Source organism: Pseudoalteromonas sp. XI10 (assembly GCF_001469895.1).
In the GTDB taxonomy this organism is placed as follows: domain Bacteria; phylum Pseudomonadota; class Gammaproteobacteria; order Enterobacterales; family Alteromonadaceae; genus Pseudoalteromonas.
Map to the genome: position 1 here is coordinate 1 of NZ_LOPY01000037.1, position 57671 is coordinate 57671.

Genomic DNA, 57671 nt, shown 5'->3' on the forward strand with positions numbered 1-57671 from the left:
AAATAAGAGAAAGCCCGATTCGAAAGAGTCGGGCTTTTTTGCGTTTTAGCTGTCAGCTTTCAGCCGTCAGACGTCAGCTGAACTGTGGTGTTGTTTAGTACAGAGACTCCCTCAGCAACGACCCCCGTAGGAGGCACTCCAGTGCCGAATCTAGACCATAACAACCACATTCATGGCTAAAGCCATTCCTACGTGATGCGTATCTCAGATGTAAGTTGAACTGTGGGATTGTTTAGTACAGAGAGTCCCTCAGCAAGAATACCCGTAGGAGGCACTTCAGTGCCGAATTCAGACCTTAACAAACACATTCATGGCTAAAGCCATACCTACAAGTACACTTTGCCTAGAGCCTAGAGCCTAGAGCCTAGAGCCTAGAGCCTAGAGCCTAGAGCCTAGAGCCTAGAGCCTAGAGCCTAGAACCTCCTGCAGAGGTAGACGCAGCACCAAACACCCACACCGGGCGGCTGAACGCTGACGGCTGAAAGCTGATAGCTCTGTGATGTGTTGGGTTTCACTCCGCTCTACCCAACCTACGCCAGACCCTCAAACTTTACTCTTTCTAACTCGTATCTTTCCCCTTTCTAACTTTCCCCTCGCTAACTCCCAGCTCGTAACTCACGAACTTGCTCAGCTACCGTTCATTAAATTAACTTTGCTTTGTTTATGGCTTTGATTTAGGATCAAATCAGTTTAAAAGCAAGAACTAATGGCCTGTGTCTAGATTACTTATTTGTTTATTATTATTTTTTTCGAGTGCTTCAACTTTCGCTGTTGAGGTGACTAATTTATATCAAGATACTCTTAAAGTTGCAGACAAATCACGTGATGCTCGTTTGGCAGCAAGTCGTGAAGCACTGCTAAATGTGCTGGTGAAAGTCAGTGGTGATACAAGCGCAGATCAAAACCCTGTTGCTAAACAGCGCACTCGCGACATTTCAGATTACATGCTGAAATTCGAATATGACGAAAAAGCAGATGGTAGTTTAAATCTGGTTGTTAAGTTTGAAGCAAATAAGATTAATGCATTAATCAAAGATCTTGGCTTGCCATTGTGGGGCACGCGTCGACCTTTAGTGGCTATCTGGTTAGGCATTGAAGATAATTGGCGCCGTGAACTGGTTACCCAAGAGTCTTATCCGCAGCTTGAACAGCTTATATACGATAAAGCAGGTCGTCGTGGTTTACCTGTGGTTGTGCCATTACTTGATTTACAAGACCGCGCTATTGTTGGTATACCAGAAGTGTGGGGTAATTTCTCTGAACCCGTAGAGCGTGCATCGAGTCGTTATAGTGCAGAGCGCAGTATTACTGCAAGAATGTATCAACAAGCTGATTCAGAAACCTGGATCCTTGATTGGCGTTTTACTAATGCGGAATTATTCGATACCAATCGTTTGATGGGTGATAAGCAGCAAATTGTTGCAGATATGATTGACAGTTTAGCAGGTGGCTTAGCTGCAGAATATGCCATTGATCCAACAATGATTGGCCAACTTGCCACAGCAACTTTCTACCTTAAAGGTATCAATAACTTTGTTGATATTGAATTTGCTAAACGCCGTTTAGAGAGCTTAAGTGTTGTTACTCGCGCTGTGATATCTGTACGTACGCCTGATACCGTACAATTTATAGTTAATCACACTGGCAGCATGAATGATTTTAGAAAAGCGTTAGAACTTGATAGTGCCTTTAAAGCGTATCAGGACCCGCGCGATTTTTATCAAGTGGTCAATAAAGATGAGCTTGAATATCAGTGGCAGGGGCTTTAATCGCAGTGCTAGAACCAATGCAAATGGCATTGCCAGTTACTTTGCCTGATGATGAAACATTTACTTCTTATTTTGGTGGCGAAAACTCTCTTGAAGTGAGCCACCTTAAAGATGCGTTCACAAAGCTCAGTAATAAATTTCAATATACCTACTTATGCGGTTTAGGTGATTCAGGTAAATCGCACCTATTGTACGCGACCTGTATTCATGCCCAAGAGCGCGGTTTATCAACCATGTTACTTTCAATGCGTGAAGTGATTGATTATGGTCCTGTTGTGCTTGAAGGTCTGGAAAATCTTGATGTGTTGTGTATCGATGATGTGCACTTAGTGGCAGGCAACGATGCATGGGAGAAAGGATTATTTAACTTTTTTAATCGCTTTAATGAGCCAGGTAAATACCTGGTGGTCACAGCTGATTTATTACCTGACATGTTGCATATCAATCTTCCTGATTTAGTATCGCGTTTGAAGTGGGGCACAACATTACAAATTCGCTCAATGAGCGATGATGATAAAGCGGAAGCCCTCGTACGCCGTGCTCATATGCGCGGCCTTGAACTAACTGATGAATGTGCGCGCTTTTTATTAACGCGATTAAGCCGCGATATGCGTGCATTATTAGACGTTTTAGACAAACTTGACCATGCCTCAATGGCTGCACAAAGAAAATTAACAATTCCTTTTATAAAATCAACGTTAAAGCTTTAGTAGGGCTAGAATCTAGTCCTTGCTTTCAGTTATCATTAGCTATTACAAAAATCCTTCTGTGAAAGACCAGGTACTCAATGAACTTAGAAAATATTTTAGCGCAAGCACTTGAGGCAGTTGCCAGTGCGAATGAAATCGCGCAACTAGAAGATATCAGGGTTAATTACCTTGGTAAAAAAGGTGAAATCACCAGCTTACTTAAAACGCTAGGCAAAATTGCCCCTGAAGAGCGTAAAGAAGCGGGTCAAGTGATTAACCAAGCAAAACAAGAAGTACAAACAGCCATTAACGAAAAGCGTGAGTTACTAGCAAGTAAGGCTCTTGAAGAGAAACTAGCTGCAGAAACGATCGACGTAACTTTACCGGGTCGTGTTATGCCAACAGGTGGCTTACACCCAGTAACTCGTACTATTGAACGTATTGAAAGCTTTTTTGGTGAGTTAGGTTTTGCGGTTAAATCAGGTCCTGAAGTTGAAGATGATTTTCATAACTTCGATGCGCTAAATATTCCTGAGCACCACCCAGCGCGAGCTGATCACGATACTTTCTATTTCAACCCTAAGCTTGTGTTACGTACACAAACGAGTGGTGTACAAATCCGTACTATGGAAACTGAGCAGCCACCACTACGTATCATTTCACCAGGTCGTGTTTATCGTAACGATTATGACCAAACACACACGCCAATGTTCCACCAAGTGGAAGGCTTAATGGTTGATACAGATGTAAGCTTCACTGAGTTAAAAGGTATTCTGCACGACTTCTTACGTAACTTCTTTGAAGAAGATATGGAAATTCGTTTCCGTCCTTCTTACTTCCCATTTACTGAACCATCAGCTGAGGTTGATGTTATGGGTAAAAACGGCAAGTGGTTAGAGGTATTAGGCTGTGGCATGGTTCACCCTAACGTTCTTAAATCAGTGGGTATTGATCCAGAAAAATACACAGGCTTCGCATTCGGTATGGGTGTAGAGCGCTTGACTATGTTGCGTTACGGCGTAAACGACTTACGTGCATTTTTCGAAAACGATTTAAAATTCCTAAACCAGTTCCGTTAAGAGTGAAGATATAAAATGAAATTTAGTGAAAAGTGGTTAAGAGAGTGGGTTAACCCAGCAATCGACACACAGGCTCTTTCGGAACAGTTATCAATGGCTGGTCTTGAAGTTGACGGTGTTGAGCCTGCAGCAGCAGAATTCTCTGGCGTTGTTGTTGGTGAAGTGGTTGAGTGTGGTCAACACCCTGATGCTGATAAGTTACGTGTAACTAAAGTAAACGTAGGTGGTGATGAGCTACTTGATATCGTGTGTGGTGCACCTAACTGCCGTCAAGGCATAAAAGTGGCTGTTGCGACAGTTGGCGCTGTATTACCTGGCGACTTCAAAATTAAAAAAGCCAAACTTCGTGGCCAACCTTCACACGGTATGCTGTGCGCATTCGTTGAATTAGGTATCAGCGAAGAAGGTGATGGCATCATGGAATTACCAAGTGATGCACCAATTGGTACTGATTTACGTGAGTACTTAAGTCTAGACGACAACATTATTGATGTTGACTTAACACCTAACCGTGGTGATTGTTTAGGTATCAAAGGCCTAGCGCGTGAAGTAGGCGTACTTAACAGTGTTGATGTAAACACACTTGAAATCGCACCAGTTGCTGCAACGATTGATGACAAAGTATCGATTGAGCTTGTGAATGATGAAGCGTGTCCTCGTTATTTAGGTCGTGTAATTAAAGGTATTAACCTTGATGCAGAAACACCACTTTGGATGGTAGAAAAGCTTCGTCGCAGTGGTATTCGCTCAATTGACCCTGTTGTTGATGTAACAAACTACGTGTTATTAGAGCTAGGTCACCCAATGCACGCATTTGATCTAAACGCGATTGAAGGTGGTATTAAAGTACGTAGCGCAAACGCGGGTGAAGAGCTAGTCCTGTTAGATGGCAACACAGCTAAACTAAACGAATCTACGCTTGTAATTGCTGATCACAACAAAGCGCTTGCTATTGCAGGTATTTTTGGTGGTGAAAAGTCTGGTGTAACTGAAGCAACATCAGACATCTTATTAGAAAGTGCGTTCTTTAACCCTGTCGCTATTGCTGGTCAAGCACGTAGCTACGGTTTGCACACTGATGCGTCACACCGTTACGAGCGTGGTGTCGATTTTGCACTGCAAAAAGATGCAATGGAACGTGCGACAGCATTACTTCTTGAGATTGTTGGCGGTGAAGCTGGCCCAGTTGTTGAAGCAGTCGCAACTGACAAGTTACCAAAAGTAACAGAAGTGCGTTTACGTCGTGAGCGTTTAGACCGTGTAATTGGCCACCACATTGATGATGCAAAAGTAACTGACATCCTAACGCGTTTAGGTTTAGACGTGAAAATTGTTGATGGTGTATGGAGTGCTGACGTACCTAGCTATCGCTTTGATATTCGTATTGAAGAAGATTTAATTGAAGAAGTTGCGCGTGTTTACGGCTATAACAGTATTCCTAACGTTTCACCAACCGCTAAATTAAAAATGACTAACCATGACGAGTCTCATGTTGCGGTAACTAAATTCCGCAATACACTTGTAACTCGTGGTTACCAAGAAGCAATTACGTACAGCTTTGTTGATCCAAAAGCTCAAGCAATTTTACACCCGCAAAGTGATGCGCTTGTATTGCCACACCCAATTTCGGTTGAAATGTCAGCAATGCGCGTGAGCTTAATGCCGGGTCTTTTAGCGTCTCTAGTTTATAACCAAAACCGTCAGCAACCACGTGTACGTTTATTTGAGCACGGCTTAAAATTCTTACGTGACGAAAATGCTGAAAACGGTGTAAACCAAGTTGCTGTCATTGGTGGTGTAATCTCTGGTCTTGCACACGGTGAACATTGGGTTCAAGAAAAGCGTAGTGTTGATTTCTATGACTTAAAAGGTGATGTTGAAGCACTTTTAGCAATTAGTAACGATTCATCACGTTTTGAGATAAAAGCAGAGCAGTCTGATGGCTTACACCCAGGCCAATCAGCCGTTATTTATGTTGATGGTAAAAAAGTAGGTTTCTTTGGTGCAGTGCACCCACAAGTGCAAAAGTCACTAGATATCAACAACACAGCATTTGTGTTTGAAATCGAAATGTCTGCACTAGAAAAAAGAAAATTACCAGAAGCTGTGGCAGTGTCGAAATTCCCGTCAAACCGCCGTGATATCGCGATTTTAGTGGAAGATCACGTAAAATCTGGCGATATTTTAAATGTCATAGAAAAAGTTGGCGGAAATCAATTGGTTGACCTAAACTTATTCGATGTGTATAAGGGCAAAGGTATTGAGCCAAATTATAAGAGTTTGGCGATTGCTCTAACACTGCAAGCGGTTGATAGAACGCTCGAAGAGAAAGATATCAATCAAGTAGTTGATAATGTGGTGGCCGCACTGGCCGAACAATTTAACGCATCGTTGAGGGACTAGATATGGCGCTTACTAAAGCCGACATAGCTGAACACCTATTTGAAAAACTCGGGATCAATAAAAAAGATGCCAAAGATTTAGTTGAAGCGTTTTTTGAAGAAATCCGCTCAGCGCTAGAAAAAGGCGAGCAGGTTAAGCTCTCTGGATTTGGTAACTTTGATCTTCGAGATAAGAAAGAACGTCCAGGCCGCAATCCGAAAACAGGTGAAGATATTCCTATTTCGGCGCGCCGAGTTGTGACTTTTAGACCAGGTCAGAAGCTAAAAACTCGTGTAGAAGTTGGCACAAGCAAAGCAAAATAAGAAAAGGCAGCGTCAGCTGCCTTTTTTATTTGTCTGAGTACTGCACATTAGCGAGTTGGAATTATCAAAACCCGCGTGGTGATACGAAGCTTCCTTCTTGGATACTGTCGTAAGTTTTTTGTGCTAAATCATCTAAGCTGTCTAGGCTTTTGCCTGCGGCAGCGAGTTGATGCTCGATAGGTAAAATATCGACATCTTCATACCCTGACAATTGTGCTACACGTGCAAAGGTGTAGGCATGCTTATACTTTTCATGTTTGTAAAATAAGCTCACAAGAGTAGGGTAGATCTCAGGGTTGGGAGTTTCACCAGCTTTATTTAGCTCTAGCGTTTTGTAAAGCAGATCAATGGTTTTTTCATCATCAAACTTTACGTAATAGCTTGCTAAGAAAAACTGCATTTCGGCATCTTCAGTCACCCGTTTATCTTGTTTTTCTTCAAGGGCGAGTAACTTAGTTAACGCAGACTGGTCGTTATTACGTGACCAATGGTAATACAGCAAGCCTGGGTGGTCAGTGTTTTTGGTATCTTGAAAAATTCGTGTCATTTCTTTGATGCTTGTTAAATGACCCTCAACACGAGACGTGGTTTTTTCTTTTAGTTTTATATGCTCAATCTTGGCGGCAAGCGACACACATTGATCGTATTTCTCAAAATCCTTTAATAATTGGTATTTGTTTTCGTCTGTTGGTGACTTATATTCAACATAACGTTGAATGATGACCTCGGCACGTTGCTCTTTACAGTGACTATCTTTATTTAAATCACTGCAGAAGCCAGGTGTTTCGTCGCACACTTTCGCTAGTGTAAGCGGATCTTCACAGCCTGCTAATGCCAATAAACCAAGCAACACGCTTGCTCTTAATAACATTCCTTAACCTCTACTTAATTTGTACTACTTTATTCTAGCGCAATGATTTGTTCTGTAACAGTGGAGAATCGTTCGAGTTTAAATTAGAATACCCCTGCCTGAGATGTGTTGCTCTCAAATCACAACACATTTTTTAAGGCTATCCGTTCAAAATTGTTTAATTAGGTAAAAAAAATGACCTCATCTCACGAGTTAGAATACACAAGCAGCTGGCAAGAACGTCAAGATTACGCAGAAAGTATGCAACCTATCATTGGTAGACTTTACCGTAATCGTGGTATCGAAATCGCTGTATATGGCCGTCCTCTCGTTAATGCCAGTACAATCGATATCATCAAAGCGCACAAAACAGTTGCTCAGTTTGAAGGTACAAAATTACGTTTACGTGAAAGCTTCCCTTTCTTAGAAGCAATTAGCAAAATGGATTTAAACTCAGCACGTATCGATATTGGTAAACTAGCGTATGGTTATTTATTTAACGATGCTGCGAAAGGTCGCTCAGTTGAAGAATACTTAACTGACGAATTAGCAGAAATCGCAAACTCAGAGCGCAAAGAGCCACGTGATGTTGTGTTATACGGTTTCGGTCGTATCGGTCGTTTATTAGCACGTCTATTAATCGAAAAGTCAGGCCCTTATGCAGACCTACGTTTACGCGCAATCGTTGTACGTGGCGGTAAGGACGGCGACTTAGAAAAGCGTGCAAGCTTACTTCGCCGTGACTCTATCCACGGTCCATTCAATGGCTCAATCACAATTGATAAAGAGCGCAATGCGATTAAAGCTAACGGTAGCTACATTCAAGTTATCTATGCTAACTCTCCTAGCGAAGTTGATTACACAGCTTACGGCATCGAGAATGCACTTGTTGTTGATAACACTGGTATCTGGAAAGACGAAGCAGGTCTTGGTCAGCACTTAGAAGCAAAAGGCGCAGCAAAAGTATTATTAACTGCACCAGCTAAAGGCAACATCAAAAACATCGTATACGGTGTAAACAACCAAGATATCAAATCTGAAGATAAGATTGTCTGTGCAGCAAGCTGTACAACCAATGCTATTACCCCTACGTTAAAAGCACTTAACGATAAGTTTGGTATCAAGAATGGTCACGTTGAAACAGTTCACTCGTACACAAATGACCAAAACTTAATTGATAACTACCACAAAGCTGAGCGTCGTGGCCGTGCTGCTGCACTTAACATGGTTATCACTTCAACAGGTGCTGCAAAAGCGGTTTCTAAAGCTTTACCTGAGCTTGAAGGTAAACTAACTGGTAACGCTATCCGTGTTCCTACACCAAACGTATCAATGGCTATCTTGAACTTAAATCTTGAAAAAGGTACAACTGTTGAAGAACTAAATGCGTTCTTACGTGAAACAGCACTTCATTCAGACCTTCGTGATCAAATCGATTACACAGCGTCTACAGAAATCGTATCGACTGACTTAGTAGGTAGCCGTTACGCAGGTGTTGTTGATTCACAAGCGACAATCGTAGATGACAACCGCGTTGTACTTTACGTTTGGTACGATAATGAATTTGGTTATAGCTGTCAGGTAGTACGTTGTATGCGTGATATGGCTGAAGTAACTTTCCCAAGCTTACCTCGCTAATACCTAAGTTATAAAGAATCTAGAAGCCAGCATTATGCTGGCTTTTTTAGTCGTGAAAGTTTTTGCAAATTTTCAGCATGTGGTAGGCTGTTAAGGGTCTACACCATATTACTAACAAAACGTTCTAACTACAGAGCGTTGACTTAATTCTTAACTAACAAGCGAATAGCTAAGAATTATTTTTAACCAATAGGTTTATAGAATGAAAATCACCAGCAATTTTGACAGTGGTAATATCAAGGTTATTGAAGCCGTTGATCCACTGAATATTCAATTAGAAATCAATAAAGACAATCAGTCTGATTTTTTCCAGTGGTTTCACTTTCGTCTTGAAACAACTGCGTTTCAAAACCATAAATTACACATTAATAACCTAGAGAACTCAGCATACCCTGATGGCTGGGAAGGTTATCATGCGGTTGCATCATACGACCGTCAAACTTGGTTCCGTGTACCATCTGAGTACGCAAACGGCACACTATCATTTGAAGTAGAGCCTGAGTGTAGCAGCATGTACTTTGCTTACTTTGCGCCATACAGCTATGACCGCCATCTAGATTTACTAGCATGGGCACAAAGCCAGCATGCTTGTGAATTAGAAACATTAGGCGAAACCCTTGATGGCCGTGACATGAGTGTTTTACGTGTGGGTATTCCTAGCAGTGAGAAGAAAAAAATCTGGATCACGGCGCGCCAGCACCCAGGCGAAACTATGGCTGAGTGGTATGTTGAAGGTTTACTTCATAAGTTACTTGATGATGAAGACCCACATGCAGCTGCGTTACTATCTAAAGCAGTATTCTACATCGTGCCAAATATGAATCCAGATGGCAGTGTGCGTGGTCACCTACGTACTAACGCTAAAGGCGTTAACTTGAACCGTGAATGGCAAACACCGAGCATGGAAAATAGCCCTGAAGTTTTCTTAGTGCTTAACAAAATGCGTGAGACGGGCCTTGATATGCACTTAGATATTCATGGTGACGAAGCAATTCCTTATAACTTTGTTGCGGGTAGTGAAGGTATCCCAGGCTACGATGATCGCTTAAAAGAGTTAGAAGATAGTTTTAAAGCTGCGCTTTTAACTGTGACGCCTGAGTTCCAAGACGAACATGGTTATCCAAAAGATGAGCCGGGCCAGGCTAACCTAACTGTCGGTTCTTCTGCTGTCGCGCATGAATTTAATGCATTAGCTTACACGGTAGAGATGCCATTTAAAGATAACGATGATTTACCAGACCCAGATTACGGCTGGTCAGATCGTCGCTCGTATCAATTTGGTCAAGATACGTTAGCGGCTATCGTTAACGTGGTTGATAAATTAAGATAACGAACCTTACGGGCATCAGCAAAACTGATGCCCGTAATTGTATCTGTTGACTGAAAAATGACGGTGTAGAGCAGGATGCATCAAATGTTAACGAGGTAGGTACATTTAGCATATTGAAAATTAACTGTTAACAAACTTAGTGGGTTTAAGTTAATATTCAATATGTTCAGCTGTGAAGTAACAAAATCTCATTTTTATTTCTCACAGTCATCGTGTCGCGCATTCTCACAAGCTCACGCTGAGTATCGTAACTAACAATAAAAAATATAATCATAGAGGATATCCATGGAAGCTTTAGTAAGCGCCGTTAATGACATAATTTGGAGTAGTGCACTCATTTATTTATGTCTAGGTGCAGGTCTGTTTTATTCCGTTTTAACCCGATTCGCACAAGTTAGACATTTTAAAGAAATGTGTAAATTATTGCTTAGCTCTAATAATTCAGATACGGGTATTTCTTCATTCCAAGCACTTGCTGTATCGTTATCAGGCCGTGTAGGTGTCGGTAATATTGCCGGGGTTGCTGCAGCAATCGGCTTTGGTGGTCCAGGGGCGATTTTTTGGATGTGGATAGTTGCGTTCCTTGGCGCAAGTACTGCGTATGCCGAGTCAACTCTTGGTCAGATTTATAAATCAGAAGAAGATGGTCAATATCGCGGTGGTCCAGCATTTTACTTCGACCGCTGCTTACAGCAAAAGTGGTTAGCCGTATTATTTGCAGTATCGGCGATTATTGCTTGTGGTGTGTTCCTTCCGGGCGTTCAAGCGAATGCGGTAGGTAATGCATTCACACAAGTTTTTGGTGAAGGCACATTGGTTAGCACCAGCTTTGGTGAAGTAGGTAGCTTTAAGCTTGTTGCTCTTGCAATCATCTTAATTGTGCTTGCATTTATCATCTTTGGTGGCATTAAACGTATCGCAAACTTCACACAAATCGTGGTGCCATTTATGGCACTAGGTTACATCGTGTTAGCTTTAATCGTGGTGTTCTTAAACCTAGATAAAGTGCCAGGTATCTTCTCAATGATCTTATCTGATGCATTCACCGCGCAAGCAGGCTTTGGTGCTGCTATTGGTTGGGGTGTTAAACGTGGTATTTACTCAAACGAAGCAGGTCAAGGTACGGGTCCACATGCAGCATCAGCTGCTGAAGTTGATCACCCAGCTCAACAAGGTTTAGTGCAAGCATTTTCTGTTTATGTTGATACCATTTTTGTTTGTACAGCAACGGCGTTAATGATTCTAATCACTAAACAATACAACATTGTGGGTGAGTTACCTGCAGGTCAATTCATTGTGCAAAACGTTGATGCTGCAACAGAAGTAGGCTCTGCTGCTTTCACACAAATGGCATTATTTAGCGTATTTGGTGGCTTTGGTGAAGCATTCGTTGGTATTGCTTTATTCTTCTTTGCATTTACCACAATTCTTGCTTATTACTATATTGCTGAAACGAACGTTGCTTACTTAAACCGTTATTTTAAAGGCAATATTCCACTGGTTATTGTTAAGCTAGTTATCATGTTTATGGTGGCTTACGGCATGGTAAACAGCTCTGGTTATATCTGGAATATTGGTGATATTGGCGTAGGCTTAATGGCCTGGATCAACATTGTTGGTATTTTGGCTATTTTCTTTGTCGCAAAACCTGCTCTTAACTGCTTACGTGATTACGAAGATCAAAAGAAAGCCGGTGGCGAAATCACTTTTGATCCAGTTAAATTAGGCATTAAAAATGCGACTTTCTGGGAAAAGCGTCTAGCTGAAAAGGCGAAACAGAAACAATAAATCAGGTTTTTGAGTTTTTGTAGTGAATTTAGTTGTGCAGGTTTTCGAATCTTCACAAATGAATGAAATTCAAATAAGACATCGACTCATAAAACAAGTACAATAAAGGGCGCCTAAAGGCGCCTTTTTTATGCGTAGTATGGAGAAAGATATGGCGATTATTAGTTGCCCGCAGTGTGCAAAATCAATATCTGACAAACATAAGCAATGCCCGCATTGTGAATGCCAAGTCACCGATCTAAGCAATGAGCAATTGCAGCAAATGCAAAAAGAAACGCGCATTCGTAGACAACAAAAGTTTATGAATCAGTCTTTCCTCGCACTGATTTTATTTTTAGGGGGCTTTTTCTGTTATTACTTTATGCACCCCGAAGCAAAGTCTCTTGAGTGGTATGCCTATACATCGGCAATGGCAGTAGGTTTTGTGTGGTATCTTGTAAGCCGCATCTATTTAGTTGTTTTAAAAAAGAAAAAGTAACATGAATATTGATCACATCGTTAAAAATATCACCCCAGAAGTATTTGAACGTCTTCAGTATGGTGCCTCAACGGGTAAGTGGCCTGACGGCACACCTTTGTCTGAAGAACAAAAACAACAAACCGTTCAACTCGTGATGCTTTATCAAGCTAAAGTTTCGCAAAGCAATGAGCAGTTTACCATTGGCGCAAATGGTGAAATGGTGCAAAAGAGCAAAGCTCAATTGCAAAAAGAATTCGCATCAGAAAATGAAATAGCTAGGTTTAGTGAAAATGATCTTTAAACACCTGTTTACTCCAAAGTGGAAGCATCCTAAAAACCAAGTGCGTTTAGCTGCGGTTGAACGTCTTGATACAGAGCGTGACCTTAGCATCTTAAATAGCATTGCCCTTGAAGACAGCTCTGCTGAGATCCGCAAAAAAGCATTAAACAAAGTGAACGATATTGTTTTATGGTGGCAAGCATACAAGCAAGACCAAGCACTTAAAGACGTTGCAGAACAGCATATAAACCAAGCGGTTTTAAATACCGATAGCCAGCTAGATGCAAATATCAAAAATGAGTTTATTGAGCGTTATGCACCTGTCAAAACTCTTGAGAAACTCGCCTTTGCAGAAAAAGAACTTCAAGTTCGCGTTAAGTTATTAAAGCGTTTAGCAAACCCAAGCCTAATTGATAAAGCTTTTAAAGAAGGCCGTGAAGAGCTGCAATTGCAACTTGTTGACCTTGTGATTAATCATCAACTTGCTAAATCATTATTAAAGCATGCAAAAGGTGAGGCACACACACAACTGGTGACTCATCTTGACAATGAACGCTTAGCGATAGAAATGCCTGCCAAAGTAGAAGCTGATACACGTGTGGTTTTAGCAAAGCTTAATGCGCTTCGTGATAAAAATGACTTTCAGTTAGTGTCGATGCAACATGCTGAGTTATTACAGCAGTGGCAAGCTATCGAACTAAAATGGCTGAGCGATGAGCAAGTAAGCACGTTAGATAAGAAGTATTCAGCGATTACGCAAAAGCTTGAGTCTCATATTGCAGGTTTAAGTAAAGAGCATGAAGCCGCGCAGCAAGCGTTAGCTGAACAACAACGTCAGGTATTAGCACTGGCAAGCCTTGAAGCAATTGGCGAAGAAATTGAAAATGCATTGCAATTAGGCTTAGAAACGCCAGAGCAAATTCAGCAAGATTGGCTCGAGGCAAAAGTTGCAGAGGCAAAAGATGCGTTAGCAGAGTCGGACTTAGCTGATAACAAAACTGTGCGTGATGTAAAACAACATTTAACAAATTTATTTAACCAAGTTGAGCAGTTACCGCAACTGGTTAGTGCTATTGCTGAGTTTAAAGAGGCATTTGATCAATTAAACTCAGTTGCGACAACTGAAGACGAAAGCGAGTTTGACGGGCTAAAACAGCAGTTTGAGCAACAGCAAAAATTAGCGCGCAAAAAGCTGGCTAGTATTCCTAGTCGTTTACAAGGTCGCTTTAAAGCCAATTTAGCTGAAACAGTAAACCGCTGGCAGCAAGCGATGGCACCGCTGACCAATAAGTTTGAGAAAAATCAGCAAACAGCGAAGCGTAAAGCTCGTGATGTAAAACGCTTAATTGACCAAGGTCGCTTTAATGTTGCCTTTGGTGTGTTTAAAGGTTTTGAAGAGCTATACGCAACACTTACAGACTATTATAAGCAGCCATTAAATAGCTTGAAAGCTGATTTAGAAGCGCAATTAGAAGAAGCAAAAGATTGGCAAAAATACGCATCAGCGCCAAAGCGTGATGCATTACTTGTTGAAGTAAATGAACTTGTTGCAACCGAGTGCACTGACCCTAAACAACGCGCAGAGCAAGTTAAACAGTTACGTCGTCGTTGGAATGAGTTAGGGCGTTTAGATACTGATGCAGAAAAGCAACAAGGCGAGTTATTCGATCAACAAATTGAATTACTGTTTGCGCCGTGTCGTGAGTATTTTGCAGAGCAGGAGCAGCAACGTGAACAAGCTAAAGCACAGCGCGTTGAAATAATCTCGCAAATGCAGCAGTTAACAGAGCTTGATACCTCTTCTGATGAGTTTGATTGGAAGCAGTTTGAAAGCAAGTTCAACCGTACCGCAAAAGCGTGGCGTTCTGCAGGTAACGTCGATCCTAAAACATACCGTGAACTACAAACACAATTTAAAGCTGCGCAATCACAAGTTCAAGGTCAACTTGCTGCATTTCATAAAGCAAATGCTGAGCAAAAAGCTGCACTTGTTGAGCAAGCAACACAGTTATCGCAAAGCGATGATTTAGCTGCTGCGTGCCAGGAGCTAAAAGCACTTCAACAAACATGGCAGACTATTGGCTTTGCTGGAATGAAAGCTGAAAACACTTTATGGCAGCAATTCAGACGAGTTAATGACGACACCTTCGCTAAGCGCAGTGCCGAGTTTGAACAGCAAAAGCAAGTTCAGCAACAAAATGACGAAGTTGCCGCAGAGCAATTAAGTGAGCTTGAGTCTGCACTTGAGACTGTGGTGCACCTTGCACAGCTTAAAGATTTAACAGTGAAGCTTGCAGAGCTTGAGTACTCAAAAGCATTATCGGCACGCGTGACTCAGTTAGAGACCGCGATTAGCGCAAAAACAGCGCTGATCAGCAAGCAAGCAGAGCAGTCTAAGTTAACTGCTTTATTTGCAGCTCTTGAGAGCCACAGTGAACTGCCTTCGCAGTTCCAAGCTTCATTAACAACTAATCTAAACGCTGCGCAGCTGTTAACGCGTATCGAAATTCTAGCAGGCGTTGAATCGGCTGATAGTCAGTTACGTATGACAGAGCAAGTTGCGATGTTAGATGATAAACACCGTGGCGAGCACGCAGATGTTTATTATTACTTAAAGCAATTACTTGCAGTCAGTGAGGGTTCAGTTTCAGCTGACACACTAGCAAGGCTTAAAGCAATATTTGCAATTTAACGAATAAAACCGCTTTTTTAAGCGGTTTTTTTCCGTGTGTTTTTGAGGAATACAATGAGAATTTTATTACTACTTACCTGTTTATTTTTAGGGGCATGTAAAAGTACAGAACAAGGGATGTCTGTTTACTCGTTTACCAATTCTGAAATTGAAGCAGCCCTTGCTAATCAATTACCAAAACTAAGTGAACAGATTAAGCTGATGGGCTTACCAGTTGATTTTGCGGTAAACGACCTGAGTGTCAATGTTGGCCCAGATAAGCGTGATGTGGTGGTTTTAGGGGCCGATTCTAGTGCTGTTATCAAAGCGTTTGCGCTTAAGTATCCAGTACGCTTAAAACTACAAATTGAAGGCAGCCCATTTTATGACAGCGAGAAAAAAGCGGTCTTTTTACGTAATGTAAAACTGGTTGATACAACAATCGACACCGCGGGTTTCAAGGGCAGCTTAAACTTATTAGATGATCAAGCAATGCAAGTGATTAACGGCTTTTTAGCGGTTAACCCTGTCTACAAGCTAAATATGAATGACCCTAAAGTCGCACTATTGAGTAAATTGCCATTAGATATGAAAGTATCTCAGGGTGAAATTATTTTAGTGCCCACACTGTAAAGCTATTTGATATTTTAAAGCGGCTTCTAGCCGCTTTTTTTGTAATTGCTTGTTAAGTATGTTCAACCTTGCCATAATTGCTCGTGATATTTCGCGAATTGAGTGATGACTATGATCAAGGAATTTTTAAACGACCCCACATTACTGCTAAATGCCGTAGGTGAAGGTATTTATGGCTTCGATTTATCGGGTAATGCAGTTTTTGTAAACCCTGCTGCGGAGCGCATGACGGGCTGGAAAGCAGACGAACTCCTTGGTAAAAAAATACACCAATATCATCACCATACTCGTAAAGATGGCTCACCATACCCGGCGGATGAATGCCAAATATATTGCACTATGTTCGATGGCAAACACCGTCATGTAAACGATGAAGTATTCTGGCGTAAAGATGGAAGCTATTTTGCTGTTGAGTATACTTCAACGCCAGTTTATAAAAATGGTGCCTTGATTGGGGCAGTCGCGATTTTTCGCGATGTATCCAAACAACAGCAAACAGAAGTGGCGTTGCGTGATGCCTTAGCACAAGTTCAGCACTTATCTGAGCAGCTACAAGCTGAAAATGCTTACCTGATTTCAGAGTTAAATGAAGATTGGCAAGACTCTGGTTTAGTTGGGCAAAGTCATTCATTTCAAAGTATGCTCGAGCAAATTACCTTGGTAAGCCAAACCAATAGTACGGTTTTGATTTTAGGTGAAAACGGCACGGGTAAAGAGCTAGTGGCTCGAAACCTTCATCGTTTGAGCAACCGTGCTGAGCAACCTTTCATAAAAGTAAACTGCGCGGCGTTTTCCGCTAACTTAATTGAGTCTGAGTTATTTGGTCATGAGAAAGGGGCGTTTACCGGCGCTAATGAACGCAGAAAAGGGCGTTTTGAACTGGCTGATAAAGGCACTTTATTTTTAGATGAAGTGGCAGAGCTGCCATTAGAGGCGCAAAGTAAATTACTGCGGGTACTACAAGAGCAAGAGTTTGAGCGTGTCGGTGGTAGTCAAACTTTAAAAGTCGATATCCGAGTGTTGGCTGCAACAAATCGTAACTTGTGGCAAATGGTTGATCAGGGCAGTTTTCGAATGGACTTGTATTATCGCCTAAATGTCTTTCCTATTCGTGTGCCTGCGCTTCGTGAACGCAAGGAAGATATTCCACTACTCGCAGCAAATATTATTACGCAGCTGAACAAGCGCTTAGGTAAACAGTTAAAAGGGCTTAGCAAAGCAACACTCACGAAGTTAGCTAATTACGATTGGCCTGGTAATATTCGTGAGCTACAAAATATTCTAGAACGTGAAGCTATTCTGTCTAAGCAAGCTGTATTACAGCTGTCTGCACCTTTGAGTAACGAGCAATCAAATGAGCAGGTGGTTTCTCTTGATGCTGTACAAAAGCAGCATATTTGTGAGGTGTTAAAACGCTGTAACGGGCAAATATCAGGTGAAAATGGTGCTGCAACCTTGCTGGGCCTGCCAGAAAGTACCCTTAGATCAAAGATGAAAAAGCTAGCGATAAAGCGCTAATTCGTGATATATCGCGAGTGTTCGCGATATATCGTGCTTTTGAACGTTTAAATATAAATTTAATCATTTAATATCAATGACTTATTTAAAATTTATGTTGGCCTGATTGTTGCTCTATCAGGTTATTACCGACACATAAGTAAGTAGCAAAATGAAATTTGATATTAAAGAGCAAGACTTAATCATCAAGCCCTACAATCAAGAAGGGCCAATTTATATTCGTGAGCAAAAGGGGTATTTCCAACGTATCCGCCGTTATTTAGGCTGGGTGCTAATGCTGACGTTCATTGCCATTCCGTGGATCCCCTATGATGGCCGTCAAGCTGTATTACTCGACGTAGCAAGCCAAAAATTTACTTTATTTGGCTTAACGCTATTACCACAAGATTTTATGATCTTAGCCATGTTATTTATGACAGGGGCGTTTGCTTTGTTTTTCGTCACTAACTGGTTAGGTCGTGTCTGGTGTGGTTACACTTGCCCGCAAACAATTTGGATGCTGATGTTTACTTGGGTCGAACATAAAGTGGAAGGTAACCGTAATCAGCGTATTAAACTTGATAAAGCTGATTGGTCAGTGAGTAAATGGCAAAAGAAAATCACTAAGCATGCAGCTTGGCTGGTGATCTCTTTGCTTACATCTATGTCATTTATGGCTTATTTCATCCCTGCTAAGTCTCTATACATGAGCTTATTTACCTTAGAAATGTCTGGGATCGTCAGCTTTTGGGTATTCCTGTTCGCTTTTTGTACCTATGGCAATGCGGGATTCTTACGTGAAAAAATGTGTACTGTCGCATGCCCTTATTCACGTTTTCAATCAGTAATGTTTGATAAAGACACGTTAGTTGTTACCTACGATCAAGCGCGAGGGGAGTCTCGTGGTGCGCGTAAGCGTAAAGCCGATCCTAAAGAGTTAGGCTTAGGTGACTGCGTAGACTGTAACTTATGTGTTGAAGTATGCCCAGCCGGTATCGATATTCGTAATGGCTTGCAGTATGAATGCATAAACTGTGGCTTATGTATTGATGCGTGCGATAGCACTATGGAAAAATTCAACTATCAAAAAGGCCTTATCAAGTACGCCTCTGAAAAACAAATGGAAGGCAAAACGACCAATCCATTTAGACTAAAACTGCTTGGCTATGGTGGTTTAACAGCGCTGTTTGTCGTTGGCATGGTTGTGTGGATGGCAATGCGTACACCTATTGAGGCTTCTGTCATTCGTGACCGTAATGCCCTGTACCGTGTTAATTTTGAAGGCTTAGTAGAAAACCCATATACCTTATCAATTATCAACAAAACACAGCATAGCTTAAGCTATTCAATCGGTATCAGTGGTATCGAAGAAGCAAGCTTGCAGGTGCCTGAAACGATAACTGTTGAGGCAGGTCAGATGAAACGTGTGCCTGTCACTGTGGTTGCTGATGGCTACGAACTGAAATCGAAAGTAACGCCTATCAGTTTTCATATTCAAGCATTAGAAGATGCTGATATCTCAATAACTAAAGAAACTAAGTTTTATCGAGATTAACCTCAATCACGGCTCTAGAAACGACAATGGCTTGTTTTTAACAAGCCATTTCTGCAAATTCGAGCTGCTTCAGCACATAAGCCTTAGCGCTGTCTAAATCATCAAATAAACAGTCCATTATTTGAATCGGCGATTGCGCTTGTGCAATGATGCGTTTCATCTGATTAAGCACAATAGACGAGCTAAACATATAAGCAGTGGCTATACAGTTAGTGCCTTGCAGGGCACGAAATAAATGCGTGAAACCACGTTCTGCATCAGGGGTGGTAGCAAGTAATTGGGTAGAATGACTAATATATGCCCACGGCTTTCCAGCTAAAGCAGAAATATGCTTTTTTAAATCGACTGCAAAGTCATTGACTAAACGTGCGTTAATATTACCAGAAAATTGTCCAATAATAATTTGACCATCGGTGATGATACTGACACTGCCATAGTGATTCTTAAATTCCAATTTGCTTCCCTTTTGAATTAAAAAGAGCGCGAATTTTATACAATTCTATGTATGTGTCTAGTTATTTAGTATACAAATTTCAAAAAACATAACTTTTTCATTAAATTTGTATATATTTGTATTTTATCTAACTATTTAGGTTTGAGGTGAATAAATCATTCACCTCAGATTTAAAATATAACTAACTATTCGTTAACAATATAGTTCAAAGCACCGGTAATTGAGGCTACTTGTGCATCAATACAAATTTCGTCATCGGCCTGTGGGCTATCAGGGTAAACCTCTGTTGTTGTGACATATTCTGCATCGGTTAAGCCCATACATAACCCCAGTTTTTTCGCTTGGTAATTAATTACACCAAATTGAGTTTGTGGCACACCAATCAACTGGTTATTCTCATCACTTGGTGCGATGTGGGTTACTTTTTCAACTGATTTTATAATCGCTGTTTGAAATGCATCATGCGGGCGCTCGCTATCAGCAACAAGATAAAAGCCGTCTGGGATGTTCCAGTTATCGTGGGTCGTTGCATCACGTGCTGCTAGCGCAGGGCGAAACTCACTATTATCAGTGTCAGTCGTCTCATGTAAGTCAATATGCACATAAGGTGCAATAGCGTTGTCGGCTAAATATCGCATAATTGCTGCTGACTCTTCAGCTGGGCTATCTGCATAGAAAGAGCGATTTGGATCCGTGGCATTTGGATTCCAGCGGTTAATCGTTTCATAACCCCATGGGCTGATACACGGAGCCACTAAAATATTAAAATCAGCAAAATAGTCTTTGGCACTTCTCTTAGCAAATGCTAAAGCACCATGCACGCCACTTGTTTCATAACCATGAACACCACCGGTAACCAGCACTACAGGTTTATCAGCTTGCCATTGCTTGCTCTTTAAAATGTAAAGTGGGTATTTGTCGCTGTCGTAACTTAATGCGCCATATTGCTCAATATTGAAATCGCTTGATAAAGAGTCTAGTTGCGATACAACATCATCTAAATAGCTACGCTTTACTGACTGTAATTCAAACCATGCTTTCTTATCTTCTTCGTTCCACGGCTTACCTGGGGTTCCAATAGGGTAACTCATAAAATACCTTGTTGTGACTTGCTGCAAAACGCCAAGCTTATCTAAGCTGTTAAGCTGCTGCAACTAGATAAGCTCAGTAGTAAAGTTACCTTGCTCGTACAGCTTTGCATGATGGTGCTTATGGGTCTCAAATAAGTACTTACGCAGTGCATCTTCACCCTGACACACTTTCACTATCTTTCCGGCAATTCCTTTGCTGGTCGTTCGTATAGGCTTTACGCTAAGGATAACGTGTTCTTCACTAGGTAAATTAAATGCCAACAGTATCTCTTTATTAAGATCTGGTGATTGACGCTTTGGCTTGAGTAACACGCCTGTGCTTGATAAAGACAATATTTGAAATTGTTCTGTGTGTATTTCGAGATCAGGCGTACGCCAGCTGCGTTCAATACCTTTGGTATCTATTACTTCTGGTGCGCTAAGTACAGGGATCAGCTGGCCATTCTCGTCCTTGGTAAATTCAAGCGGAAACCACAACTGGTAAATTCCTACTTCAGCAAGTAGTGTCAGTTTGGCATTGGTAAGTAAGCCGTTTAATTTATCAGGCAAATTAAGCCTAACAGACATTTTTGTGTCGGTTGGATCGCTATCAGTCCGTTCAGCCTCGAATAAACGGTTGAAAAAAGAGAGTTCTTGTTCGGATAAATGTGCCATATAAAGCTCCTTTTAAAGCACGCTTACTTATATGTATCATAAATTGTTCAAATTATGCACGTATAATGAGCATTAATTGTGCCAGCTGCTTTGTGATTTCTTTTGCGGCGTATTTCACTTACACTGATAAAAAAACTAACAAGGATTTTATTTTGTCGAGCCTGACTGGTGTAAATAAAAGTTTAGTGATATTTGCTGCTTTAGTCGTTGTTTTAGCGGGTATTAAAGCTGCAAGTGTGATTGTTATCCCATTTGTGTTGGCAGCCTTTATTGCCATTATTTGTAATCCCTTAATTCGTTTCTTTGCCAAATACGGTATCCCTAAAGGGATTGCTGTTGTGTTTGTGATGTTGATGATTGTTGGTGTAGGGATAAGCCTTGCCGGGTTGGTTGGGCAATCGATGACCGATTTCTCTGAAAAGCTGCCTGAGTACAAAGCACAACTAAAAGAAGAGTTTGTCTGGGTGGTTAATGTTGCAGCGAGTTATAACATCCTGATTGATAAAGAACAGATTATTTCTTTATTTGATCCGGGTAAAATGATTGATGTTGCAACCAACATGCTCACAGGCCTAGGTGGCGTGATGGCGAACCTGTTTTTGATCATCCTAACCGTAGTGTTCATGTTGTTTGAAGGACCTATGCTGAGTAAAAAAGTGCATTTAGCACTGGACGATCCTGAAATGAAAATGCAGCAGGTTGACCGATTCTTAGATTCAATTAATTCTTATCTGGCTATTAAAACGCTGGTTAGCTTAGGCACAGGTATGCTTGCAGGCTTTATGCTTTGGGCTCTTGATGTTGATTATTTTATACTTTGGGCTGTAGTGGCCTTTATGCTTAACTACATTCCTAATATTGGCTCTATCATTGCCGCTGTGCCTCCTGTGTTACTTGCTTTGATAACCCAAGGCCCACTGGTTGCAGGGTTTATTGCTGGTGGCTATTTAGTTATAAATACAGTAATGGGTAATATCGTCGAGCCACGTTTTATGGGTAAAGGGCTGGGTTTATCGACGCTGGTGGTGTTTTTATCCTTGATTTTTTGGGGATGGCTGATGGGGACCGTGGGTATGCTGTTATCAGTTCCATTAACCATGATAGTTAAAATAGCCTTAGAGACTAGTCAAGAAGGGCGATGGCTTGCTACCTTGCTTGGCAATGGCGAAGAGCTAAAACTTGAAGATTAAAAAAGGCGCTTAAGCGCCTTTTTATCTTTCAAAATGATTCAGTGTTACTGCGGATTGGTATTATTACTTTAGAGGTTGCTGTAAAACCTGCACATGGTTTTTTAGGATCTCAATTTCACATTGCTTATAGGCAATAGCGGCTTTTGTACCATTTGGCATTTTTTGTAAATAACGCCAACGACAGCTGTCCTCTAAATAACGTTCTTGGTTCTTGATGCTGCGATTAAAAATCGGTAGCAATTGGCTGTTACCGGTATCTTCTTTGATTTTCTCAAGATCCATAGTGAGCTTATTAATCCACATCTTTTGGTCACGCTGAATATCGGCGATAACTTGATCAAGACATTGAATATAGCGTTTTGAGTCATCGGTATTGTTGCTTGCAAGCTCACACGTTTGCTCTGCTTGAGCCTGCGATGGGCTTGCAATTAAAGCTAAAAAGAAACCCTTAACGAGTATTGATGTTTTATTTTTTATCATGGTAATTAAACTCTAATATAAACTCAGCACCGGCTAGTTTCTCTGCATCTTTAATGGTTAATGTGCCATTATAAGAGTTGACTAAATCCGACACGATAGCCATGCCGACACCATGGCCGCTTTCGTAGGTATCGAGTCTGGTACCGCGAGTTAGTAATGATTCACGCTTGTGCTCAGGAACACCTGGGCCATCATCACTTATACTGAGCGTTAACTTTTTGTTCTGCTTAACCTTTATATCGACCTGTGAACGGCAAGCTTTACAGGCATTATCGATTAAATTACCAAGTAGTTCCATCAAATCTGTTTTATCACCTAAGAAATAGTCTTTTTCGCTGACCTCTGAGGTAAAAATAATATCTTTGTCACGATAAACCTTGCTCATCGCGCTTAGGATTGAATCAATAACAGGCTTGATATGAGTTTGTTTCTTCCAAGTGTCAGAAGCACCTGTTGCAGCGCGCTTTAACTGGTGTTCGATCATCACATTAATACGGTCTAGCTGCTCTTGTGCATCCGCATCATTGGCCAATGGGCTTGATTTAAGCACTGCCAAAGGTGTTTTTAATGCATGAGCAAGGTCGCTTAATGACGCGCGATAACGCTCTTTTTGGCGCTGCTGCGATTCAAGCAATAAGTTTAAATCGGCTTTAATGGTTTGTAGTTCAACTGGGTAAAGACCTTTAATTTGTTGGTTATCACCCGACTCAATGGCTTTAATTTCTTTATCGAGTCGTTGCAGTGGCCTTGCGCTCCAAACAAAACCAATTGCCATTAGCGCAGCAATGGCCACACCCATGACATACATCCAATTTACTAGTGTTTGCTTAAAGCCATCCATCAGCCTCAGTAGGGCATCATTGCGCTTTAATAGAATAAAACGTGCATGCTCTGATTGGTCAATGTTTTCTAAAATAACAGTAAGCGTTAATTGCCAGTAAACAGTATTGTTGTATTCAACACGGCGAAAGTCAGCAGAGCCTGCGGGGGCTTCAAAGTTATCAGGAATAAAGTTGATATTGGTCGCCGATTCAGAGTACCAAACCGGCAAGTCACCGCGATAAACCATTGCATAGGTATCTGAGTTTAGTCGGTTTAGCTCTGGTGTTAAGATAGTACTTGGCATAACGATGCCGCGTTCAGTGAAATCAACTTCAGAGATTAATGAATATAAGTGAGCTTCGAGGGTTTTTTCGGTCGCTTCGACCAACGAGGCGTAGTAAGCCTTACCAATTGAGAAAAACAGAATTGGTAGGGCGACTAATAAAACAAAGACAAGGATAAATCCTTGCCTTACTTTAAGCGGTATTTGCGATGCTACCACTGACTTTTAAGCCTATAACCACGGCCGCGTAATGTTTCAACTGGGTTAAGGGTACCATCAGGGTCAAGCTTCTTACGTAAACGCAATACGAAAACTTCAATAACGTTTGAGTCAAGGTCGAAGTCTTGGTCGTAAATGTGTTCTGTTAGTTCAGATTTAGAAATTACCTTTTGTGGATTAACCATTAGGTACTCTAAAACTTTGTATTCGTATGCTGTTAAGCTAAGTTCTTTATCGTTTACCCATACTTGCTGTGAGCGAGTATGAATTTTAATAGGGCCAGCTGTCATTTCTGGGTTTGCTTTACCTGCGCTGCGGCGGATAAGTGCATTACAGCGGGCAATTAGCTCTTCAACGTGGAAAGGTTTAGTTAGGTAGTCATCTGCACCAGCATCTAAGCCTTCTACTTTATCTTGCCAACGGTCACGTGCCGTTAAAATCAAAATAGGAATAGTAATACCTTGTGCACGTGCTTTGGTAATTAATTCAATACCATCTACTTTCGGTAAGCCTAAATCGACTACCGCCATATCTAGCGGGTATTCGGTAATATGGAATAAACCAGCTTCACCATCGTGACAAAGGTCAACGCTGTAACGCTCTTTTTCTAGGGCATTACGAAGGTTATCTGCTAAGTGTAAATCATCTTCAATAACTAAAATTCGCATTCTTAATCCTTTTTCACTTCGCCAGTCTTTTTGTTCACATGGACATCAACCACGTGGCCGTTCGTTTTTAAAATTCTTACGGTAAATACTTTATCTTGCTCTGTGATTTTTAGGGTTCGGCCGTCTTCAGATTTTTTGGCGATCGTCACAGCCTGCTTTTTAGTCACCTGTTGGGCTTGTTTCTTATTGGCATCAGCATGAAAGCTTGATAATGCAAATAAAAGACTAAAACTGAAGGCTAATAATATGCGCATGACGGGGAACTCCTAAACCAGACCCATTTAGTTTAATTAACCAATTAACTAAAATTCAAGTAATTACGTTAAATTCTGTAATTCAATAGCCAAATCTTAGTTAATAAGCCGTGAACAAACACTGAATTATTGATTCAGTTAAGTTCAGAGGTTAACCAAATACTTTTTTATATGGTTTTACTACTGAGTTGTCGTAAACACCCGCAGCAATATACGGATCGTTTGCAGCCCATTCGCGTGCTGCTTCTAATGACTCAAATTCAGCAACCACTAATGAACCAGTAAAACCAGCTTCAGCTGGGTCTTCACTATCAATGGCTGGTAATGGGCCTGCCGTAAATAAACGATTTTGATCGTCTAACTCTTGAAGGCGTGCTAAGTGAGCAGGGCGTGCAGATTTGCGAGCTTCTAAACTATTTTCAACATCAGTTGAATAAATCATATACAGCATGGTGTGTTCTCAATGTTATTTTTAAAAAATAGTAGCATATTCTAAGCAATAGACGAGAGATTATTCGCGTAATAATCTTTACACAACCCCATATAACTTTAACTTATAAAGCTTGAAATACGCGGTGTAACACTGGTAGAGTCGCTGGGTTGAGAAAATAATAATAAGGTTTTTAAATGAGCGAAAAACGCGAGCATTTTAGCTCCCGCCTCGGTTTTATTTTAGCGGCAGCCGGTTCTGCTGTAGGTATCGGAAACTTAGTAGGTTTTCCGGTTTCAGCTACAAAAAACGGCGGTGGTGCTTTCCTTTTAGTCTATGCATTGTTTGTCATTTTCATCTGTTTGCCAGTGATGATGGCTGAAATGGCCATGGGTCGTAAAGCGCAAAAAGATCCACTTGGTTCATACAAATTTTTAGCGGGCAATGATCCAAAATGGAACTTTGCTGGCTTTTTAGCCGTATTAACGCCATTTATGATTGCTGTTTTTTATATGGTGATCACAGTATGGATTTTCGGTTATTTATCGCAAACCGCTTTTGGTAATCTAGATGCCTTGGCCCAGCCAGATAACTTTGGCACTTTTATCAATAGCTACACCGTGTTTGGTTACATGGCCGTGGTTGCCATCATCGTTAACTTGATTTTAGTGGGTGGTGTTAAAGAAGGTATTGAAAAAGCGGCTAAGTTTATGATGCCAGCTTTATTTGTACTACTCACTGCATTGGTTGTATACGTACTAACTCTTGATAACGCAATGGCAGGTGTTAAGTACTATGTTGTGCCTGACTTTTCAAAAATGGATGCCAGCGTATTAAATGGTGCATTAGCTCAAGCGTTTTTCTCGTTGTCACTGGGTATGGGTATCTTAATGACCTATGCATCTTATATTTCTAAGAAAGATGACATTGTTGGTAGTGCAAAAATGGTTGCAGTTACTGACTCGATGGTGGCATTTATTGCTGGTCTAATGGTGCTTCCAGCTATTTTCAGTTTTAACCCAGATACTGACCCAAGTACTTTATCTGACTCGTCAGTATCGATGATTTTTGTATACCTACCAAAAATTTTATTAGCGTTACAAGCTGATATTGGTTACGTGGGTGCATCAATTGTTGCGTTTGTATTCTTCTTACTTGTCTTTTTTGCTGCAATTACGTCACTTGTATCAATTGTAGAAGTGCCAACAGCAACATTAAGTGACCGCAAAGGTATCAGCCGTAAAAAAGCACTGGCTATCTTAACTTTATCTACAGGTGTATTGACTGTGCTGTGTACCATGTCATTTGGTATGGTTGACTCGCTTACAAAGTTTGTTAGCTATGGCGGTGGCGATAAGAGCTTATTTGATATCGTTTATGATGTGTTTTACGACACGATTTTACCGCTTAATGGTTTAATGGTGTGTTTATTCGTTATGTATCGTTGGAAAAAAGCGAACTTATCGGCAGAGCTAAGCCAAGGCTGTGACGGCTATATTGGCAGCTTCACAGAGAAGTATGTGAACTTCTCGCTATCAACGTTTATCCCTGCCATTTTATTACTAATCTTTGTAAATACGGTGGCGACTAAGTTTTTTGCATTTAGTATTTTCGGATTTTAAAAACCAGTTCAATACTTAGCCGCGCACTTTGCGCGGCTTTTTTATGCCTACTTTTATTATTTTAAAAGGCCCCGGCATCAAGCACATCACCCAAGCCTAGGGTAAACATCCAAAGTCCCCATAAGCTGTGTTCAATTACACACACGAAGGTCGAGCGGCTTTGCGCATACGTATAAGAAAAAAGCAGCCCCCCTAAAAATGCCAACAGTACTGCCAATACATTTGCATAGATAATGTGAGCCAACGCAAACACTGATGCGCTGACAATAATACGCACTGTTTTACTTGGCATAATGCGTTTGTAGCGATGGAAAAAATAGGTTCTAAAAATAAGCTCTTGCGGCATCACCGATAAAATGGGGTAGAGCAATAACAACATTAGCCAATCGTTAAATGAGTTTCGTGGCAGTGAAAACCAGTTTTCTTGATTCATGATGCCGTAAAACATTCCAGAGAATAGCGCCCCTAAAAAGAAGAAACTAAATAAGCGACGTTTTACCGCACTAAATTGCCCAAGGCTTGTTAAACGAAAGCGTTTAAAATGGGGATCAGATAAAAGCAACATGCCGCACACGGCCATTAAAATAATAAGGGCAGGAATAAGCCAGTTAGCGAGGTAGGCACGAAGAAAGAAGCCTAATAGCGGCAAAGAAACAAATATGAGGGTAAATTCAAGCCAGCGGTATTGGTTAGCGTTCAATGTCGTCTCAGCGTGTTTTTTGTTTACGCTAACAAGCTAAGACGACAGATTTATGACATTAAGATTGCTTTGGATCTTTCTCTTCGTCATCTTCAGGTAAGTATTTGAATAGGGTGATGATCGTTGCTAACACGCAAACAAAAGTAATGCCCATTAAGCCAAACACTTTAAAGTTAACCCAAAAGTCGAGCGAGAAGTTATAAGCAATGTAGATATTCAGCGCCGAGATACCAGCAGTCACTGCAACCCAAAACAGGTTAAGCTTATTCCAGAGCGCTTCAGGTACGTTGATTTCTTGTTTACTCTCAGAGGCATTTTCTAAAATCGAGCTAAGTGCTTTTTTCACTAGGTTTTTGCCAAGTACATAGCGGCTTACTAACAAAGTAACACTGAAAATGGCATATACAATGGTGGCTTTCCATTTAACAAACTGCTCATCGTGGAACACTAAGGTGAGGGTGCCCAACACCACAGCTATGGCAAAAAACACCCAGTGACGGGTTGGCACTTTACCATCTTTAAAATAACAGTAAGCAACTTGAATTAAGGTGGTTAGCATCAGCAAGGCTGTTGCCCAATAAATATCAACTAACTTGAAAACCGCAAAAAATAAAATCAGCGGGATGTATTCAATGATCGCATGCATAAATTTATAAATGCTCTAATTTAAAAAGATACTGGGTTGTATCAAGTTATCGTGCAAGATACAAGGTTGACTTAGCAGCCCTGAAAGCTTAGCCTCCCGAGCCAATCTGGCCTAAACCTGCGTTTAGGTTGTTTTACCTTATCTTTTTCCGCTTAACCTCAGATGATTGAGCGGCGTATTTTGGAGCACTTTTTATGAATAAAGCCGCGTTAGTATCGCAAATGGCTGCCCACAGTGAATTAACAAAAAAAGACACACAAGCTGCCTTAACCAGCATGTTAAATGCTATCGAAAAGTCTCTTTCTGAGGGCGACCAAGTGCAAATTAATGGCTTTGGTACGTTTGCTCTGAGTTATTACCCAGCACGCAAAGGGCGCAACCCACAAACCGGTGAAGAAATTGAAATAGAAGGCGCTAACAAGCCAGTTTTTAAACCTGCTAAAGCACTCAAAGACGGTTTATAAGCAGGATTTGCAAAGCGGGTGTAGTATTTACAGAGCATAAATAGAACACCTGAGAATTTATTCAATATTTTCAATCTATTAAGTTTGGCATGTTGTCTGCTGTTAATCGTTTAGGTTTACCTAAATAAGGAGATAACATGTCAAATTTAAATAGCCAACTTAATGGTAAAAAGATTGCCATTCTTGCAACCAATGGTTTTGAGCAAAGCGAGCTATTGTCACCACGAAGCGCATTATTAGAAGCTGGTGCACTTGTCGAAGTTGTGTCACTTGAGCGTGGCGATATCACAGCATGGGATGAAAACCAATGGGGTGAGCGAGTCAGTGTTGACCGTGTAGTCAGCGAAGCTGACTCTGCAGAGTATGACGCGTTACTTTTGCCTGGTGGTTTATTCAACCCAGATACGTTACGTCAAGATAGCGAAGCAAAAGCCTTTGTTGATGGTTTTTTCAGTGCCGGTAAAAACAAACCTATCGCCGCGATTTGCCACGGTCCATGGTTATTAGCCGAAATTAACAAACTACGGGAACGCAAAGTAACCTCATACCCAAGTATCAAAACAGATTTGATCAATGCAGGAGCTAATTGGGTTGATCAAGAAGTATGTGTTGATGAGGGTATAGTCACAAGCCGAAGCCCAGCCGACCTGGAAGCCTTTAATCGTAAGTTTATCGAAGAGATTAAAGAGGGTGTGCACCGCCATCATTAACCATAAATTGTAAGCACAAAAAAGGGCCTTTATGGCCCTTTTTTAAGTAATAAAACAAACTTACTTTGTAGCTGCTTTCATACTGGCTACAAACTCTTTTAAACCAGTTAGCATTGCTGCTTGATCATCAAGGTTTGCCTCGATGATTTTAACAACCGCAGAGCCTGAAATCGCACCAGCAGCTCCTGAATCGAGTGCTGACTTAACATCTTCTGGTGTTGATACACCAAAACCAAGTAATGCCGGTGCAGCATGGTAATCTTTTAGTTTTTTAACTAATGAATCTGCTGGCATTTGTGCCTTGGTTTCTGTGCCTGTTACACCTGCGCGCGAAAGAAGGTATGTGTAACCACGACCATATGATGCACACTCTCGTAAAGTGTCATCATCAGCATTCGGTGTAGCAATAAAAATTGGATCGATGCCATTTTTCATCGCTGTTTGGCGAAATAGCTTTGACTCATGTAGCGGCACGTCAGCCACTAAAATTGAATCTACACCGGCCTCTTTAGCATCTTGATAAAATTTTTCGATGCCACGCTTAAACACTAGGTTTGAATACAATAATAGGCCAATTGGAATATTGGCATTGTACTGGCGCACTTGCTTAATGATATCAAAGCAATCTTGGGTATTGATGTTTTCATCAAGTGCACGAATGTTGGCCGCTTGGATCACCGGGCCATCTGCAATCGGATCTGAAAAAGGAATACCTAGCTCAAGGGCATCGGCGCCGCCATCAATTAAGCTTTTGATGATTTCTACGCTCAGTGCTTTATTAGGATCGCCAATAGTGACAAAGGGTACAAAAGCACCTTGGTTGGTTTCATTTAATGTGGCGAACAGTTGTCCGTAACGGTTAGTCTGGCTCATAGTGCGCCTCCTTCTGATAAAACACTGTGTACGTGAGCCAAATCTTTATCGCCTCGGCCGCTTAGGTTAACCACTAAAATAGTGTCTTCGGTTTGTTGCTCGGCATATTTAAGGGCATATGCTAGGGCATGGCTTGATTCAAGCGCTGGAATGATCCCTTCGTTTTTAGCCAGTAGTTGGAATGCTTCAAGCGCTTCAGTATCGCTAATTCCAACGTACTCAGCACGGCCAGTTTCATGCAAGTGAGCATGCTGTGGGCCAACAGCAGGGTAATCAAGACCTGCTGATACAGAGTAAGACTCTTCAATTTGACCATCATCATCTTGCATAATGTAGGTATAGGTACCGTGTAAGATGCCTTTTGTGCCTTTACATAAGGTGGCACCATGCTGGTGGGTGTCTAAGCCCTTACCAGCAGGCTCTACACCAATTAGTTTTACGCTTGGTTCATCAATAAAGTCTGTGAACATACCAATGGCGTTAGAGCCACCGCCCACACAAGCAAGCACAGCATCTGGTAATCGACCTTCAGCTTTGAGTACTTGTTGTTTTGCTTCTTCACCAATCATTTTTTGGAACTCACGTACCATGGTTGGGAATGGGTGAGGGCCTGCTGCAGTGCCTAGTAAATAGTGAGCGTCTTTATAATTTGCTGACCAGTCACGCAGAGCTTCATTTACGGCATCTTTTAAGGTGCCAGAGCCCGCTGTGACAGGAATAACCTCTGCGCCCATTAGTTTCATACGAAATACATTTGGTTGTTGACGTTCTACGTCTTTTGCACCCATGTAAATACGGCATTTTAAGCCAAGTAGGGCACAGGCAAGGGCCGTTGCAACACCGTGTTGGCCGGCACCTGTTTCTGCAATAACTTCTTTTTTACCCATGCGTTTGGTAAGGAGTGCTTGACCAAGTACTTGGTTGGTTTTGTGCGCACCACCATGGAGTAAATCTTCACGCTTTAAATACAGTTTTACCTTAGGGTTTTTAACTAAGTTACGTGTCAGTGTTAATGGTGTAGGGCGACCTGCGTATTCATTTAATAGTTTTTCAAACTCAGCCTGAAAAGCTGGATCGTTTTGTGATTTATTAAACTCTGCTTCTAGTTGCTTGAGTGCTGGCACAAGCAGCTGTGGTACAAACATACCACCGAATTCACCGAAATAAGCTGGATTTTGCATTCTAACCTCAATAATTTCTGATATGCGAAAACGCATTTTGTAATTTTGTTTGGCACTTTTTACCCGCTGACGCTTCAACGCCAGAATTTAGGTCAAGGCCGTTAGCACCGCGATAAAGCGCTGCATGAATATTCTCTGGATTCAAACCACCGGCTAACATAAACGGCACGGTTGCCGTCTCTAGCACAGACCAATCAAATGCTTCGCCTGTGCCGCCTTTTTGGCTTTTGCTGTAAGTGTCGTATAAATGGCGATCAACCCCTTCAAGCGGTTTAGGTAATTCGCCTTTAACTGCTTGGGCTTTCCAAATTTCACAGCCAAGCGGTAATTGCTTTCTGAGACTTTGAATATACTCGCTATTCTCATCGCCATGTAATTGCACGGCCGCTAATTTTAAGCTTTGCGCATAATCGATCACTTGTTCAAGAGGTGCATTGACAAACACACCTACATACGCGAGTGGGGCACTTTGCGTAACTTGCTTGGCACAGTCGATATCGACATAGCGCGGTGACTTAGGATAAAAAATTAAGCCACCATAAACAGCACCACTGGCGTAGGCTGCCATCGCATCTTGTGAACGGGTTAAACCGCACACTTTGTTCTCACCTAAAATCACTTTACGACATGCGGCTTCTAAGTCGCGCTCAGCCATCAATGAGCTGCCAATTAAAAAGCCATCACACAATGGCGCAAGGCGTTTTACATCTTTATGGGTATAAATGCCCGACTCTGAAATCACCACTTTGTCATTTGGGATAAGCTGACGTAAACGCTCTGTTGCTGCAAGGTCAGTACTTAAATCACGAAGGTCGCGGTTATTAATACCGATAAGGCTGGCATTAAGTGCAAGAGCACGGCTAACTTCTTGCTCATTGCTAACTTCAGTGAGCACCGACATGTTTAAAGAGTCAGCCACTTTGTGAAGCGCTAAATATTGCTCGTCATCAAGGACAGAGAGCATTAATAAAATGGCATCACCACCAGATAAGCGTGCTAAATAAACTTGGTACTCATCAATAAAGAAGTCTTTACAAATAAGCGGCTGTTCAACTTGGCTGCGCACATACTCAAGGTACTCATAGCTGCCTTGGAAATATTTTTCATCAGTTAGTACGCTCATACAGGTAGCGTACTTTTTATAAACCGATGTAATTTCCTCTAAATTGAATGGTTCGCGAATAAGTCCTTTTGACGGTGAGGCCTTTTTACATTCTAAAATAAACTGCGTACCGGTTGCTGCTAATGCGCCTTCAAAGTCTCGCTTGGTTGGCACAACCTCGCTAATGAATGACTCAAGCGGGCGCTGTGCTTTTCTTTGTTCTAATTCAATACGTTTGTCGGCAACAATTTTGTCTAACACGTTAGCCATGACTTACCTCAATAATTGCGTTCAATGTGTCCATCGCTTTGCCTGATGCTAATAATTCGCTTACTTGATCTGCGGCTGCTTTTAAATCACTTGCTTTATCGGTTAAATAAAGAAGAGCGGCAACGTTGGCTATAATGGCTGCGTTATGCGCCATTTCACCTTGACCTTGTAAAATCGCTAAGCTTGCTTTTGCGTTATATTCTGGGCCTTGGCCTGCTAGTTGTTCAAGTGAATAGTTTCCAAGACCAAAATCGCTCGCTGTTAGCGTGTATTCGCTCAGTTCACCGTTATTAAGTTCAACTACTTTGGTTGTCCCGTGTAAGGCAATTTCGTCAGTGCCTGCACCGTGAACCACCATAGCGCGTTTTGTGCCAAGGGTTTTTAAGGTTTCGGCCATTGGTAAACACAGCGATGGGTCATAAACACCAAGCAATTGCACCTCAGGGGCAGCAGGGTTGGCCAGTGGCCCTAAAATATTAAAAATTGTGCGGCTTTTAAGGGCCGTACGCACACCCATCGCATGGCGTACACCACTGTGATAATGCGGCGCAAATAAAAATGTAAAGCCAGTATTTTCTAAACAATGGGCAGCTTGCTCAGGGCTCATATCAATATTGATACCCAAGGCTTTAAGTAAATCCGCAGAGCCCGAATTACTCGACACACTGCGATTACCATGTTTGACCATGTTGATGCCCGCAGCGGCGGCAACAATAGCAGCCGTGGTACTAATATTAATTGTGTTTGAGCCATCGCCACCGGTACCACAGCTATCGGCAAGCAAGGTTTTGCTGGTTTGAAATGGCACTGCATTGGCGCGCATTGATGCCGCAGCACCGGCGATTTCATCACTTGTTTCGCCTTTTAGTTTTAGGGCGATAAGTGCTGCAGTTAATTCAATATCATTAAGCTTGCCATTCATGATGGCGTCAAACAATTCAGTTGCTTGCGAAAACGATAAATCTTGCTTTGCTAATAATTGGTTTAACTGGGTTTGAGTTGTTGCTTCCATGTTATTCCTCTACTGCACGCGTGCGGTTAAAAATTCAATGCTTTGCTGTAATAGCAATGCGCCATTCGGCGTTAAAATTGACTCAGGATGAAACTGATAGCCAAGGGCATTATCTTGTTGATGGTAAATTGCCATCGGAATATTTTCATAACAAGCAATTACTTCAACGTCATCAGGGACTTTGGTTGCCATTAATGAATGATAACGAGCAACCGGCATTTTATCGCCCATACCTGCAAATACTGGGTGCTCAGTCAACTCAATAATTGATGACTTGCCATGCACTGTTTCACCTGCATGACCAATAACCCCACCGTAGCTTTGTGTTAGTGCTTGCTGCCCTAAACAGATGCCGAGCATAGGGAAGCGGCCTTTACACAGTTCAATGAGTTCCATTAAACAACCCGCATCAGATGGTGCGCCGGGGCCAGGTGAAAGTACCAATAACACAGGTACGGTTTCTTGGCACATTTTGTCAAAGATGCTTTGTGCACTGATGTTATTACGGTATACCACTAACTGGCACCCTAACATAGAAAGTTCATCGACTAAGTTATAACTAAATGAATCAAAGTTATCTAAAAAGTAGATTTTATAGGCTGATGTTGTCGTCATTATTGTGCCTCGTAAGTCGATTGAATCGCAGTGATCACAGCTTGTGCTTTAGCACGGGTTTCATTGGCTTCTGATTGTGGATCTGAATCAAACACCACACCTGCACCTGCTTGTACGTAAGCCGTGCCGTTTTTAACAAAGGCAGAGCGAATAACAATACAGCTATCCATGGCGCCATCGCCCGTTAAATAACCCACTGCACCGCCATAGCTGCCGCGGCGTTTTTGTTCGGTTTGACGAACTAACTCAGCAGCGCGTACTTTAGGTGCACCCACTAAGGTGCCCATGTTCATACAAGCTTGGTAAGCATGCAGCGCATCGAGTTCAGGTTTTAAAGTACCCACCACGCGTGAAACTAAATGCATCACTTGTGAGTAGCGGTCTACTTTTAATAACTCTTTAGCGTGACGAGTGCCTGGTACGCTAATACGGGCTACATCATTTCGCGCTAAATCAACTAACATAAGGTGCTCGGCACGTTCTTTTTGGTCGTTACGAAGTTCAAGCTCAATGCGGCTGTCTAGGTCTGGATTAATTTGCCCGTTAGCAAACTTGCCACGAGGGCGAGTGCCGGCAATTGGGTATACCTCAACTTGTTTACTCTCTGCGCAATACTTGAGGGCTGACTCGGGTGATGCGCCGAATAACACAAAGTCTTCATCGCGCATGTAAAACATATATGGGCTTGGGTTTTGTTGTTTTAGTTGGCTGTAAGCATGAAGTGAGTCAGGGCAGGCGAGAGAAAAAGTACGTGATGGAACAACTTGGAAAATATCGCCATCAACGATGTTGTTTTTTAACTTGATGACATGTTCGCAGTATTGCTCGTCGCTAACATCAACAGAAATTGGGTTTGAGCCTGTTTGCTTTTGCCCTTGGTAGCTTTGTGCATTGTCACATACGGCATTTAAACGCTCTAACTGTTGACCAACCTCAAAGCAATTAGCATGGACTTCAGGGCCGTTAAATACATTGCCAATTAGCTCGGTTGTTTTTGCTTGATGGTCGATGACAACTAATGTTTCGGCGAGGTAGAAAACATAATCTGGGCAGCTGTTTTCGCCGTCAGGCACATCAGAAAGAGTTTCGAAATTAGCAACCATATCATAGGCAAATACACCGCCTAAGAACACAGAAAATGGGTTATCTGTGGTGCTTTTAATACTATTAATACAGCTACGTAGCGCGCTAAATGCGTTATCTGCTACTAATTTACTGGCTTCATCAATGTCGCTTGCTACCTCGTTGTAGGTTAACGTTAATGTGTCTTCTACAAGCTCAGCAGAGCAGTTTTGCACGTGAGTTTGTAAATAAGGCAGTAATTGTTTGCCGTTATTTGACTGTGCAGTGAGTGTGACCTGTTTGCCTTGGCAAACAATACGTAGCGCTGAGTCAACCAAAATTAGACTTTTTACACTGTCTTTAGAATCAATTTCAGCAGACTCTAACAGCAGTGAATTAGGCTTATCGAGTAAACTGTATAACGCAAGTGGGCTACTGATGTAGTCGCGCACTTGAGTGATACTGGTTACTTCACCCGGTGTCGTTGTTATATGACTAAAAATCAAACCTCATTCTCCCTCATTCCCAAAAACTCTTTAAAAAACAAAACCCCGCGAAGCTATGCTTGGCGGGGTTCGTATAAAGATGCCTATAAATTAGATAGACCCTTACCGTCCCGCTAAGCCAGGCGCCACCACCAATGATGTGTAAGAGTTGCTATGTAATTCATTATAAAACCTTAAAATTTAGATATAAAAAAACCCGCTACATGAGCGGGTTTTGAAATCGTTAGACACGACAATTCGTCACCCGCTAGTTACGAGTGCCACCACCAAATTGTGATTTGAATTGTTTTGTTCATTGTTATTTCTTATTTAACGTGTCTGAAAGTGCATACAGTAAAGCGTACCTAAGCCGATACTGTCAAGCATTAATTTACATATTAATACGTGTTGGGCATTTACCTCTCGTAATTACCCATTTATGTGGGTATATATGCCTAACCTAAAAAGATAATCACGCCCTGGCACTAAATTTTTGTTATACTCACATCATTGATTCAAGAACTTACGTAAAGCAGTCTTTCCCTTTGATAAAATACGATTTACATAGCCACACCACATACTCAGATGGTCAGCTATCAGTCGAGCAATTGTTACACCGCGCGGTTGAGAAAAACATAGATGTATTTGCAATTACCGATCACGACACATTAAATGCGATAAAACCAGCTCGCCAAGTCATTGCAGATGATAATTTACCGCTTAAATTAATTGCTGGCGTTGAAGTATCAACAAAATGGGAAAGCTTTGAAATTCATATTGTTGGTTTAAATGTTGATGATGAAAATGACGCACTGTTGTCATTGTTACAGGCACAGCAAGCCAAGCGTGAAGAGCGTGCTTTAGAGATAGGTCGTAGACTTGCTAAAAATGGTTTTGAAGGCATTTACGACCAAGCAAAAACATTTGCCGAAAACGCACAGATCACACGGGCGCATTTTGCCCGTGCACTGATTGAACGTGGTGTAGCTAAAAACTTCCCGGGGGTATTTAAAAAGTACTTAGGGCGAGGAAAAACAGGATATGTACCAAGTAGTTGGTGTGATATGCAAACCGCAATTGCTGCCATTCACCAAGCCGGTGGGGTTGCCGTTCTTGCTCATCCTGGGCGTTATCAAATGTCTAACAAGTGGCTACGTAAGTTAATTATTGAGTTTAAAGACGCAGGTGGCGATGCGATGGAAGTTGCACAACCACAGCAAGCACCCAGTGAGCGCCAGTTTTTAGGTGAACTGAGTCGTGAATATGGCTTACTTGCGTCACAAGGGTCAGATTTTCATTTTCCGACCAGTTGGTTGGAGTTAGGTAAAAATTTATACTTACCAAAAGATTGCCAAGGGGTTTGGCAAGCATGGGAAGGGCAATAGGAGCGTGTAATGAGTCAGTTTTTTCATATTCATCCAGATAATCCGCAACCACGCTTAATCAGCCAAGCGGTTGATATTATCAAGCAGGGCGGTGTTATCGTATACCCAACCGATTCGGGTTATGCACTTGGCTGTAACATTGGTAATAAGCAAGCAAAAGAGCGCATCGAGCGTATTCGTGGTATTGAAAAACACCATAACTTTACTTTAGTCTGCCGTGACTTATCAGAGCTATCTACTTATGCTCGCGTTGATAATCAGTTATTCAGATTGATTAAAAATAACACTCCTGGACCTTATACGTTCATCTTTAAAGGCACTAAAGAAGTACCAAAGCGTTTATTAAACGAAAAGAAAAAAACCATTGGTATTCGTGTTATCGAACACCCAATCACCTGTGCTTTATTGGCTGAATTAGGTGAGCCGTTAATGTCGTGTTCTTTAATTTTACCGGGTGAGCAATATACCGAGGCTGATCCTGATGAAATTCGCGATCGAATTGAAAAGCAAGTTGATTTAATTATTCATGGTGGTTATCTTCCTGAACAGGCAACCACAGTAATTGACTTGTCGGATGATGATATCGAAATCTTACGTGTGGGTTGTGGTGATACTAAACCATTTGAGTAGAGACTTAATTGACTAGCCCAGAGCTTGACGCCCCAGATAATTTACAAGAGCCAGTACAGCAAAAGCTGCCACTGGCTTTTTTGCATGGCAAAGCGGTGGTTGATAAACCTGAAGACTTATACATTCCACCCGATGCATTAGAGATCATTTTAGAAACCTTTGAAGGTCCTCTCGATTTACTTTTGTATTTAATCAAAAAACATAAACTCGATGTATTAGAGCTCTCTATTTTTAGTATCACAGAGCAATACGTTAGTTATGTTGAAATGATGAGCGAGTTTCAGCTTGAACTGGCTGGTGAATACCTTGTGATGGCGGCGTTATTAGCACAAATTAAATCACGATTATTACTACCAAAACATGAAGAGCTTGAAGAGGAAGAAGATCCACGAGCTGAGCTTGTAAGACGTTTACAAGAATACGAACAATTTAAAAAAGCCGCCGAAAATCTTGATGAGATCCCTCGCGAAGGCCGCGATATTTTTATTGCCGAAGCGCTGGTACCAGAATTGAGTGAGCGTGAGGTACTGTTACCTGACGTTGACATGAAAGACTTGTTAGTTGCGCTAAGCGACGTTATGGCCCGAGCTAAAACATTTGAACACCATCATATTACCGCAGAAGCCTTATCGACCCGTGAACGCATGAGCTTAATCTTAGATAAACTCTCAGAAGCTCAATCACAGTTGCCTTTTAGTACTCTTTTTACGGTAGAAGAGGGCAGAAGTGGTGTTGTCGTTAGCTTTATCGCAATGTTAGAGCTGGTGAAAGAAAACCTGATCAGCTGCTTTCAGGTAGATGCCAATAGCCAGATTTATGTTGGTTTGGTGGAAGAAGGCGAATAGCTGAAAGTTAATAGTTTTAAGCTTTAAGCGGTAAGTTTTAAAGGCAGTAGATCAATTATTAGAACTGCGTCATTACTAGTTGAGGGCCTGATAAATATATCAGGACGCCAGCAATTTGCGATTACTCAGTTCTTGTCGTTATGTTCCGACTCATTCTATAAGGATATTTATGTCAAAAGTAACGTTGAAAGGGTTTATTTTAGTTCCTGAGTCTGACTTAGAGAACGTTAAATCTCAGTTGGTGACTCATAGGCGTCTTACCCTAGAAGAGCCTGGTTGCATTACTTTCAGTGTTACTGAACATACAGAAATCCCACTTCGCTTTGATGTATATGAAGAATTTATAGACAAATCGGCATTTGAATATCATCAGCAAAGAGTTAAAAACTCTTTATGGGGTAAAGTAACCACTTGTGTTGAGCGACATTACGAGATCTTTGAGTCATCACCAGTTAAGAAGTAGAGAGTCACGAAAGTTTGCTTCATATGCGAATAAAAACACTTAACTTACAGAGTGTTAAACAATTGCACCAGGCCTCAGTACCTGATAAGTTGGCTTTCCCCATTTTGGGGTAAGCCTACTATTAAGGAAAATATAATGAAAAAGTTAGGAATGGTACTGTTATCTCTCGCGGCATTTGGAGCCTCAGCTGCAGAAAGCTTGCAATTAGACCTTAACCTTTATTTGAATAATCAACTTGTAAAAACGCACGCTGTTAAAACTGAAGAAGACAAAACTCAAACAGTGACTGCAGATGATATTCTTAAATTTGATGTAACCCCTACGTTGAACGAGCAAACTGTGACACTAACATCAGCACTCTATAAATTTGAAAATGGCTCTTACAATAAATTTCAAGAACCTAAGTTAATGGTAAACCTTAATGAACCTGCAACGATTGAGGTTGGGACTGAGGGTGTTGAAGTGTATAAGATTGAAATAACAGCAAGTAAAATATAATTGTAATAGCATCTTTTATAGTTTCTTATAGCGGCTAACTTTAGTGTGCTCCAATTAGTTAGCCGTCTATATTTAGGTATGCACTTGTAAAAATAGGCATGCTCTAAGTAGCATCATTTACAAATAGCTTTAAGTTTCAGCCATATTCAAATTTTTAAGGAAACCAGATGCAGAGTAAACACTTTACAATCAAAACCATGACCAAAAAGGAAGTCGAACTCATGATTGATTGGGCGGCAGCAGAAGGTTGGAATCCAGGCCTTAATGATGCAGAGTGTTACTTTGCAGCTGATCCTGAAGGATTTCTTGTTGGTTTTCTTGGCGATGAGCCTATCGCTACAATTTCTGCCATTAATTATCACGATGCATTTGGCTTTATCGGCTTTTACATTGTTAAACCTGATTACCGTGGTAAAGGTTACGGAATACAAATTTGGAATGCTGCGTTAAAGCGCCTTAAAGGGTTGAATATTGGCCTTGATGGTGTGGTGGAACAGCAAGAAAACTATAAAAAGTCTGGTTTTAATCTGGCCTATCGCAATATCCGTTTTGCAGGAGTAGGTGGTGGTAGTTCACCACAAAATTCAGATATTGTTGATCTTAATGCCGTGCCATTCGAAATTATTGACGCATACGAACAGGCTTTTTTCCCAGTAAATAGAGCAAACTTTACTAAAGCATGGTTAAACCAACCCCAGAGCGACGCTTTGGGCGTAATGAGCAATGGGGAATTGGCAGGGTACGGGGTAATTCGCAAATGCCAGAATGGCTTTAAAATTGGCCCTTTATTTGCCGACTCACCAGAATTAGCTGAATCTTTGTTCCTCGCTTTAAAATCTAAAGTGAGTGCATCTGAAGCTATTTTCCTTGATACGCCAGAAATCAACCAAGCTGCTGTTGCTTTAGCACAGAAGTACAACATGCAGGTGTCGTTCGAAACCGCCAGAATGTATACCGGCGAATGTCCGAGCTTGCCATTAAACCGTATTTTCGGTGTGACTTCTTTTGAAATTGGCTGAGTTAAATTTTATAGCTATTCAATTTCACGAGATATTCAAAGCTCGATTAAACGCTAGTAAGGGCTTGTTGAAATAAGCCTCACATTCATCCAAGGACGTATTTTGGAAATTAGAAAACTGAACTCACTGCGAGCTTTAGCTGCGCTCATTGTCTTTTTCACTCATTTTAGCGACATAACTAATTGGCTTGGTGGAGTGTTAGGAGGGGGCTCAGGGGCTTATGGGGTGATGCTTTTCTTTCTTCTTAGTGGCTTTTTGATGTCTTATCTATATATAGAAAAAGGCTTTAACAAAGATAATATTGTCCGCTATTTTTCTGCTCGCTTTGCTAGAGTTATTCCTCTGTATTTAGTGGTTGTTCTTGCCTCTTACTTGTTATCGAATAATGGTAGTTCTGTTCTTTATAACATTCCTGATACCGAGACCTTAATAGCCCATTTACTGTTTATTTATGGCGAAAGTGTACTGTGGTCAATACCGCCAGAAATACACTTTTATTTTATATTTACACTTTTTTGGGCAATGTCGAAAAATAGAACAGGGTATATTTATCTTTCAATTTTAGCTGTAATGCTATTGTTGTTCTTTACAAATTATCCACGTATTTATGGTGATATAAATGGTGTTCCATACAGTCTGTTTAGTGTATTGAGGACATTACCCTTCTTTTTTGTCGGGGTTATGTTGGGCATGAACTATCGTTCATTAACTATTCCATATTACTTGCGAAAACATTGGTTTGTATTAACGCTTGGTTTTATTCCTTTGCTGTACCCAGCATTTTCTCCCATAAACACTGCTGATAAGGTAAGAATGTGGTTGAGTTATGAAGTTCTGCTTGTAATGAGCTCTGTTTTCTTTTGTGTTGTATTCCTCGTCCCAGACAATAATATATTGCTTGCTAATCGATTTGGTGATTTTATCGGTAAGATATCGTACTCGCTTTACTTGCTTCACATGCCAATAATCGCAAAAGTGAACCAATTAGACGTGTCAATTGAGCTAAAACTCTTGCTATCTCTGCTGCTGAGTGTCATTGCAGCAGCAATTTCATATCAATTTTTTGAAAAGCCAGTAGCAAATTTAATTCGCAGAAAAGTATCTAATCAGCCAAATTCAGCCACCAGCCCAGCTTAGCGGAACTACATTCGTTTTTACTGAAGATACAATTTTAATGTTGCGGTAATAAGCTCTCCATCACCTGCTAGCACCTAGCACCTAGCACCTTCTGTCTTTTTCTTTTCCCCTTTCCCCTTACAACTTTCTCCTTTCCCCTTTCCCCTAAGATGTGCGTATACGCACAGAAGCTGTTCGTTTTACGCTATTTTCATTATATAAATCCTAAGCTAAGCTGTACTTAGTTTCGTAATTCTCATGGGAAATGAGTATGTTAAAGAATTCAAAGTCAAGTTATGGCTGGGTTGCCATCCTATTGCACTGGTTAATGGCACTTGGGGTGTTTGGTTTGTTTGGCTTAGGCGTGTATATGGTTGAACTAACCTATTACGACGCTTGGTATAAAGGCTCTATGGACTTACATAAAAGCGTAGGTATTACCTTAGCAGCATTATTGTTGTTTCGTTTTGGTTGGCGCCTTTTAGGAACCCAACCTGAGCCTGTTGCAAGCAGTTCAAAAGCAATGAATCGAGTTGCACACTCAGTCCACAAACTAATTTATTTAGCTTTAATCGTCATTGTGACATCTGGCTATTTAATCTCTACGGCTGATGGCCGTGCAATTGAAGTATTTAATTTATTTGCTGTACCGGCATTACCAGAGTCGGTCGCGAACCAAGAAGATATTGCAGGTAAAATTCACTTTTATGCCGCGTATGGGCTAATAGCTGTGGTTGTTTTACATGCTTTAGGGGCACTAAAACATCATTTTATCGATAAAGATAAAACCTTAATTAGAATGATCAAACCATTGAAGGATGATTAATATGAAAAAATTACTATTAGGCACAGCACTAAGTGCTGCACTTTTCTCAACAGCAAACGCAAATGCAGCTGACTACGTTATTGATACAGACGGTGCCCACGCATTTGTTACTTTTAAAATTAAACACTTAGGCTACAGCTGGTTACATGGTCGTTTTAATACTTTCTCAGGTGATTTTAGCTATGACGATAAAGCGCCTAATGCATCTAAAATCAATGTAACGATTGATACTAAAAGCATTGACTCAAACCATGCTGAGCGTGACAAGCACTTACGCGGTAAAGACTTCTTAAATGTTGATAAATACCCAACTGCAACATTTAAAAGTACCTCAATCAAGTTTGATGAAGACGGTGATGAAGCAGATGTTACTGGTGAATTTACCTTAAATGGTGTAACTAAAACCATTACTTTTGAAATTGACAAAATTGGTGAAGGTAAAGATCCGTGGGGCGGTTACCGTGTTGGTTTTGAAGGCGAAACAAGTCTTAAATTAACTGACTATGGTATTGACTACAATCTTGGTCCGGCTTCAACGCATGTTGATATTGGTTTATTCATTGAAGGTGTACGTAAGTAAGCACCGTTAATACGACCGCCAATTCGCATAACTATGTGGATTGGTAAATTAAAAGTGCCGCTTAATGAGCGGCACTTTCGTTTCTATCTTTTAATCTCTTTTCTAAAATGGGCTGCAAATTATCCGGTAGCCAGCGAACTAACACATCATGAAATGCATCTGTATGAGCGATTTTCTCAAGAGCTTCATCTAATAATTTTACCGTTACTTCACCTTGTTTGTTTTTAGTGCAGCCTATATAGCCAATGCTTAACGCTGGTGCTTCAGTAAGTGATAGTTGAGTTAAGTCATCTTCAAAGCCCATGGAATGAGCCAAGTAATAATGTTCGCTAGGGTAGCCAAGTAATATATCAATACGCTTTTTTTGTAGCATATAAGTTAGACTTGCGAGGGTGTCTCTGCCGGGACGTGAGATAATATTAGCGTCATGACTTTCGTTAATCACTTTGTCGATATTTTCTCCAAAAGAGCGACTCATAGAGACCCCTAAAGCAAGGTTTTCGGCTAATAATGATTTTAGTGACACAGGTTTTGTTGAGTCTAGCTTAAGTTTTGTTGCTAACTCTTTACGTATTGCAATAGACGGCGACAAACCTACAGTTGATGAATGTTCAGTAAACTGAATATGCTGTTTGCGGTGCTCGCTTTGATATAACGACAGCATACAGTAATTATTTTGTGGGTTTGATAGTTCATGCACAGCACGACTGGCTGGCAACAAAGTGCGTTTAAATGAAACCTCGGGCAGTGCTTTTTCTAATAATTTGATCACACTTTCATCACGACCTGTGCCTTCATATTTGTCATGCATGATGTAGTAGGGGGCAAAATCAACCATGATCCACTCAATGGCTTTAGGTTGCTTATTTGCATAAGCTGGCAAGCAAAAAAGTAATAGTAAAATAGACCACACACTACGCATAGTTACTACCTATTTAGGAACTAAAATATAAGTGTAGCAGGAATATAGGCTTATGCTGGCTGGTGGTGAAAACTAAAACGCCAGCTTGTTGGCTGGCGTTTATCGGTAGGGTTTAGTTGGCTTTTAACCACTTCACAAATTGGCGTGCATCACTAGCCTTTTGGAAGATGGCATTTTTTAAGCCCTGCGTGTCACTAAAAATTACACGCTGTTTATTTACCGAGATTGATTGCACTGGATGTGCGATCTGGATCAAAGATCCGTTGTATTTATATGACATAATAAAACTCACTTTTTCTTTTGTCTGTGTCTGTAGAGCTTTAATAGGCATTTAAAAAATACAGACCGACATTTGTTGTCTTGCTAACAGTGTCGACTAAGTTTGTGACAGTTTGGTGATGATTTGAAAATTCATCAAAATGTCATTTAGCGAACAAGCTGCAAGTATTTATACGAATATGCGGGAATTACTGGATCAACGTAAGGGGTTAACCGCGTGGTTTCTAAAAACCAGACAATCAGAGTACTGTAAGAATCAATTAAGCGCAAGGTTTATTTTTTAAACATCAAAAATAATCTCTGGATGTTTAACAGAAACAGGCGTATTCTGATTAGGCACAAAATAACAATAAGAAGTATGCTTATGAATTACCTTTTGGTATCAGATATATTCGGTAAAACAGCGCATTTATCGCTGCTTGCTCAGCAGCTTCGCGGTAAAGTGAGTCTTTGTGACCCTTACATGGGGGAAATTCAGCTCCCCATAAATGAGCAGTTTCAATATCAACATTTTATGACTCAATGCGGCCATGACAGTTATTTTGAGCTTGTGCATTTAAAAATGGCTACTATTCGTCAGCCAACCACGATTATTGCATTTAGTGCAGGCGCTGCCGCCGTGTGGCGTGCCCAAGCAGAATTAAAAAATTCGTTCATTAAAAAAATCATTGCCTTTTATCCATCACAAGTTAGACATAACCTTGAGCTTGAGGCTAACGTTCCTTGTCGATTTATTTTTCCTCACAGTGAAGAGCATTTTGATATTAAGCCAGTGATTGCTTCATTAAAAAGTAAAGCCAAGGTTAGCTGTGAAATAGCCGACTATGGTCATGGGTTTATGAACCCGCTATCTGAGAATTTTAATCAGCTCGGTTATCAGCAATTTACCGAACAGCTATTAAAAGAGTGTTGTAACTCAGAACTTGTCCCCAACGATTAAAAAACTGGTCTATAGTCATTACTAAACAACAATATAAGTAATGACTATGACGGACCAAACAAATTACAGCCACTTCTTATCTAACCCGGTTGCTAAACCACCTTGTCGAATGATCAACGCGCAAATGTATGGTTTTTTTGTGTCTGGCTGCGAGCAAAAAATGCAGCAGTATGTTGATGCAACTTTAAACCTGCTAGCAACCGAATCAACCTCGTTTAATGTGTTAGGGAGTACTTGTTTACTTACCTTCACTGATATCGAAAAAATTTCTTCATTAACGCCACCGTTTTCAGAGCATGGCTGGATGCAAGAAACCGATATTATTATTTGGCTGCCGGTAGCAAAAATGCAAGATGGTGATATTAGCCATTTATATTGGTATCCGGCATTTATTAGTGTTAATAACATTTATGCCTTAATTAATGGCCGAGAAGCTTGGGGCTATAACAAATACCTCTGTGAATACCAAATGCCAACTGCTGTGAGTGATGCTGGCGCCTTTAGTATTTCTTTAGAATGTTTTGATGTGTTTAACCCAGATTCTAAATTAGCGATGCATGAGCTATTAACCATTGAGCAAACACAGGCAAGTACCAAGGAAAACTTACTCGATAACTTATCGCAATTTTCTAAACACGTTACAGATTTGTTTGATGCACAAATTAATGGCATTGATTTATCGCTTCTTAAACAATTATTAGACGGGTTTATTCATCCACAGATGGATCAGATTTTGTTTAAACAATTTCCCGATGGCCAAGGAGATAAAGCCGTTTATCAAAGCGTGGTTCACTCACCATCGCTAATCAAAAAAATTCATCAATTAAAACTTTTACACAATGATTTTAGCTTGGATGTAAAAGCTCTTGCGAGCTTTCCTCTAAATGACATGTTTGGCATTGCACTTGGCAAACAAGCGGTTCATTTACCTTTTTACGTCAATATGGACTTTGACCAGCTTGGCGCAACACAACTGTTACCAGCACAGGGGTAACCATGGAAAAAGAAAAAATCACCATTGTCGGTGGCGGTGTTGCAGCGATGACTGCGGCAGTGTATTTAACCGAGCAAGCTAATTGGCAAAGCCAGCGCGAAATTACCGTTTATCAACAGGGTTGGCGCCTTGGCGGTAAAGGGGCGAGTGGCCGAAACGCCCATTTTGGACAGCGAATCGAAGAGCATGGTTTACATGTTTGGTTTGGCGCCTATGTAAATAGCTTTCGCACCTTAGAAGGGGTGTATAACTCACTCAACCGACCTGCTAGTTGTTCATTGGCTACTTGGCAGCAGGCATTTAAACCACACAGTTTTATTGCCTTACAAGAGTTTATTGATAACGAATGGCAAACTTGGCCAATTGATTTTCCTACCGTAGAAGGCAACCCCGCTGATGGCAGCCTGGATATAACAGTGTGGGACTTTGTCACCATGACATTAGCATGGCTAAAAAAATGGACCGAAGGCATTGAGCATGTTTGTCAGCAGCAAGATGCTAAAACCACTTTAGTGACTAAAAAATCACGGGATCAATCGTTACTCAAACATATGTATCAAGAGATCAAAGCAGACATTGATACCCATTTAAATGGCGCAAAGCAGTTTATTGATGATATTGAAGCAGGTGCGGCAGAAATTGCTTCAAACCCACGAACATTGATAACTCATTTGCTGCAGTTCACCGAAAAGCAGGCCACCCATACAGATAAACAGGCCGATCGGCTGGTTATTTGGTATATCGTCAGAAAGTTAAAACGCTGGTTTAAAGACCAAGTTATTGATCTACTAGATGACAACCCAGAGCTGCGCAGACTTTATATTTGTGCCGATCTTGCGATTGCAATGCTTACAGGACTGATTAAAGACAAAGTATACCGCGACGGTTTTGGTGTCATTAATTGCTACGATTTTCGTCAATGGCTCGAAAAAAATGGTGCGAATAAAACTTACAGTGTCGATTCAGCGCCAGTACGTGGCTTTTATGATTTGGTGTTTGCTTACCCTAAAGGTGACTTTAGTAAACCCAATGTTGAAGCCGGCGTTGCCGCCCTTGCTATGTTACGTATAGGGCTTTGCTATAAAGGCGGCGTAATGTGGAAAATGCAAGCAGGCATGGGCGATGTCATTTTCGGACCAATTTATGAACTTTTAAAGCAGCGCGGCGTTAAGTTTAAGTTTTTCCATCAGTTAACTAACTTATCTGCTGGGCAAACAGCCCAAGGTGAGCCGCAGGTAAGTGAGATTGAGCTTTGCAAACAGGTGAGTTTAGTTGGCCAAGATTATCAACCGCTCATTGATGTAAAACAGCTGCCATGCTGGCCAAGTGAACCCCTGTATGAGCAAATCAGCCCAGAACAAGCGCACTTATTGCAAGAATATCAAATCAATTTAGAGTCATTTTGGAGTAATTGGCCAGAGGTGTATCAAGAACACTTTAGCACCCCATTGCCAACAGTGACGCTTCGCCATGGTATTGATTTTGATACACTGATTTTAGGTGTCTCGGTTGCCTCACTTGAACATGTAGCCTCTGAACTTTTAGCTGTAGATTACGCGCTTTCTCAACAAGCAACAAAAGTGCAAAGTGTGGCGACTCAGGCTTGCCAAGTATGGTTGAATAAAACCGACGCACAACTTGGCTTTACACAAACTAACGCTGCTCATGAAGGGCCTATTTTAAGTGGCTTTGTCGAGCCGTTTGATACTTGGGCCGCAATGGGCAACTTGCTCGATAAAGAAGATTGGCCAAGTGACAACTCACCAATTAATGTTGCCTATTTTTGCAGTGCGTTTAGCTGCGAAAACTACCCTCCTGCCAGTGCACATCAATTCCCAGAGCAAATGAAAGCCGAAGTAAAATTGAATATGCATAATTTGTTTAGCTCAGATATGCGGCCACTTTGGCCTGAAGCCTATACTGATAACAAGTTTGATTGGCAGGTTTTTTACAGTGATCCGCATAGCATTTTACCTGTACTAGAGCAGCAATATTGGCGCGTTAATGTCGATCCCAGTGAGCGCTATGTCCTATCTGTGGTTGATTCGAGTAAATACCGCTTGGCTACAGATGGCAGTCAGTTTGTTAATTTGCGCATTACTGGTGACTGGATAAAAACAGGGGTTAATGCGGGCTGCGTTGAGGCTGCTGTCATGGCCGGTATGCAAACAGCACGGGCACTATGTGGTTGGCCAAACGAAATCAGCGGAGAGCATGCATTCGAAAAAGGTTAGTGTGAGCATAGTTGTAAATAAGTATGCGTATAAGTCATGAATTTTCATGATTTATATGCGACTTTAATCTATTGTTTGGTCTATACTTACCACTAAATTACAACAATTTAACAAGTTTCCCTCTTTTAAGGTCTAAAAGCCAATGAAGCGTCCTTTTCTTAAAGATCCAAAGTTTATGATGTTGTCGAGCTCAAGCTTGGCGGCATGTGTAATGGCAAGCGCTGTTGCACAAGGAGCTGAGACTGAAAAAGACATGGAAGTTATTAGCGTTTATGCACAAAAGCGTCCGCAAGCAATTGAAGACGTTAGTGTGGCTGTAAGCCAAGTGAATGGCGAAATTTTAAAAGCTCAGCATTTTAAAGATTCAACTGAAATTGGTTTGTTTGCGCCAAACGTTAAAATCACCCAAAACGCCGCAGAAGGGACGCCTCCGGCTGTGAGTATCCGTGGGGTGGGGTTACTTGATTATAATACGGCGAATACCTCACCTGTTGCCATGTATATTGATGGCGTTGCGGTGGGGTCTGCCAATAATCAAATTGTTAACTTGTACGATATTGAGCAGCTCGATATTTTACGCGGCCCGCAGGGTACCTTGTTTGGTCGTAATTCTACCGGTGGTGCAATACTTATACGCTCAAATCGCCCTGAGTTTGATAGCTATGGCTCGCTAACATTAGGTGCTGCCAATAACAACGCCACCAGCGTCGATGGTATGTGGAACCAGCAACTCTCAGATTCTAGCGCAATGCGTATTGCTGTTAACTATCAAGACTACGAATATTCAACAAAAAATACTTTTGCAGACTCACCAACAGCAGGCATGGAGCAAAAAAATGCCCGTGTGTCTTTTTTGTCCGAGTGGGATGATGTTGATCTTTACCTGCAAGCGCATATTGAAGATTGGGATGGTATTGCCCAGCCAGTTGGTAGTATTGGTATTGTCGCGAACCCTTTAACGGGTGAGCTGTGTTCACCAGCAGATGCGGGCTCAACACGCTGTTTTGATAACTTTGGTTTTAATGATGGCAGTGATGACTTCTTTGCTGTGAGCGTCAATAACGACTCACCTCATAAATCTGATGGCTACGGTTTTATCGCCGAACTGAATTGGCATTTTAACGAGCAAAGTACATTTACCTCACTTTCGAGCTTTAACGATTTAGAAAGAAGCCACGCTTTTAACTGCGATGGCTCGCCAGCTCGTTTGTGCGAAGGAGTATTAGGGTTAGATACCCAATTATTCAGCCAAGAATTCAGGTTATTAAACGAATTTGCTGATTACACACTCACCAGTGGTGTTTATTTTGCCGATGAGACAATTGAGCAAGATAATCTAAATGATATTTTGCGCGATTTACGTGGCATTTTACCTACAAACTTAACCGCGACCTTTATTTACGATAACGAAATCAAGATGCAAAATTTGGCTGTATTTAGCCAAATTGAAGTGCCTGTCGCAGATAGGTGGATGATCACAGCCGGTCTTAGATATGACTATGAGTCACTTGAATATGACTCAATCGCCAAGTTAAATGCGGTGGTTGATGTGAATGACTTAGACGGAGTGCTTGTACCATTTTATCGCGTTACCGATGAGCAATCAGACAATGGCTTTACTGGTCAATTTGCCGTTAATTACCGCTATTCAGATGCAAGCAATCTTTATTATCGTTTTGCTAATGGTAGTAAAAGTGGTGGCTACAACGGCGGCTTTTTGTCATCTGAAGAGCAAGCAATCTTAGCAAACTACGGTAAAGAGCGCTTAAATGCCCATGAAGTTGGCTTAAAGTCGTTCTGGCCTGGCAAGCAACTTAGAATGAATTGGGCGGCGTTTTACTATGACTACAACGACCAGCAGGTGTTTATGAATCAAGCGTCAGAAACACCGCAAATGCCACCTGTGCAGTTACTTGAAAATGTAGCTGATTCAACTGTTTATGGCCTTGAAACTGAAATTAATTACCAAGCAACTAAACAATTAGCCATGCTACTTTCAGTTGGCTATATCCCTCATGCTGAGTTTGAAGAATACGTTGACCCACTTGGCAACAGTATTACCGATAACCAACTGCCATTTACCTCTAAATGGAATGTATCTGCGGGATTAAAATACGATACCAGCTTGGCGTCGTATCCGTTATCGGCCAACATTATTTATGATTATCAGTCTGAGTTTTATTTCGATCAGAACATGAACCCTTATGCCCGCCAAGATGGCTTTAGCATTGTTAATGCGCATCTAAAATATGATGTTGATAATTGGTCATTTACTTTATGGGGCAAAAATTTATTTGATACTGAATACAGTCAGTTAAAGTTCGATTTAAGCTCGTTCTTAGGCATGCTTGAAGACTTTAAAGGGGAAGGGCGTCGCTATGGCTTTGATGTTTCAATGCAATTCTAGTCGTTGCCAACTCCACGATGGTACAGGGGTTTTGTGAATGCGGTTAAAGCTGTATTTTAGCACTCTGCTGTTTGTGGTTTTATTAAGTGTTTCGGCTAATGCACAAGATACGTTTGTCTACACTGATGCTGTAGCTTATCAAAACCTTCATGATGTCGGTGAAGTGTTTACAGCAAATGATAATATGTTTCCGCAATCTGTGGCTGCGATTGATGCTTGGCGAGACAGCAAAAAACCACAATCTAGAATAAGCTCTGTCGGCGGTAGCTATTGGTTAATTGTTGAAATTGAAAATCTAAGTGATATCGAAGATTTAGTGCTCTACCCGTATAACACCCTGGTTTCGAAAATAGAAAGCCGCATTTACGATATAACTGATCCAACAGCCCCGATACAGCACTTTGTAACCGGCGGGGTCGAGCCTAACCAATTTGCTTTTCACTATGGTAATCGCTTATCTCTTGAAAAAGGTAAGCGCTACACGCTAATCACTTATTTTGAGAGTGACTACTTTTATACTCCCGCAAAGCTGGTGTTAACGCCATATCAAGATTATTTTCAGAACATAACCATCGAAAATGTGATCATGATGCTGTGCTTTGGGGTGGGCATTGCACTTGGTTTATATAATTTATTAATTTACTTGGTTTCCCGTGATGTTACACACCTGTATTACGCATTATTTACTGCATCCTGGGTGTTTGCTTGGAGCCATTTTTTCCATATTTCTGATCAGCTTTTTGGTTACTATAATCCCCATCTTCACTGGCTCGGCTTTGCCCTCACACCATTAACCAATATTCTGTTTTACAACAACTTACTTAAACTCAAAGAAACATTTCCGAAACTGGCGCAATTATCACTGACGGTGGGTGTGATCGCCACTTTAGGTATTCCGTTTTGTATTTTATGGCCAAGCTTTGGTTTTTATTGGTCAACGTTAGTAACGGGTGTTGCTTTATGTTTAGGCTTATACATAGGTATTCGCTGTATGCTCATTGGCTTTAAGCCTGCACGCTATTTTGTGCTGGCTTACATTGCCATGATGCTACCAAATATGGTGGGTAATTTAACTAATTTAGGCTTGCTGCCTGCTACTTCCATTAATTTATATTTATTGGGGTTGATAGGCACAGCCATGGACGCCATGTTGCTGGCGTTTGCTGTGGCCGATAAGTTTAGGCTGCTTCACGATGACAACGTAGAGCTCAATAAAAACCTAGAAGAAAAAGTACATTTAAGAACCTTGGAGCTTGAAGAGCTTGCCTCTGAGCTTCGCGATGCGAATGAAGCTAAAAGCCGCTTTTTAGCGAATATCAGTCATGAAATTCGTACCCCAATGACATCAATCATTGGCTATGCAGATGGCATTATGCTCGGCGATATTAAGCCTCATGAGCGCAACCATGGCATTGGGGTTATTTTGCAAAATAGCCGCCATGTTCTTGGATTAATAAACGATATACTCGATATGTCGAAGATTGAAGCCAACAAGCTAGAAATAGATTTAGTCGAAACAGACTTGTTTGCCACGATTGCCAATATTGAGTCACTTATTGGCAAGCAAATCCGTGATAAGGGCTTAAAGTTCAGTGTTGACTATCAGTTCCCGTTGCCAGACTACCTAATTACTGATCCGAGTCGTTTAAGGCAAATCTTATTAAACTTAACAACCAATGCCCTTAAGTTCACTCAAGTGGGGCGTATCACTTTAACGGTAAGCTGTTATAACAATAAGTTGTCGATAAGCGTAAAAGACACCGGTATTGGCATGACAGATAAAGAGCAACAAGCCTTGTTTAGTGCCTTTTATCAAGCGGATTCAAGTATTTCTAGGCAATATGGTGGCACGGGTCTTGGCCTTAATATTTCAAAGAGCCTTGCGCAGAAATTGGATGGGGATATCAGTGTTAAAAGTAATGTCGGTTCTGGCAGTGAATTTATTCTAACTATGTCGGTGTACACCACAGACAACACTCGTTGGCTCAATGACATGAGCGAAGTGAAGCTTGTTGAAACCTCACCGTTTAGTAAGCTTGATGCACCAGAGAACTTAAAGGGCAGGGTATTACTTGCCGAAGACCACCCAGACAACCGACGTTTAATTGCGCGAATATTAGAGCGTATGGGGCTGACTGTGACCACCGTTGAAAATGGTAAAGACGCAGTGCAAGCAACCCTCGAAGATAGCTTTGATCTTATTTTACTCGATATTCAAATGCCGATTATGGACGGTCAAGAAGCATTAAAAATGATGCAAGCAACGGGAGTGAGTGCGCCAATCATTGCACTGACAGCGAATACGATGAAGCATGAAATTGCCCGTTATATGAAGCAAGGCTTCAATGATTTAATCGCCAAACCAATTGATAGAAACGCGTTTAGCCATAAAATTGCCAGTTACTTAGATTGCGATGAGTTAGCCGATATCAAGTTACCTGAAAAAGAATTTCAGGCGCTTAAAGATGACTACATAAAAGGTCTTGAAGAACAATATAGAGAAATGCGCGAGCAATACAAAAATATGGACATTGATGGCTTAAGCAGAAACGTTCATATGCTTAAAGGCGCTGCGAACATGTTCGAATGTGAAACGCTTTATGTTAAAGCGGTTGCCGTTGATGCTGCGCTTAAAAAAGATACCGTCACGCTCGATACGCAGCTTATTGCCTCCTTATTTTGTGCCATGCAAGACGAGATAACCAAGGTAACGCATTGATTGCTTGAATAGCGGCTATTTCTTTGTAAGCACAGACAAATTAGCTATTTCTTGATATTAATATTATTAAAACACCTTGCTGGGAAGGCATGATGCAGTATCAACACATTTCAGTACCCTCGAATGGCGCGCAAATTACTATCGATAGTAAGGGTCAATGGCATATTCCTGATAACCCGGTTATTGCTTACATTGAAGGCGATGGTGTTGGTCAAGATATCAGCCCGGTGATGCGAGATATTGTTGATGCTGCAGTGAATCAGGCTTATCAAGGCGATAAACAAATACATTGGATGGAAGTGTTCAATGGCGAAAAAGCAGCTGCGCTTTACGATGGCGACTGGTTCCCGCAAGAAACCCTGCATGCGGTTAGGCAGTATAAAATTGCCATAAAAGGGCCGCTAACAACCCCCCTTGGCGGTGGTTTTCGCTCTTTAAATGTGGCTCTTCGTCATGAGATGGATTTATTTGTTAACATGCGGCCCATTCGCAGTTATCCGCATTTACCATCCCCCTTAAAAGAGCCTGAAAAAACTCAAATCACAGTAATACGCGACAGCTCTGAAGACGTTTACTCAGGCATTGAGTGGCAGGCTGGCAGTATCGATAACGAGCGTATGCTTGATTTTCTGTGTCAAGAAATGGGTGTCACCCGACTTCGCTTTGATAACCAATGCGGCATTGGCATAAAAAATAGCTCGAAAGAGGCAGCAGAGCGACTAATGCGTTACGCCCTAAACTTTGCCCTCAAAGAGCACAGTGAATCACTGACGGTGGTGCACAAAGGCAATGTACTTAAATTTACCGATGGCGCCTTTAAACGTTGGGCATTTGCCCTAGCTGAGCAAGAGTTTAACGCTATAGCGCATGAAAATGGTCGTTGGTTAGTGATCAAACGTGACGAGCAAGATGATTTAATTATCAAGGAAGTCATTGCCGATAATATGCTACAACAAGCTCTGCTCACCCCAGAGCAATTTGATGTAGTGGTAACAACCAATCAAAACGGTGATTACTTAGCTGATATGCTAACCGCACAAGTTGGTGGGGTAGGTATTATGCCTGCGGCAAACTTAAATAATGAAGTGGCCTTTTTTGAACCGACTCATGGCACATTTAATCGCATTGCCGGGGAAGACAGTGCAAATCCAACAAGCAGTATTTTAAGTGCGGTTATGATGCTACGTTTTATGGGCTGGCACGAAGCGGCGAATAAAATAGAAAAAGCCCTAGCGCAGACGCTTAGCGCAAATGAAATGACGTTTGATTTGGCTAACCTAGTAGCCGATGCGACGATGCTTAGTTGCAGTGATTTTGCAACAAGCATCATCGCGCGAATAAGTAACTCAAATAATGAACCATATTAAGCGGCATTGGCGCTTTTAACTGCGTAGACACATGGTTTACCTGTTAACTGTGCTGCACGTTGGTAAATGTGCTCTGCACCTGGTTCGTTGCTTGTCATGCCTGTTAATGTATCCATTAACGCAACCACTAAAATAGCTGGTACTTGGCAGCAGTATTCATCTAACACTGCAGTTGTTGTTTGTGCATCAACATGACAATGTGGGTGAGTACGTACTGTGCTATACGCTTTTAACAGTGTCTCTGCTTGTAAAACATCATCATCTTGATGTTTGGTTTTACGGCATTGGCAACCAAACTCATCAACCATTGTTGCCAGTGTTTGGTAAATCTCATCGCAGGCTAAATTGCTTTTTTTACAAAGCTGCTGCTCGATGAATGAGTGTAATTGACCATTGATGTAAAGGCCGTCCTGTTGAGTGAATTGCGCTGAAGTTTCCATAATCATTTTCTCTTTGTTTATGTGCTTAACTTCACTCTAGCCCTTCACTCATTATTAATGAAATTGTTGTTTTCAATAACTGATATTGATTTTATCAATATTATGCAGTTTTTAACGATCAGCCACGGTGCTGGCAAATGCAAGTAGCTCTCTACGCAGCCACTGATGCGGGTTTGCGTGATGTAGCAAAGGGCTCCATAACATTTTTATTTCAATAGGAACTATTTGAAATGGCACTGGACTGATTACCAAATCAGTGTGTTTTGCGAGTAACATGGCTTGGCGACGGGGTAATGTGGCTATGAGTTGAGGTGATTGGCAAAGTAGGCTCGCCACCATGTAATGGCGAGTGAATACGCGAATGTTGCGGGTTTGTTCTAGTTGCCATAATGCCTCATCGACCCAGCCTAGTTTTTGGCTTCCTGATTTATTTGTTACTGCCGCTTCTACGCCCCAACCAGCCCGATTCACCCAAATGTGTTCTTGAGCAAGGTAGCCTTCAAGGTTTTGCTGTTGTAAGTAAGGGTTGTCTGGGTGTGTTAAGCAGCAGTAATTGTCGCGCCACACACTGGCTTGGTGAAATGACCGGGGCAGACCGTTAAAGCGATTAATGGCAAGGTCGATGGTGCCTTTTTCCATATCTTGAAGGTTAACATCGCTTGGGCTCAAAATATCAAAATTAAGCCCCGGGTTTTTTGCTAGCTGCTGGGTGATAAACGGCGCAATAAGGGTTGATTCAAGGTAGTCGTTTGCCATGATCCGAAACGTAATATTGGCTGTGCTCGGGTCGAATACCTCACTTGGCTGAGTAATTTCCTCAGCCATTTTTAACAGTGATTCTATTTCAGGTTTAAGGCTGAGCGCTTTTGCCGTTGGCGTCATTGTGCCAGCGGCTCTCACTAATAATGGATCATCAAACAAATCTCGTAAACGCTTTAGGGCATTACTCATTGCAGGTTGAGTCAAAGCTAGTTTATTAGCGGCTTTAGACACACTTTGTTCATCAATGAGGACATTTAAATACACTAATAGGTTGAGGTCGACGTGCCTAATATTCATTTGATCAATCTTATTTATTATCTTTATTAATTACCTAAATTAAAGCGCGCTTGCTATTGTGTGTAAACAAGGCGACTAAAATAATCAGCATAAGCGATAAAAATAATGCCACAGCAGAGTTCACATTTGGTTGTTAAATCACACCGCGAACAATTAAATCAGGTCGTAGCGACTAAGCTTGCCCGTGCGGTGTATGCTGGCTTTGAGGCTATGTTTGCAGAGTTTTTAAATATTACCCTCGGTGCACAAAGTCGTTTTGAACAGCGCCAGTGGCATCAAGTTCAAGGGGCTATGAAGTCGCGATTACAAGTTTACGAAGGGCAAGTAAAAAAAGTAAGCCAAGCGGTAAAAATTATTGCTTATAGCGAAGTAGACGACCCAGCGCTTTGGCTATTAGCCAAACAAATATACGCAGAAATGGTGCAAAGCCACGAAAACCAGCCCATTGCTCATACGTTTTTTAACTCAACCTTCGGTGCAATTTGGGACTCACGAAAAATCCGCAATGTGCACTTGTTTGTACTAAAAGCACGTTATCAACTGGGGCCAAGACCCTTTGATTCACTAGTAAGCCGTATTTCCCTGCAAAATGGCTTTGAAAGTGCGATTAGTAGCTTGATCAAGCGCCATGTGTTTCGCTCACAATACGCTAACTTTGCTGATGATGTGGCCATGTTACAGCGCACTTTGATTGCTGGAGCGAAACAACAGTGCCCA

General features: G+C 41.3%; 55 protein-coding genes (1 of these 55 running past the window's edge). 34 read left to right on the plus strand and 21 right to left on the minus strand.

Features of this window, described 5'->3' with window-relative positions; genetic code table 11:
* The first annotated feature begins 713 nt into the window (after nucleotides 1–713).
* The 5 genes from AUR67_RS07135 to ihfA all read left to right on the plus strand — a co-directional run bounded on the left by AUR67_RS07135 (nucleotide 714) and on the right by ihfA (nucleotide 6242).
* A complete protein-coding gene (locus AUR67_RS07135) occupies nucleotides 714–1769 on the plus strand; it encodes a DUF2066 domain-containing protein (protein ID WP_058584751.1) in 1056 nt (351 codons plus the stop codon).
* Entirely contained in the window at nucleotides 1769–2479 is a 711-nt protein-coding gene (gene hda / locus AUR67_RS07140) for a DnaA regulatory inactivator Hda (protein ID WP_201024581.1), read from the plus strand. Before AUR67_RS07135 ends, hda begins: the two co-directional genes overlap by 1 nt.
* A gap of 77 nt (nucleotides 2480–2556) precedes the next feature.
* The gene (pheS, locus tag AUR67_RS07145) at nucleotides 2557–3537 is read left to right on the plus strand and encodes a phenylalanine--tRNA ligase subunit alpha (RefSeq protein WP_054552893.1); all 981 of its coding nucleotides are present in this window, start codon (nucleotides 2557–2559) and stop codon (nucleotides 3535–3537) included.
* 15 nt (nucleotides 3538–3552) lie between these two features.
* On the plus strand, nucleotides 3553–5940 hold the full coding sequence (pheT, locus tag AUR67_RS07150; protein WP_058584752.1) for a phenylalanine--tRNA ligase subunit beta: 2388 nt from the start codon (nucleotides 3553–3555) through the stop codon (nucleotides 5938–5940).
* Between the two features lie 2 nt (nucleotides 5941–5942).
* Complete coding sequence (ihfA, locus tag AUR67_RS07155) at nucleotides 5943–6242, plus strand: integration host factor subunit alpha (protein ID WP_002960690.1); 300 nt, start codon at nucleotides 5943–5945, stop codon at nucleotides 6240–6242.
* Between the two features lie 64 nt (nucleotides 6243–6306).
* Here ihfA and AUR67_RS07160 read toward each other — a convergent pair whose 3' ends face one another.
* Entirely contained in the window at nucleotides 6307–7113 is an 807-nt protein-coding gene (locus AUR67_RS07160) for a DUF2989 domain-containing protein (RefSeq protein ID WP_058584753.1), read from the minus strand.
* A 174-nt stretch (nucleotides 7114–7287) separates the two neighbouring features.
* On the opposite strand from AUR67_RS07160, the gene AUR67_RS07165 reads away from it, so the two are divergent.
* The 9 genes from AUR67_RS07165 to ccoG all read left to right on the plus strand — a co-directional run bounded on the left by AUR67_RS07165 (nucleotide 7288) and on the right by ccoG (nucleotide 18944).
* Nucleotides 7288–8730: a glyceraldehyde-3-phosphate dehydrogenase gene (locus AUR67_RS07165; protein WP_054561210.1), complete on the plus strand. Its 1443-nt coding sequence runs from the start codon at nucleotides 7288–7290 to the stop codon at nucleotides 8728–8730.
* 202 nt (nucleotides 8731–8932) lie between these two features.
* Entirely contained in the window at nucleotides 8933–10060 is a 1128-nt protein-coding gene (locus AUR67_RS07170) for a M14-type cytosolic carboxypeptidase (RefSeq protein WP_054561211.1), read from the plus strand.
* Nucleotides 10061–10345: 285 nt separating this feature from the next.
* Nucleotides 10346–11848, plus strand: a complete 1503-nt coding sequence (locus AUR67_RS07175) for an alanine/glycine:cation symporter family protein (RefSeq protein ID WP_054561212.1) — start codon at nucleotides 10346–10348, stop codon at nucleotides 11846–11848.
* Between the two features lie 151 nt (nucleotides 11849–11999).
* Nucleotides 12000–12326, plus strand: a complete 327-nt coding sequence (locus tag AUR67_RS07180; RefSeq protein WP_054553080.1) for a hypothetical protein — start codon at nucleotides 12000–12002, stop codon at nucleotides 12324–12326.
* 1 nt (nucleotide 12327) lies between these two features.
* Nucleotides 12328–12609 carry a YeaC family protein gene (locus tag AUR67_RS07185; protein ID WP_054561213.1) on the plus strand — a complete coding sequence of 94 codons (282 nt, stop codon included), beginning with the start codon at nucleotides 12328–12330 and terminating at the stop codon, nucleotides 12607–12609.
* The gene (locus AUR67_RS07190) at nucleotides 12599–15280 is read left to right on the plus strand and encodes a DUF349 domain-containing protein (protein WP_058584754.1); all 2682 of its coding nucleotides are present in this window, start codon (nucleotides 12599–12601) and stop codon (nucleotides 15278–15280) included. Before AUR67_RS07185 ends, AUR67_RS07190 begins: the two co-directional genes overlap by 11 nt.
* A gap of 54 nt (nucleotides 15281–15334) precedes the next feature.
* Entirely contained in the window at nucleotides 15335–15892 is a 558-nt protein-coding gene (locus AUR67_RS07195) for a DUF1439 domain-containing protein (RefSeq protein WP_058584755.1), read from the plus strand.
* A 111-nt stretch (nucleotides 15893–16003) separates the two neighbouring features.
* On the plus strand, nucleotides 16004–17410 hold the full coding sequence (locus AUR67_RS07200) for a sigma-54 interaction domain-containing protein (protein ID WP_058584756.1): 1407 nt from the start codon (nucleotides 16004–16006) through the stop codon (nucleotides 17408–17410).
* A gap of 151 nt (nucleotides 17411–17561) precedes the next feature.
* Nucleotides 17562–18944, plus strand: a complete 1383-nt coding sequence (gene ccoG, locus AUR67_RS07205; RefSeq protein WP_058584757.1) for a cytochrome c oxidase accessory protein CcoG — start codon at nucleotides 17562–17564, stop codon at nucleotides 18942–18944.
* 37 nt (nucleotides 18945–18981) lie between these two features.
* Here ccoG and AUR67_RS07210 read toward each other — a convergent pair whose 3' ends face one another.
* The 3 genes from AUR67_RS07210 to AUR67_RS07220 form a co-directional block, all read right to left on the minus strand.
* Entirely contained in the window at nucleotides 18982–19398 is a 417-nt protein-coding gene (locus tag AUR67_RS07210; RefSeq protein ID WP_058584758.1) for a hypothetical protein, read from the minus strand.
* A 185-nt stretch (nucleotides 19399–19583) separates the two neighbouring features.
* Nucleotides 19584–20489: a M14 family metallocarboxypeptidase gene (locus tag AUR67_RS07215; protein WP_058584823.1), complete on the minus strand. Its 906-nt coding sequence runs from the start codon at nucleotides 20487–20489 to the stop codon at nucleotides 19584–19586.
* A 63-nt stretch (nucleotides 20490–20552) separates the two neighbouring features.
* Nucleotides 20553–21143 (minus strand): hypothetical protein, encoded by a 591-nt coding sequence (locus AUR67_RS07220; RefSeq protein WP_058584759.1) that lies wholly within the window; start codon nucleotides 21141–21143, stop codon nucleotides 20553–20555.
* A gap of 152 nt (nucleotides 21144–21295) precedes the next feature.
* On the opposite strand from AUR67_RS07220, the gene AUR67_RS07225 reads away from it, so the two are divergent.
* A complete protein-coding gene (locus AUR67_RS07225) occupies nucleotides 21296–22333 on the plus strand; it encodes an AI-2E family transporter (RefSeq protein ID WP_058584824.1) in 1038 nt (345 codons plus the stop codon).
* Between the two features lie 63 nt (nucleotides 22334–22396).
* Here AUR67_RS07225 and AUR67_RS07230 read toward each other — a convergent pair whose 3' ends face one another.
* From AUR67_RS07230 to AUR67_RS07250, 5 genes are all read right to left on the minus strand, one after another.
* Entirely contained in the window at nucleotides 22397–22813 is a 417-nt protein-coding gene (locus AUR67_RS07230) for a hypothetical protein (protein ID WP_058584760.1), read from the minus strand.
* Nucleotides 22800–24137, minus strand: a complete 1338-nt coding sequence (locus AUR67_RS07235) for an ATP-binding protein (protein WP_058584761.1) — start codon at nucleotides 24135–24137, stop codon at nucleotides 22800–22802. Before AUR67_RS07235 ends, AUR67_RS07230 begins: the two co-directional genes overlap by 14 nt.
* The gene (locus tag AUR67_RS07240; protein WP_054552907.1) at nucleotides 24131–24805 is read right to left on the minus strand and encodes a response regulator transcription factor; all 675 of its coding nucleotides are present in this window, start codon (nucleotides 24803–24805) and stop codon (nucleotides 24131–24133) included. The genes AUR67_RS07235 and AUR67_RS07240 overlap by 7 nt, the downstream gene beginning before the upstream one ends.
* A gap of 2 nt (nucleotides 24806–24807) precedes the next feature.
* Nucleotides 24808–25059 (minus strand): PepSY domain-containing protein, encoded by a 252-nt coding sequence (locus AUR67_RS07245; protein ID WP_058584762.1) that lies wholly within the window; start codon nucleotides 25057–25059, stop codon nucleotides 24808–24810.
* A 151-nt stretch (nucleotides 25060–25210) separates the two neighbouring features.
* A complete protein-coding gene (locus tag AUR67_RS07250; protein WP_058584763.1) occupies nucleotides 25211–25510 on the minus strand; it encodes a YciI family protein in 300 nt (99 codons plus the stop codon).
* A gap of 176 nt (nucleotides 25511–25686) precedes the next feature.
* On the opposite strand from AUR67_RS07250, the gene AUR67_RS07255 reads away from it, so the two are divergent.
* Nucleotides 25687–27111, plus strand: coding sequence for a sodium-dependent transporter (locus AUR67_RS07255; protein ID WP_058584764.1), 1425 nt, complete (start codon nucleotides 25687–25689; stop codon nucleotides 27109–27111).
* A 61-nt stretch (nucleotides 27112–27172) separates the two neighbouring features.
* Here AUR67_RS07255 and AUR67_RS07260 read toward each other — a convergent pair whose 3' ends face one another.
* A complete protein-coding gene (locus AUR67_RS07260; RefSeq protein ID WP_058584765.1) occupies nucleotides 27173–27811 on the minus strand; it encodes a type II CAAX prenyl endopeptidase Rce1 family protein in 639 nt (212 codons plus the stop codon).
* Nucleotides 27812–27869: 58 nt separating this feature from the next.
* Nucleotides 27870–28457, minus strand: coding sequence for an inner membrane-spanning protein YciB (locus AUR67_RS07265; protein ID WP_054561224.1), 588 nt, complete (start codon nucleotides 28455–28457; stop codon nucleotides 27870–27872).
* 194 nt (nucleotides 28458–28651) lie between these two features.
* Here AUR67_RS07265 and AUR67_RS07270 point away from each other — a divergent pair, with 194 nt between their 5' ends.
* Nucleotides 28652–28921 carry an HU family DNA-binding protein gene (locus AUR67_RS07270; protein WP_054561225.1) on the plus strand — a complete coding sequence of 90 codons (270 nt, stop codon included), beginning with the start codon at nucleotides 28652–28654 and terminating at the stop codon, nucleotides 28919–28921.
* Between the two features lie 137 nt (nucleotides 28922–29058).
* A complete protein-coding gene (locus tag AUR67_RS07275) occupies nucleotides 29059–29631 on the plus strand; it encodes a type 1 glutamine amidotransferase domain-containing protein (RefSeq protein ID WP_054561226.1) in 573 nt (190 codons plus the stop codon).
* A 60-nt stretch (nucleotides 29632–29691) separates the two neighbouring features.
* Here AUR67_RS07275 and trpA read toward each other — a convergent pair whose 3' ends face one another.
* The 6 genes from trpA to AUR67_RS07305 are packed head-to-tail and all read right to left on the minus strand — an operon-like array spanning nucleotide 29692 to nucleotide 36252.
* Nucleotides 29692–30504: a tryptophan synthase subunit alpha gene (gene trpA / locus AUR67_RS07280; RefSeq protein ID WP_058584766.1), complete on the minus strand. Its 813-nt coding sequence runs from the start codon at nucleotides 30502–30504 to the stop codon at nucleotides 29692–29694.
* On the minus strand, nucleotides 30501–31685 hold the full coding sequence (trpB, locus tag AUR67_RS07285; RefSeq protein WP_058584825.1) for a tryptophan synthase subunit beta: 1185 nt from the start codon (nucleotides 31683–31685) through the stop codon (nucleotides 30501–30503). Before trpB ends, trpA begins: the two co-directional genes overlap by 4 nt.
* Nucleotides 31686–31692: 7 nt before the next feature.
* A complete protein-coding gene (gene trpCF, locus AUR67_RS07290; protein ID WP_058584767.1) occupies nucleotides 31693–33057 on the minus strand; it encodes a bifunctional indole-3-glycerol-phosphate synthase TrpC/phosphoribosylanthranilate isomerase TrpF in 1365 nt (454 codons plus the stop codon).
* On the minus strand, nucleotides 33050–34069 hold the full coding sequence (gene trpD / locus AUR67_RS07295; protein WP_058584768.1) for an anthranilate phosphoribosyltransferase: 1020 nt from the start codon (nucleotides 34067–34069) through the stop codon (nucleotides 33050–33052). Before trpD ends, trpCF begins: the two co-directional genes overlap by 8 nt.
* Nucleotides 34070–34078: 9 nt before the next feature.
* A complete protein-coding gene (locus AUR67_RS07300; protein WP_058584769.1) occupies nucleotides 34079–34684 on the minus strand; it encodes an aminodeoxychorismate/anthranilate synthase component II in 606 nt (201 codons plus the stop codon).
* Nucleotides 34684–36252 carry an anthranilate synthase component 1 gene (locus AUR67_RS07305; RefSeq protein ID WP_058584770.1) on the minus strand — a complete coding sequence of 523 codons (1569 nt, stop codon included), beginning with the start codon at nucleotides 36250–36252 and terminating at the stop codon, nucleotides 34684–34686. The genes AUR67_RS07300 and AUR67_RS07305 overlap by 1 nt, the downstream gene beginning before the upstream one ends.
* 524 nt (nucleotides 36253–36776) lie before the next feature.
* Between AUR67_RS07305 and rnm the strand changes: the two genes are divergently transcribed.
* From rnm to AUR67_RS07350, 9 genes are all read left to right on the plus strand, one after another.
* On the plus strand, nucleotides 36777–37616 hold the full coding sequence (rnm, locus tag AUR67_RS07310) for an RNase RNM (RefSeq protein ID WP_055021150.1): 840 nt from the start codon (nucleotides 36777–36779) through the stop codon (nucleotides 37614–37616).
* A 9-nt stretch (nucleotides 37617–37625) separates the two neighbouring features.
* On the plus strand, nucleotides 37626–38246 hold the full coding sequence (locus tag AUR67_RS07315; RefSeq protein ID WP_055021149.1) for an L-threonylcarbamoyladenylate synthase: 621 nt from the start codon (nucleotides 37626–37628) through the stop codon (nucleotides 38244–38246).
* Nucleotides 38247–38254: 8 nt separating this feature from the next.
* Nucleotides 38255–39091, plus strand: coding sequence for a segregation and condensation protein A (locus tag AUR67_RS07320; protein ID WP_058584771.1), 837 nt, complete (start codon nucleotides 38255–38257; stop codon nucleotides 39089–39091).
* A 169-nt stretch (nucleotides 39092–39260) separates the two neighbouring features.
* The gene (locus AUR67_RS07325) at nucleotides 39261–39554 is read left to right on the plus strand and encodes a putative quinol monooxygenase (RefSeq protein WP_058584772.1); all 294 of its coding nucleotides are present in this window, start codon (nucleotides 39261–39263) and stop codon (nucleotides 39552–39554) included.
* 135 nt (nucleotides 39555–39689) lie between these two features.
* Nucleotides 39690–40052 carry a hypothetical protein gene (locus AUR67_RS07330; RefSeq protein WP_058584773.1) on the plus strand — a complete coding sequence of 121 codons (363 nt, stop codon included), beginning with the start codon at nucleotides 39690–39692 and terminating at the stop codon, nucleotides 40050–40052.
* A 167-nt stretch (nucleotides 40053–40219) separates the two neighbouring features.
* Complete coding sequence (locus tag AUR67_RS07335; protein ID WP_058584774.1) at nucleotides 40220–41071, plus strand: GNAT family N-acetyltransferase; 852 nt, start codon at nucleotides 40220–40222, stop codon at nucleotides 41069–41071.
* Between the two features lie 102 nt (nucleotides 41072–41173).
* Complete coding sequence (locus AUR67_RS07340; protein ID WP_058584775.1) at nucleotides 41174–42208, plus strand: acyltransferase family protein; 1035 nt, start codon at nucleotides 41174–41176, stop codon at nucleotides 42206–42208.
* A 250-nt stretch (nucleotides 42209–42458) separates the two neighbouring features.
* Nucleotides 42459–43013: a cytochrome b gene (locus AUR67_RS07345; RefSeq protein WP_058584776.1), complete on the plus strand. Its 555-nt coding sequence runs from the start codon at nucleotides 42459–42461 to the stop codon at nucleotides 43011–43013.
* A 1-nt stretch (nucleotide 43014) separates the two neighbouring features.
* Entirely contained in the window at nucleotides 43015–43593 is a 579-nt protein-coding gene (locus AUR67_RS07350; protein ID WP_054561236.1) for a YceI family protein, read from the plus strand.
* A 61-nt stretch (nucleotides 43594–43654) separates the two neighbouring features.
* Here AUR67_RS07350 and AUR67_RS07355 read toward each other — a convergent pair whose 3' ends face one another.
* Both AUR67_RS07355 and AUR67_RS21270 read right to left on the minus strand, forming a co-directional pair.
* Complete coding sequence (locus tag AUR67_RS07355; RefSeq protein ID WP_058584777.1) at nucleotides 43655–44515, minus strand: TIGR02285 family protein; 861 nt, start codon at nucleotides 44513–44515, stop codon at nucleotides 43655–43657.
* A 112-nt stretch (nucleotides 44516–44627) separates the two neighbouring features.
* The gene (locus tag AUR67_RS21270) at nucleotides 44628–44795 is read right to left on the minus strand and encodes a hypothetical protein (protein ID WP_165381452.1); all 168 of its coding nucleotides are present in this window, start codon (nucleotides 44793–44795) and stop codon (nucleotides 44628–44630) included.
* A 363-nt stretch (nucleotides 44796–45158) separates the two neighbouring features.
* On the opposite strand from AUR67_RS21270, the gene AUR67_RS07365 reads away from it, so the two are divergent.
* From AUR67_RS07365 to icd, 6 genes are all read left to right on the plus strand, one after another.
* On the plus strand, nucleotides 45159–45734 hold the full coding sequence (locus AUR67_RS07365) for a hypothetical protein (RefSeq protein ID WP_201024580.1): 576 nt from the start codon (nucleotides 45159–45161) through the stop codon (nucleotides 45732–45734).
* A 46-nt stretch (nucleotides 45735–45780) separates the two neighbouring features.
* Nucleotides 45781–46728, plus strand: a complete 948-nt coding sequence (locus AUR67_RS07370; protein ID WP_152996507.1) for an acetoacetate decarboxylase — start codon at nucleotides 45781–45783, stop codon at nucleotides 46726–46728.
* Between the two features lie 2 nt (nucleotides 46729–46730).
* Nucleotides 46731–48962, plus strand: coding sequence for an NAD(P)-binding protein (locus AUR67_RS07375; RefSeq protein ID WP_058584779.1), 2232 nt, complete (start codon nucleotides 46731–46733; stop codon nucleotides 48960–48962).
* Between the two features lie 142 nt (nucleotides 48963–49104).
* On the plus strand, nucleotides 49105–51369 hold the full coding sequence (locus AUR67_RS07380; RefSeq protein WP_235591808.1) for a TonB-dependent receptor: 2265 nt from the start codon (nucleotides 49105–49107) through the stop codon (nucleotides 51367–51369).
* A 37-nt stretch (nucleotides 51370–51406) separates the two neighbouring features.
* A complete protein-coding gene (locus AUR67_RS07385; protein ID WP_058584780.1) occupies nucleotides 51407–54088 on the plus strand; it encodes a 7TM diverse intracellular signaling domain-containing protein in 2682 nt (893 codons plus the stop codon).
* A gap of 92 nt (nucleotides 54089–54180) precedes the next feature.
* Nucleotides 54181–55455, plus strand: coding sequence for an NADP-dependent isocitrate dehydrogenase (gene icd / locus AUR67_RS07390; protein ID WP_058584781.1), 1275 nt, complete (start codon nucleotides 54181–54183; stop codon nucleotides 55453–55455).
* On the opposite strand, the gene AUR67_RS07395 is transcribed toward icd, so the two are convergent.
* Entirely contained in the window at nucleotides 55452–55895 is a 444-nt protein-coding gene (locus AUR67_RS07395) for a hypothetical protein (protein WP_058584782.1), read from the minus strand. The genes icd and AUR67_RS07395 overlap by 4 nt on opposite strands.
* Nucleotides 55896–56006: 111 nt before the next feature.
* Complete coding sequence (locus AUR67_RS07400; RefSeq protein ID WP_058584783.1) at nucleotides 56007–56954, minus strand: LysR family transcriptional regulator; 948 nt, start codon at nucleotides 56952–56954, stop codon at nucleotides 56007–56009.
* A 105-nt stretch (nucleotides 56955–57059) separates the two neighbouring features.
* Here AUR67_RS07400 and aceK point away from each other — a divergent pair, with 105 nt between their 5' ends.
* Nucleotides 57060–57671: the beginning of a bifunctional isocitrate dehydrogenase kinase/phosphatase gene (aceK, locus tag AUR67_RS07405; RefSeq protein WP_058584784.1), read on the plus strand. Its footprint extends 1218 nt past the window's final position; the window shows 612 of its 1830 coding nt (coding positions 1–612); it begins with the start codon at nucleotides 57060–57062; its stop codon lies off the right edge, out of view.

Bases quoted from the DNA above. Each gene is read 5' to 3' on its own strand.
- pheS (WP_054552893.1), top strand. From the start codon at position 2,557: ATGAACTTAGAAAATATTTTAGCGCAAGCACTTGAGGCAGTTGCCAGT.
- pheT (WP_058584752.1), top strand. From the start codon at position 3,553: ATGAAATTTAGTGAAAAGTGGTTAAGAGAGTGGGTTAACCCAGCAATC.
- ihfA (WP_002960690.1), top strand. From the start codon at position 5,943: ATGGCGCTTACTAAAGCCGACATAGCTGAACACCTATTTGAAAAACTC.
- AUR67_RS07160 (WP_058584753.1), bottom strand. From the start codon at position 7,113: ATGTTATTAAGAGCAAGCGTGTTGCTTGGTTTATTGGCATTAGCAGGC.
- AUR67_RS07165 (WP_054561210.1), top strand. From the start codon at position 7,288: ATGACCTCATCTCACGAGTTAGAATACACAAGCAGCTGGCAAGAACGT.
- AUR67_RS07170 (WP_054561211.1), top strand. From the start codon at position 8,933: ATGAAAATCACCAGCAATTTTGACAGTGGTAATATCAAGGTTATTGAA.
- AUR67_RS07175 (WP_054561212.1), top strand. From the start codon at position 10,346: ATGGAAGCTTTAGTAAGCGCCGTTAATGACATAATTTGGAGTAGTGCA.
- AUR67_RS07180 (WP_054553080.1), top strand. From the start codon at position 12,000: ATGGCGATTATTAGTTGCCCGCAGTGTGCAAAATCAATATCTGACAAA.
- AUR67_RS07185 (WP_054561213.1), top strand. From the start codon at position 12,328: ATGAATATTGATCACATCGTTAAAAATATCACCCCAGAAGTATTTGAA.
- AUR67_RS07190 (WP_058584754.1), top strand. From the start codon at position 12,599: ATGATCTTTAAACACCTGTTTACTCCAAAGTGGAAGCATCCTAAAAAC.
- AUR67_RS07195 (WP_058584755.1), top strand. From the start codon at position 15,335: ATGAGAATTTTATTACTACTTACCTGTTTATTTTTAGGGGCATGTAAA.
- AUR67_RS07200 (WP_058584756.1), top strand. From the start codon at position 16,004: ATGATCAAGGAATTTTTAAACGACCCCACATTACTGCTAAATGCCGTA.
- ccoG (WP_058584757.1), top strand. From the start codon at position 17,562: ATGAAATTTGATATTAAAGAGCAAGACTTAATCATCAAGCCCTACAAT.
- AUR67_RS07215 (WP_058584823.1), bottom strand. From the start codon at position 20,489: ATGAGTTACCCTATTGGAACCCCAGGTAAGCCGTGGAACGAAGAAGAT.
- AUR67_RS07220 (WP_058584759.1), bottom strand. From the start codon at position 21,143: ATGGCACATTTATCCGAACAAGAACTCTCTTTTTTCAACCGTTTATTC.
- AUR67_RS07230 (WP_058584760.1), bottom strand. From the start codon at position 22,813: ATGATAAAAAATAAAACATCAATACTCGTTAAGGGTTTCTTTTTAGCT.
- AUR67_RS07240 (WP_054552907.1), bottom strand. From the start codon at position 24,805: ATGCGAATTTTAGTTATTGAAGATGATTTACACTTAGCAGATAACCTT.
- AUR67_RS07245 (WP_058584762.1), bottom strand. From the start codon at position 25,059: ATGCGCATATTATTAGCCTTCAGTTTTAGTCTTTTATTTGCATTATCA.
- AUR67_RS07250 (WP_058584763.1), bottom strand. From the start codon at position 25,510: ATGCTGTATATGATTTATTCAACTGATGTTGAAAATAGTTTAGAAGCT.
- AUR67_RS07255 (WP_058584764.1), top strand. From the start codon at position 25,687: ATGAGCGAAAAACGCGAGCATTTTAGCTCCCGCCTCGGTTTTATTTTA.
- AUR67_RS07265 (WP_054561224.1), bottom strand. From the start codon at position 28,457: ATGCATGCGATCATTGAATACATCCCGCTGATTTTATTTTTTGCGGTT.
- AUR67_RS07270 (WP_054561225.1), top strand. From the start codon at position 28,652: ATGAATAAAGCCGCGTTAGTATCGCAAATGGCTGCCCACAGTGAATTA.
- AUR67_RS07275 (WP_054561226.1), top strand. From the start codon at position 29,059: ATGTCAAATTTAAATAGCCAACTTAATGGTAAAAAGATTGCCATTCTT.
- trpA (WP_058584766.1), bottom strand. From the start codon at position 30,504: ATGAGCCAGACTAACCGTTACGGACAACTGTTCGCCACATTAAATGAA.
- trpB (WP_058584825.1), bottom strand. From the start codon at position 31,685: ATGCAAAATCCAGCTTATTTCGGTGAATTCGGTGGTATGTTTGTACCA.
- trpCF (WP_058584767.1), bottom strand. From the start codon at position 33,057: ATGGCTAACGTGTTAGACAAAATTGTTGCCGACAAACGTATTGAATTA.
- trpD (WP_058584768.1), bottom strand. From the start codon at position 34,069: ATGGAAGCAACAACTCAAACCCAGTTAAACCAATTATTAGCAAAGCAA.
- AUR67_RS07300 (WP_058584769.1), bottom strand. From the start codon at position 34,684: ATGACGACAACATCAGCCTATAAAATCTACTTTTTAGATAACTTTGAT.
- AUR67_RS07315 (WP_055021149.1), top strand. From the start codon at position 37,626: ATGAGTCAGTTTTTTCATATTCATCCAGATAATCCGCAACCACGCTTA.
- AUR67_RS07325 (WP_058584772.1), top strand. From the start codon at position 39,261: ATGTCAAAAGTAACGTTGAAAGGGTTTATTTTAGTTCCTGAGTCTGAC.
- AUR67_RS07330 (WP_058584773.1), top strand. From the start codon at position 39,690: ATGAAAAAGTTAGGAATGGTACTGTTATCTCTCGCGGCATTTGGAGCC.
- AUR67_RS07335 (WP_058584774.1), top strand. From the start codon at position 40,220: ATGCAGAGTAAACACTTTACAATCAAAACCATGACCAAAAAGGAAGTC.
- AUR67_RS07345 (WP_058584776.1), top strand. From the start codon at position 42,459: ATGTTAAAGAATTCAAAGTCAAGTTATGGCTGGGTTGCCATCCTATTG.
- AUR67_RS07350 (WP_054561236.1), top strand. From the start codon at position 43,015: ATGAAAAAATTACTATTAGGCACAGCACTAAGTGCTGCACTTTTCTCA.
- AUR67_RS07355 (WP_058584777.1), bottom strand. From the start codon at position 44,515: ATGCGTAGTGTGTGGTCTATTTTACTATTACTTTTTTGCTTGCCAGCT.
- AUR67_RS21270 (WP_165381452.1), bottom strand. From the start codon at position 44,795: ATGTCATATAAATACAACGGATCTTTGATCCAGATCGCACATCCAGTG.
- AUR67_RS07365 (WP_201024580.1), top strand. From the start codon at position 45,159: ATGAATTACCTTTTGGTATCAGATATATTCGGTAAAACAGCGCATTTA.
- AUR67_RS07370 (WP_152996507.1), top strand. From the start codon at position 45,781: ATGACGGACCAAACAAATTACAGCCACTTCTTATCTAACCCGGTTGCT.
- AUR67_RS07375 (WP_058584779.1), top strand. From the start codon at position 46,731: ATGGAAAAAGAAAAAATCACCATTGTCGGTGGCGGTGTTGCAGCGATG.
- AUR67_RS07380 (WP_235591808.1), top strand. From the start codon at position 49,105: ATGAAGCGTCCTTTTCTTAAAGATCCAAAGTTTATGATGTTGTCGAGC.
- AUR67_RS07385 (WP_058584780.1), top strand. From the start codon at position 51,407: ATGCGGTTAAAGCTGTATTTTAGCACTCTGCTGTTTGTGGTTTTATTA.
- icd (WP_058584781.1), top strand. From the start codon at position 54,181: ATGCAGTATCAACACATTTCAGTACCCTCGAATGGCGCGCAAATTACT.
- AUR67_RS07395 (WP_058584782.1), bottom strand. From the start codon at position 55,895: ATGGAAACTTCAGCGCAATTCACTCAACAGGACGGCCTTTACATCAAT.
- AUR67_RS07400 (WP_058584783.1), bottom strand. From the start codon at position 56,954: ATGAATATTAGGCACGTCGACCTCAACCTATTAGTGTATTTAAATGTC.